General features: G+C 64.4%; 53 protein-coding genes and 1 tRNA gene (2 of these 54 running past the window's edge). 18 read left to right on the top strand and 36 right to left on the bottom strand.

Translation table 11 applies throughout. The features are described from left to right. From trpC to H6X51_RS06905, 9 genes are all read right to left on the bottom strand, one after another. A protein-coding gene (gene trpC, locus H6X51_RS06945) for an indole-3-glycerol phosphate synthase TrpC (protein WP_185266795.1) crosses the window boundary here: on the bottom strand, positions 1-544 show its 5' portion. It extends 251 nt beyond the left edge of the window; the window shows 544 of its 795 coding nt (coding positions 1-544); its start codon is at positions 542-544; its stop codon lies off the left edge, out of view. Beyond that, positions 541-1,590 carry an anthranilate phosphoribosyltransferase gene (gene trpD, locus H6X51_RS06940; protein WP_185266794.1) on the bottom strand — a complete coding sequence of 350 codons (1,050 nt, stop codon included), beginning with the start codon at positions 1,588-1,590 and terminating at the stop codon, positions 541-543. Before trpD ends, trpC begins: the two co-directional genes overlap by 4 nt. A 21-nt stretch (positions 1,591-1,611) precedes the next feature. After that, positions 1,612-2,208, bottom strand: a complete 597-nt coding sequence (locus H6X51_RS06935; RefSeq protein ID WP_185266793.1) for an aminodeoxychorismate/anthranilate synthase component II — start codon at positions 2,206-2,208, stop codon at positions 1,612-1,614. A gap of 10 nt (positions 2,209-2,218) precedes the next feature. Then, positions 2,219-3,697 (bottom strand): anthranilate synthase component I, encoded by a 1,479-nt coding sequence (trpE, locus tag H6X51_RS06930; RefSeq protein ID WP_185266792.1) that lies wholly within the window; start codon positions 3,695-3,697, stop codon positions 2,219-2,221. Positions 3,698-3,875: 178 nt separating this feature from the next. Beyond that, on the bottom strand, positions 3,876-4,553 hold the full coding sequence (locus H6X51_RS06925; RefSeq protein WP_185266791.1) for a phosphoglycolate phosphatase: 678 nt from the start codon (positions 4,551-4,553) through the stop codon (positions 3,876-3,878). A 1-nt stretch (position 4,554) separates the two neighbouring features. After that, on the bottom strand, positions 4,555-5,229 hold the full coding sequence (rpe, locus tag H6X51_RS06920; RefSeq protein WP_185266790.1) for a ribulose-phosphate 3-epimerase: 675 nt from the start codon (positions 5,227-5,229) through the stop codon (positions 4,555-4,557). A 284-nt stretch (positions 5,230-5,513) separates the two neighbouring features. Further along, positions 5,514-6,272 carry a DnaJ domain-containing protein gene (locus tag H6X51_RS06915; protein WP_185266789.1) on the bottom strand — a complete coding sequence of 253 codons (759 nt, stop codon included), beginning with the start codon at positions 6,270-6,272 and terminating at the stop codon, positions 5,514-5,516. A gap of 13 nt (positions 6,273-6,285) precedes the next feature. Then, complete coding sequence (gene murU, locus H6X51_RS06910) at positions 6,286-6,960, bottom strand: N-acetylmuramate alpha-1-phosphate uridylyltransferase MurU (protein WP_185266788.1); 675 nt, start codon at positions 6,958-6,960, stop codon at positions 6,286-6,288. A gap of 2 nt (positions 6,961-6,962) precedes the next feature. Beyond that, the gene (locus H6X51_RS06905) at positions 6,963-7,973 is read right to left on the bottom strand and encodes an aminoglycoside phosphotransferase family protein (RefSeq protein ID WP_235991257.1); all 1,011 of its coding nucleotides are present in this window, start codon (positions 7,971-7,973) and stop codon (positions 6,963-6,965) included. 162 nt (positions 7,974-8,135) lie between these two features. Between H6X51_RS06905 and H6X51_RS06900 the strand changes: the two genes are divergently transcribed. The 11 genes from H6X51_RS06900 to H6X51_RS06850 all read left to right on the top strand — a co-directional run bounded on the left by H6X51_RS06900 (position 8,136) and on the right by H6X51_RS06850 (position 21,936). Continuing rightward, a complete protein-coding gene (locus H6X51_RS06900; RefSeq protein WP_185266786.1) occupies positions 8,136-10,823 on the top strand; it encodes an LPS-assembly protein LptD in 2,688 nt (895 codons plus the stop codon). Next, on the top strand, positions 10,813-12,105 hold the full coding sequence (locus H6X51_RS06895; protein WP_185266785.1) for a peptidylprolyl isomerase: 1,293 nt from the start codon (positions 10,813-10,815) through the stop codon (positions 12,103-12,105). Before H6X51_RS06900 ends, H6X51_RS06895 begins: the two co-directional genes overlap by 11 nt. After that, positions 12,106-13,098, top strand: coding sequence for a 4-hydroxythreonine-4-phosphate dehydrogenase PdxA (gene pdxA, locus H6X51_RS06890; RefSeq protein ID WP_185266784.1), 993 nt, complete (start codon positions 12,106-12,108; stop codon positions 13,096-13,098). It begins immediately after the preceding gene. After that, a complete protein-coding gene (gene rsmA, locus H6X51_RS06885; RefSeq protein WP_185266783.1) occupies positions 13,095-13,907 on the top strand; it encodes a 16S rRNA (adenine(1518)-N(6)/adenine(1519)-N(6))-dimethyltransferase RsmA in 813 nt (270 codons plus the stop codon). Before pdxA ends, rsmA begins: the two co-directional genes overlap by 4 nt. Further along, positions 13,900-14,283 (top strand): Co2+/Mg2+ efflux protein ApaG, encoded by a 384-nt coding sequence (apaG, locus tag H6X51_RS06880; RefSeq protein ID WP_185266782.1) that lies wholly within the window; start codon positions 13,900-13,902, stop codon positions 14,281-14,283. The genes rsmA and apaG overlap by 8 nt, the downstream gene beginning before the upstream one ends. Before the next feature lie 8 nt (positions 14,284-14,291). After that, positions 14,292-15,113: a symmetrical bis(5'-nucleosyl)-tetraphosphatase gene (locus tag H6X51_RS06875; protein WP_185266781.1), complete on the top strand. Its 822-nt coding sequence runs from the start codon at positions 14,292-14,294 to the stop codon at positions 15,111-15,113. 2 nt (positions 15,114-15,115) lie between these two features. Further along, complete coding sequence (gene glpE, locus H6X51_RS06870; RefSeq protein WP_185266780.1) at positions 15,116-15,436, top strand: thiosulfate sulfurtransferase GlpE; 321 nt, start codon at positions 15,116-15,118, stop codon at positions 15,434-15,436. Between the two features lie 301 nt (positions 15,437-15,737). After that, positions 15,738-17,660, top strand: coding sequence for a PrkA family serine protein kinase (locus H6X51_RS06865; RefSeq protein ID WP_185266779.1), 1,923 nt, complete (start codon positions 15,738-15,740; stop codon positions 17,658-17,660). Between the two features lie 30 nt (positions 17,661-17,690). Next, the gene (locus tag H6X51_RS06860) at positions 17,691-18,965 is read left to right on the top strand and encodes a YeaH/YhbH family protein (RefSeq protein WP_185266778.1); all 1,275 of its coding nucleotides are present in this window, start codon (positions 17,691-17,693) and stop codon (positions 18,963-18,965) included. After that, the gene (locus H6X51_RS06855; RefSeq protein WP_185266777.1) at positions 18,962-20,515 is read left to right on the top strand and encodes a SpoVR family protein; all 1,554 of its coding nucleotides are present in this window, start codon (positions 18,962-18,964) and stop codon (positions 20,513-20,515) included. The genes H6X51_RS06860 and H6X51_RS06855 overlap by 4 nt, the downstream gene beginning before the upstream one ends. Positions 20,516-20,697: 182 nt before the next feature. After that, positions 20,698-21,936, top strand: coding sequence for a multifunctional CCA addition/repair protein (locus H6X51_RS06850; RefSeq protein WP_185266776.1), 1,239 nt, complete (start codon positions 20,698-20,700; stop codon positions 21,934-21,936). A 231-nt stretch (positions 21,937-22,167) separates the two neighbouring features. Here the strand turns inward: H6X51_RS06850 and folK are convergent, their stop codons facing one another. Then, the gene (gene folK / locus H6X51_RS06845) at positions 22,168-22,731 is read right to left on the bottom strand and encodes a 2-amino-4-hydroxy-6-hydroxymethyldihydropteridine diphosphokinase (protein WP_185266775.1); all 564 of its coding nucleotides are present in this window, start codon (positions 22,729-22,731) and stop codon (positions 22,168-22,170) included. Beyond that, on the bottom strand, positions 22,728-23,090 hold the full coding sequence (gene folB / locus H6X51_RS06840; protein WP_185266774.1) for a dihydroneopterin aldolase: 363 nt from the start codon (positions 23,088-23,090) through the stop codon (positions 22,728-22,730). The genes folK and folB overlap by 4 nt, the downstream gene beginning before the upstream one ends. 55 nt (positions 23,091-23,145) lie before the next feature. Between folB and plsY the strand changes: the two genes are divergently transcribed. After that, positions 23,146-23,730: a glycerol-3-phosphate 1-O-acyltransferase PlsY gene (gene plsY, locus H6X51_RS06835; protein ID WP_185266773.1), complete on the top strand. Its 585-nt coding sequence runs from the start codon at positions 23,146-23,148 to the stop codon at positions 23,728-23,730. On the opposite strand, the gene tsaD is transcribed toward plsY, so the two are convergent. Then, positions 23,731-24,762 carry a tRNA (adenosine(37)-N6)-threonylcarbamoyltransferase complex transferase subunit TsaD gene (tsaD, locus tag H6X51_RS06830; protein WP_185266772.1) on the bottom strand — a complete coding sequence of 344 codons (1,032 nt, stop codon included), beginning with the start codon at positions 24,760-24,762 and terminating at the stop codon, positions 23,731-23,733. Positions 24,763-25,027: 265 nt separating this feature from the next. Between tsaD and rpsU the strand changes: the two genes are divergently transcribed. The 5 genes from rpsU to ycaC all read left to right on the top strand — a co-directional run bounded on the left by rpsU (position 25,028) and on the right by ycaC (position 30,402). Further along, the gene (gene rpsU / locus H6X51_RS06825) at positions 25,028-25,243 is read left to right on the top strand and encodes a 30S ribosomal protein S21 (protein WP_036989131.1); all 216 of its coding nucleotides are present in this window, start codon (positions 25,028-25,030) and stop codon (positions 25,241-25,243) included. A gap of 264 nt (positions 25,244-25,507) precedes the next feature. Next, positions 25,508-27,394, top strand: a complete 1,887-nt coding sequence (dnaG, locus tag H6X51_RS06820) for a DNA primase (protein WP_185266771.1) — start codon at positions 25,508-25,510, stop codon at positions 27,392-27,394. Between the two features lie 89 nt (positions 27,395-27,483). Further along, positions 27,484-29,355: an RNA polymerase sigma factor RpoD gene (rpoD, locus tag H6X51_RS06815; protein WP_185266770.1), complete on the top strand. Its 1,872-nt coding sequence runs from the start codon at positions 27,484-27,486 to the stop codon at positions 29,353-29,355. A 138-nt stretch (positions 29,356-29,493) separates the two neighbouring features. Beyond that, positions 29,494-29,570 (top strand) — tRNA-Ile (locus H6X51_RS06810). Positions 29,571-29,775: 205 nt separating this feature from the next. Continuing rightward, entirely contained in the window at positions 29,776-30,402 is a 627-nt protein-coding gene (gene ycaC, locus H6X51_RS06805; RefSeq protein ID WP_185266769.1) for an isochorismate family cysteine hydrolase YcaC, read from the top strand. 60 nt (positions 30,403-30,462) lie between these two features. Here the strand turns inward: ycaC and H6X51_RS06800 are convergent, their stop codons facing one another. The 7 genes from H6X51_RS06800 to H6X51_RS06770 form a co-directional block, all read right to left on the bottom strand. After that, positions 30,463-31,443: an arsenic resistance protein gene (locus H6X51_RS06800; RefSeq protein ID WP_185266768.1), complete on the bottom strand. Its 981-nt coding sequence runs from the start codon at positions 31,441-31,443 to the stop codon at positions 30,463-30,465. A 119-nt stretch (positions 31,444-31,562) separates the two neighbouring features. Further along, complete coding sequence (locus H6X51_RS06795; RefSeq protein ID WP_185266767.1) at positions 31,563-32,396, bottom strand: hypothetical protein; 834 nt, start codon at positions 32,394-32,396, stop codon at positions 31,563-31,565. A gap of 135 nt (positions 32,397-32,531) precedes the next feature. Continuing rightward, entirely contained in the window at positions 32,532-32,846 is a 315-nt protein-coding gene (locus H6X51_RS06790) for a hypothetical protein (RefSeq protein WP_185266766.1), read from the bottom strand. Between the two features lie 135 nt (positions 32,847-32,981). After that, complete coding sequence (locus H6X51_RS06785) at positions 32,982-36,221, bottom strand: efflux RND transporter permease subunit (protein ID WP_185266765.1); 3,240 nt, start codon at positions 36,219-36,221, stop codon at positions 32,982-32,984. Beyond that, on the bottom strand, positions 36,214-37,416 hold the full coding sequence (locus tag H6X51_RS06780; RefSeq protein WP_185266764.1) for an efflux RND transporter periplasmic adaptor subunit: 1,203 nt from the start codon (positions 37,414-37,416) through the stop codon (positions 36,214-36,216). The genes H6X51_RS06785 and H6X51_RS06780 overlap by 8 nt, the downstream gene beginning before the upstream one ends. Beyond that, positions 37,416-38,912 carry an efflux transporter outer membrane subunit gene (locus tag H6X51_RS06775; RefSeq protein ID WP_185266763.1) on the bottom strand — a complete coding sequence of 499 codons (1,497 nt, stop codon included), beginning with the start codon at positions 38,910-38,912 and terminating at the stop codon, positions 37,416-37,418. The genes H6X51_RS06780 and H6X51_RS06775 overlap by 1 nt, the downstream gene beginning before the upstream one ends. A gap of 125 nt (positions 38,913-39,037) precedes the next feature. Continuing rightward, on the bottom strand, positions 39,038-40,468 hold the full coding sequence (locus H6X51_RS06770) for a hypothetical protein (protein ID WP_185266762.1): 1,431 nt from the start codon (positions 40,466-40,468) through the stop codon (positions 39,038-39,040). Between the two features lie 193 nt (positions 40,469-40,661). Between H6X51_RS06770 and H6X51_RS06765 the strand changes: the two genes are divergently transcribed. Further along, positions 40,662-41,822, top strand: a complete 1,161-nt coding sequence (locus tag H6X51_RS06765; RefSeq protein WP_185266761.1) for a benzoate/H(+) symporter BenE family transporter — start codon at positions 40,662-40,664, stop codon at positions 41,820-41,822. 281 nt (positions 41,823-42,103) lie between these two features. Here the strand turns inward: H6X51_RS06765 and H6X51_RS06760 are convergent, their stop codons facing one another. From H6X51_RS06760 to H6X51_RS06680, 17 genes are all read right to left on the bottom strand, one after another. Next, positions 42,104-42,367 carry a DUF2274 domain-containing protein gene (locus H6X51_RS06760; RefSeq protein ID WP_185266760.1) on the bottom strand — a complete coding sequence of 88 codons (264 nt, stop codon included), beginning with the start codon at positions 42,365-42,367 and terminating at the stop codon, positions 42,104-42,106. After that, the gene (locus tag H6X51_RS06755) at positions 42,364-43,668 is read right to left on the bottom strand and encodes a TrbI/VirB10 family protein (RefSeq protein WP_185266759.1); all 1,305 of its coding nucleotides are present in this window, start codon (positions 43,666-43,668) and stop codon (positions 42,364-42,366) included. The genes H6X51_RS06760 and H6X51_RS06755 overlap by 4 nt, the downstream gene beginning before the upstream one ends. Before the next feature lie 2 nt (positions 43,669-43,670). Next, positions 43,671-44,660: a P-type conjugative transfer protein TrbG gene (gene trbG, locus H6X51_RS06750; RefSeq protein ID WP_185266758.1), complete on the bottom strand. Its 990-nt coding sequence runs from the start codon at positions 44,658-44,660 to the stop codon at positions 43,671-43,673. Beyond that, the gene (trbF, locus tag H6X51_RS06745) at positions 44,657-45,361 is read right to left on the bottom strand and encodes a conjugal transfer protein TrbF (RefSeq protein WP_185266757.1); all 705 of its coding nucleotides are present in this window, start codon (positions 45,359-45,361) and stop codon (positions 44,657-44,659) included. Before trbF ends, trbG begins: the two co-directional genes overlap by 4 nt. A 12-nt stretch (positions 45,362-45,373) precedes the next feature. Beyond that, positions 45,374-46,699 carry a P-type conjugative transfer protein TrbL gene (trbL, locus tag H6X51_RS06740; protein WP_185266756.1) on the bottom strand — a complete coding sequence of 442 codons (1,326 nt, stop codon included), beginning with the start codon at positions 46,697-46,699 and terminating at the stop codon, positions 45,374-45,376. Next, positions 46,696-47,052 carry a hypothetical protein gene (locus tag H6X51_RS06735; RefSeq protein WP_185266755.1) on the bottom strand — a complete coding sequence of 119 codons (357 nt, stop codon included), beginning with the start codon at positions 47,050-47,052 and terminating at the stop codon, positions 46,696-46,698. Before H6X51_RS06735 ends, trbL begins: the two co-directional genes overlap by 4 nt. A gap of 11 nt (positions 47,053-47,063) precedes the next feature. Continuing rightward, on the bottom strand, positions 47,064-47,801 hold the full coding sequence (gene trbJ / locus H6X51_RS06730) for a P-type conjugative transfer protein TrbJ (protein ID WP_185266754.1): 738 nt from the start codon (positions 47,799-47,801) through the stop codon (positions 47,064-47,066). Continuing rightward, positions 47,798-50,245: a conjugal transfer protein TrbE gene (trbE, locus tag H6X51_RS06725; RefSeq protein WP_185266753.1), complete on the bottom strand. Its 2,448-nt coding sequence runs from the start codon at positions 50,243-50,245 to the stop codon at positions 47,798-47,800. Before trbE ends, trbJ begins: the two co-directional genes overlap by 4 nt. Positions 50,246-50,257: 12 nt before the next feature. Beyond that, a complete protein-coding gene (locus H6X51_RS06720; protein WP_151180663.1) occupies positions 50,258-50,530 on the bottom strand; it encodes a VirB3 family type IV secretion system protein in 273 nt (90 codons plus the stop codon). Next, positions 50,527-50,904, bottom strand: coding sequence for a TrbC/VirB2 family protein (locus H6X51_RS06715; protein ID WP_185266752.1), 378 nt, complete (start codon positions 50,902-50,904; stop codon positions 50,527-50,529). Before H6X51_RS06715 ends, H6X51_RS06720 begins: the two co-directional genes overlap by 4 nt. Next, positions 50,901-51,971, bottom strand: coding sequence for a P-type conjugative transfer ATPase TrbB (gene trbB / locus H6X51_RS06710; RefSeq protein WP_185266751.1), 1,071 nt, complete (start codon positions 51,969-51,971; stop codon positions 50,901-50,903). Before trbB ends, H6X51_RS06715 begins: the two co-directional genes overlap by 4 nt. Continuing rightward, the gene (locus H6X51_RS06705) at positions 51,968-52,444 is read right to left on the bottom strand and encodes a ribbon-helix-helix protein, CopG family (RefSeq protein WP_185266750.1); all 477 of its coding nucleotides are present in this window, start codon (positions 52,442-52,444) and stop codon (positions 51,968-51,970) included. The genes trbB and H6X51_RS06705 overlap by 4 nt, the downstream gene beginning before the upstream one ends. Then, on the bottom strand, positions 52,441-54,435 hold the full coding sequence (locus H6X51_RS06700) for a conjugal transfer protein TraG (protein ID WP_185266749.1): 1,995 nt from the start codon (positions 54,433-54,435) through the stop codon (positions 52,441-52,443). The genes H6X51_RS06705 and H6X51_RS06700 overlap by 4 nt, the downstream gene beginning before the upstream one ends. A gap of 316 nt (positions 54,436-54,751) precedes the next feature. Next, a complete protein-coding gene (locus H6X51_RS06695; RefSeq protein ID WP_185266748.1) occupies positions 54,752-55,015 on the bottom strand; it encodes an EexN family lipoprotein in 264 nt (87 codons plus the stop codon). After that, entirely contained in the window at positions 55,012-55,953 is a 942-nt protein-coding gene (locus H6X51_RS06690; protein WP_185266747.1) for a LysR family transcriptional regulator, read from the bottom strand. Before H6X51_RS06690 ends, H6X51_RS06695 begins: the two co-directional genes overlap by 4 nt. Positions 55,954-56,022: 69 nt before the next feature. Continuing rightward, positions 56,023-57,351 (bottom strand): MFS transporter, encoded by a 1,329-nt coding sequence (locus H6X51_RS06685; protein ID WP_185266746.1) that lies wholly within the window; start codon positions 57,349-57,351, stop codon positions 56,023-56,025. A gap of 71 nt (positions 57,352-57,422) precedes the next feature. Next, a protein-coding gene (locus tag H6X51_RS06680; protein ID WP_185266745.1) for a hypothetical protein crosses the window boundary here: on the bottom strand, positions 57,423-57,671 show its 3' portion. 6 nt of this gene lie beyond the right edge of the window; only the last 249 of its 255 coding nucleotides appear in the window; the start codon falls outside the window, past its right edge — the gene reads right to left on this strand; it ends in the stop codon at positions 57,423-57,425.

Here is a 57,671-nt window from a genome sequence, read left to right as displayed (position 1 = left end):
CACGGTCCAGCTCGGCGCCGTCATGCACCTCGACCAGCACATCCAGGCCATGCTCGATGGCGGTCGCGTTCAGCTCCGCCATCTGCCCGTCCTCCAGCGAGGCGACGATCAGCAGCACGCAGTCGGCGCCCATCGCCCGGGCCTCGACCACCTGGTAGGGATCGACCAGAAAGTCCTTGCGGATCACCGGCAGGCTGCAGGCGGCCCTGGCCTGTTGCAGGTATTCCGGGCAGCCCTGGAAGAAGTCGATATCGGTCAGCACCGACAGGCAGACCGCGCCACCCTGCTGGTAGCTGGCGGCGATCTCCGCCGGGTTGAAGTTCTCGCGGATCACGCCCTTGCTCGGCGAGGCCTTCTTCACCTCGGCGATCACCGCCGGCTGGCGCGCCTCGGCCCGCCGGCGCAGGGCGTTGGCAAAGCCGCGGGGCGCATCAGCGCTGGCGGCCAGGCGCTGCAGCTGGTCCAGCGAAACCTTGGCGCGGCTTTCCCGCACCTCTTCATATTTGCGCGCGACTATGTTGTCCAGAATGGTCGGCAGGCTCATTTCTGCAGTGCCTCCTCACGGAAGATTTCGGTAAAGGAGGCCAGTTCGGCCATTTTCTCCCGGGCCATGCCCGAGTACAGCGCGTCGGAGGCCAGCTCCACGCCCTCCTTCAGTGAAGTGGCCACGTCGGCCGCGTACAGCGCGGCACCGGCGTTGAGGATGATCATGTCCGCAGCCTTTTCCCCTTCCTCGGTCTGGCGCTTGCCCAGCGCATCGCGGATCAGCTTCAGCGAGGCGTCCGGTCCTTCCACGGTCAGGCCGATCAGGCTACGGCTCTTGATACCCAACTCCTCCGGGCTGATCTCGTATTCGCGGATTGCGCCGTCCTTGAGTTCGGCGATATGCGTCGGCGAGGCCAGACTGATCTCGTCCAGGCCATCACGCGAATGCACGATCAACACGTGCTGGCTGCCCAGGCGACCCAGCACCTCGGCCATCGGTCGGCACAGTGCCTTGCTGAACACGCCGATCACCTGATGCCTGACCCCGGCCGGGTTGGTCATCGGCCCGAGCATGTTGAACAGGGTACGCATGCCCAGCTCGCGACGCGGGCCGACAGCGTACTTCATCGCACCATGGTGCGCCGGGGCGAACATGAAGCCGACGCCGACATTCTCCACGCAGCGGGCCACCTGCTCGGGGGTCAGGTCGAGGTTGATACCGGCCGCTTCCAGCAGGTCGGCGCTGCCGCTCTTGCCGGACACCGCGCGGTTGCCATGCTTGGCCACCTTGCCACCAGCAGCAGCAACGACGAAGGCGGCGGCGGAGGAGACGTTGAAGATATTCGCACCATCACCGCCGGTACCACAGGTATCGACCAGATTGTCCCCGGCAATCACCACGCCGGAAGCCAGCTCGCGCATCGCCAGCGCCGCACCGGTGATCTCGTCCAGGCTCTCGCTCTTCATGCGCAGCGCCACCAGCATGCCGCCGATCTGCGCGTCAGTGCACTGGCCGGTCATGATCTGGCGCATGACATCCTGCATTTCCTCGGTGGACAGGTCGATGTTCTCGACGACCCGCGCCAGTGCTGTGGTGATATCCATCATTACTCTCCTGAAATTCGTTCAGCTGCGCATGCCGCCCTGCTGTTTGAGAAAATTGGCCAACAGCTCATGGCCCTGTTCACTGAGAATGGACTCGGGGTGGAATTGCACCCCTTCGATCATATACTGGCGATGGCGCAGGCCCATGATCTCATCCACCGAGCCGTCGGCATGCTGGGTCCAGGCAGTGACTTCCAGGCACTCGGGCAGATTGTCGCGACGCACCACCAGCGAATGGTAACGGGTCACCGTCAGCGGGTTGGCCAGACCGGCAAATACACCCTGGTCCTGGTGATACACCGGGCTGGTCTTGCCGTGCATGGCTTCGCGGGCGCGTACCACCTCGCCACCGAAGGCCTGGCCGATACTCTGGTGCCCCAGGCACACGCCAAGGATTGGCAGCTTGCCGGCGAAATGTCGCAACGCCGGCACCGATACCCCCGCCTCGTTCGGCGTGCACGGTCCGGGCGAGACGACGATGCGCTCGGGCTGCAACGCCTCGATCTGCTCGATGCCCAGCTCATCGTTGCGCACCACCTTGACCTCGGCCCCCAGCTCACCGAAATACTGCACCAGATTCCAGGTGAAGGAATCGTAGTTGTCGATCATCAATAGCATGCCGATTCCCTCACTTCACGGACTGTTCAGCCAGCGCCACCGCACGGAACATGGCGCGGCGCTTGTTGATGGTTTCTTCCCACTCCAGCTCCGGCACCGAGTCGGCGACGATGCCGCCGCCGGCCTGCACGTGCAGCTCGCCGTGCTTGATCACCGCGGTGCGGATGGCGATGGCGGTATCCATGTTGCCGTTCCATGCCCAGTAACCTACCGCACCGCCGTACACGCCGCGCTTGACCGGCTCCAGCTCGTCAATGATCTCCATGGCGCGGATCTTCGGCGCGCCGGACAGGGTGCCGGCCGGCAGGATGGCGCGCAGCGCGTCCATGGCGGTCAGCTCCGGGCGCAGCCGCCCGCGCACGTTGGAGACGATGTGCATGACGTTGGAATAGCGCTCGATGACCATTTTCTCGGTGACCTGAACCTGGCCGATCTCCGCCACCCGCCCTACATCGTTGCGCCCCAGGTCGATCAGCATCAGGTGCTCGGCCAGCTCCTTGGCGTCGGACAGCAGATCCTGCTCCAGCGCCAGGTCGGCCTCCTCGGTGGCGCCACGCGGGCGGGTGCCGGCGATCGGCCGCACCGTGACCTCGCCCTCCTCCACCCGCACCAGTACCTCGGGCGAGCTGCCGACCACGTGGAAGTCAGCCAGATTGAAGAAGTACAGGTAGGGCGTCGGGTTCTGGCTGCGCAGGGCGCGGTACAGGTCGATGGGCGCGGCCTGGAAGTCGATGCTCATGCGCTGGGAGGGCACCACCTGCATGCAGTCGCCGGCGAGGATGTATTCCTTGATGGTGTTTACCGCGTTCTGGTAGTCCTCGCGGGTGAAACTGGCGCGGTACTCCAGTTCGCGCGCGGCCACCGCCGCAAGGTTCAGCCCCGGGCGCGGCGTGAAAGGCGCGGCCAGCTGCGCGAGCAGCTGATCCAGGCGCTGGTTGGCCCGCGCCAGGGCTTCCTCGCTGGCGGTATCGGCGAGCACGATGACATGCAGCTTGCCGGCCAGATTGTCGAACACCACCACCTCGTCGGAGACCATCAGCAGGATATCCGGGTTGTCCAGCGGGTCTGGGTTCGGCGATGCACCCAGGCGGCGCTCGACATAGCGCACGCAGTCGTAGCCGAAATACCCCACCAGCCCGCCATTGAAACGCGGCAGGCCGGGTACATCCGCCACACGGTAGCGGGCCTTGAACTGCTCGACGAAGGCCAGCGGGTCCTGGCACTCATGGGTTTCGGTCTCGACGCCATCCACCTGCACGCTGGCAGTGTAGCCATGCACCTTCAATACCGTGCGCGCCGGCAGGCCAATGATCGAGTAGCGACCCCATTTCTCGCCGCCCTGCACCGATTCGAGCAGGTAGGAATAAGGCCCGTCGGCCAGTTTCAGATAGGTGGACAGCGGCGTGTCCATGTCGGCCAGCACTTCACGTACCACCGGGATGCGATTGCAGTCGCGGGTCGCCAACTGGCGAAATTCGTCTTGGGTCATGATCAGCCTCGTGGGCGGGTAGATGTCATACACAAACCGGTGCCTGCGCGCGGCGCAGGCGGAACAATATCAGGGACGCCAACGCCAGCGGGCGAGCGCCTTCATTATTCCCATCAGTATACGGTTGCTGACAAACACGGCTGATCCATTGATGTTGCAAGCGGGTAACGCTGCAAGACTATATGAGCGCATCGAGCGAATCAACCAGCAGGTCCGGGTTCTCCATGGCTACCGGGCGGCCATGGTTATAGCCATAGCTGACCGCCACCACCGGCACACCGGCGGCGCGGGCCGCCAGCACATCGTTACGCGAGTCACCGATGAACAGACTGCGCTGCGCTGTCGCCCCGGCACTGGCCATGACCTGCAGCAGCCCGGCCGGGTCCGGCTTCTTCAGCGGCAGGGTGTCGCCACCGATGATCCAGTCAAAGTGGCCCAGGCCCTTCTCCTCGAGCAGCGGTGCAACGAAGCGTTCGGGCTTGTTGGTGATCACCGCCAGGGCAACGTCCCGCGCCCGCAGCCAGTCAAGCAGCTTCGGTACGCCGGGATAGACGGTGGTCGCCGCATGCCCGCCGGCATAGGCGTGCAGGAAATCCGCCAGGGCCGCCTGAGCCTCGGCGTCATCCACCTCGGCGTGGTCGATACTGCCAGCCAGAGCGCGGCGCACCAATATCAGGGCGCCATTGCCGACCCATTCCCTGACCCGCTCGATACCGGCGGCCGGGCGGCCACGCAGCGCCAGCACCTGGTCGACCGCGGCGGCCAGGTCCGGTACCGAGTCGACCAGGGTGCCGTCCAGGTCGAACATCACCAGTTGCGGCAACTGGCCGTCGAACAGGCGCTCCAGGACAGACATCTCAGCCTTGCACCTGGGCCAGCTCGGCGCGCATCTGGTCAATGACCGTTTTGTAGTCGGGCGCATTGAAGATCGCCGAGCCGGCAACAAAGGTATCGGCACCGGCCTCGGCGATGGCACGGATATTCTGCACATTCACCCCGCCGTCGATTTCCAGGCGGATATCGAGGCCACTGGCATCGATCAGCGCGCGGGCCTCGCGCAGCTTGTCGAGGGTGCCGGGAATGAACTTCTGGCCGCCGAAACCGGGGTTGACGCTCATCAGCAGCACCATATCGACCTTGTCCATCACGTACTTCAGCGCGTCCAATGAAGTCGCCGGGTTGAACACCAGGCCGGCCTTGGCGCCACCATCGCGGATCAACTGCAGGGAGCGGTCGATATGGTCGCTGGCTTCGGGATGGAAGGTGATGTAGGAGGCGCCGGCTTCGAGGAAGTCACCGATGATGCGGTCCACCGGGCGCACCATCAGGTGCACGTCGATCGGCGCAGTGATACCGTACTTGCGCAGTGCGCTGCAGACCATGGGGCCGATGGTCAGGTTGGGCACGTAGTGGTTGTCCATCACATCGAAATGGACAATATCGGCGCCCGCCGCCAGCACCCGATCCACCTCTTCCCCGAGACGGGCGAAGTCGGCGGACAGGATCGACGGAGCGATGGCGTAATCAGGCATGGCAGACCTCTGCGGTAATCGGAACCGGGGTATTCTACCCCGTCCGCCGTGGCTCGTGTTGCCGATGAGGTAGGAATGCCGCGCGGGAAGGCTCGCCTGGCGGGCCAGGGATGTGTGAACGGGGTGTAGCGAGCAGGCGCTACGCCGACGGACTTGTAGCCGCCGAGAACCGTCGGCGAGCAGGCGCTCGCCAACCCGTGGTATTTCGCGGGCTGATACAGGAATGTTTGATGAGAGCGGCGTCGGATCGCCGCACCGCTCGCCGCGATAGAGGGCCAGCAATATCAACGAAACCCGCGATACCGTTTCAGCTTGTCATAGGCCAGCTGGATACGATGCACCTGCTCGCCAGCCGCAGCCAGTTCAGCCTCGCTGGCACCACCGGCCATCAGCTTGTCCGGATGGTGGCGGCTGAGCAACCGGCGATAGGCACGCTTGATCTGCGCCGGCTCGGCGTTGAGTTCGATACCCAGCACTGCTGCAGCCTGGCGCAGGCCACCGCCGGTGGCCGCCGGCGCGCCGGCTGGCTGGCGGCGCTGGTGACGCTGGCGCAGCCGCTGCTGCTCGGCCTTGCCCAGGCCGGCCATCTGCGCCCAGGCATCCAGCAGTTGCTGGGCTGCGGCGCTCGGGCGCTCGTGCACCAGGGCCATGCGCCAGCAGCAATCGAGCAATTCGGCATTGCGCTGGGGCTGTTGCCGGCACAGGCGCTGTAACTGCCGCTCGACCCGGCTGGCCGGCAGCTTGCCACGGTTGAAGTCGTCCATCGCCTGGCGCCGCTGTGCCTCGTCCAGCCGGTACTGGCGCATCAGTTCCCGGGCCAGTTGCAGGTGTTCGTCAGTCACCCGGCCGTGAGCCTTGGCGATGCGTCCGAGACAGAGGAACAGCACCCGCTCGAATGGCGGTTTCAAACCCAGTTGTCGCGGCAGGTCCGACCAGCGTTGCAGACGCCAGTGCCGATCCAGCGCATGCCCCAGCACACCGCCGAGGATGCCGCCCGGCACCCCGGCGACCACTGCGCCCAGCACCAATCCCGTTACAGTCACCGGCCAGAGCACCTCAGCCCTCCCGCGCCTGCAGATCGGCCTGCTGCAGCCGTTCGGGTGTACCGACGTCGATCCAGCGCCCGGCATGATGTTCGCCGCTGACCAACTTCTGCTGCGCCGCTGCACGCAGCAGCGGGGCCAGTGGCTGCGGACCCTCGGCCAGGCCATCGAACAGCCGCGGCGACAGCACCGCGATACCGCTGTAGGTCAGCGCCAGGGACTGCTGGCCAGCAGCCGGATTGGCCACGCTGCCGTCCGCCAGCAGGAAGTCGCCACCCGGCTTGAACGGCGGGTTGTCGACCAGCACCAGATGCGCCAGTCGCCCGGCGGGCAGGCGCAGCGCGGCGAAGTCGAAATCGGTCCAGATATCGCCATTGACCAGCACGAAAGGCGCGTCACCGAGCAGCGGCAGGGCGCGCAGAATGCCACCGGCAGTTTCCAGCGGCTGCTGTTCGGCGGACCAGTCGATATGCACCCCCAGACAGGCGCCATCGCCGAAGGCCGCTTCGATCTGCTGGCCCAGCCAGGCATGGTTTATCACCAGGCGAGACAGCCCGGCGCGCGCCAACGCCTCGATATGCCACTGGATCAGCGGCTTGCCGGCCACCGGCAACAGCGGCTTGGGGGTATGCAGGGTCAGCGGACGCATGCGTTCACCCTTGCCCGCCGCGAGAATCATTGCCTTCACCGCTATAATCCCAGGCTGTCGAGCAGGCGTGTCAGCGGCGCCAGGCGGGCATCGCTGGCGCAGGCTTCGCGCAGATAGAGGATAAAGCGCGGCGCATCCCCCAGGTAACGCGGCTTGCCATCGCGGTAGCGGATGCGAGCGAAGATGCCCAGCACCTTCAGGTGCCGCTGCACACCCATCAGCCGCGACTGGCCGAGAAACATCTCGAACTGTTCCGGCAAGTCGATGCCGGCGGCCCGCGCCTGCTGCCAGTAGCGGCGAATCCAGCTCTCGCGCTCGGCCAGCGGCAGGTTGAAGAAGGCATCGGCGAACAGCGAGGTCACGTCGTAGCTGGCCGGCCCGTACAAGGCATCCTGGAAATCCAGCACCCCCGGTTCACCCTCGGCGGTCATCAGGTTGCGCGGCATGTAGTCACGGTGCACGAATAGCCGCTTCTCGGCCAGATGGCTGTCCAGCAGCAACCGGCACAGGGCATCCCAGTCGGCCTGCTGCGCGGCACTCCACTCGCGTTGCAGGTGCCGCTCCACGAACCAGTCGGGAAACAGCTGCAGCTCGCGGCGCAGCACCGCCTCGTCGTAGTCCGGCAACTCGCCGGGCCGGCTGCTGGCCTGCCAGCGCACCAGTGTGGTGATGGCACCGGCGAACATGCGCTCGAGCTGCGCCGCGCTGACCCCGGCCTGGATACTCTCCAGGTAGGTACGTGCACCCAGGTCTTCCAGCAGCAGGAAGCCCTGCTCGGGATCGGCCGCCAGGATTTGCGGTGTCTTCACCCCGGCGGCGGCCAGCAGACCGGCAATGCGCATGAAGGGTCGTACATCCTCCTGCTCCGGCGGCGCGTCCATGATGATCAGGCTGTGCCGACCATCGCTCCAGCGGAAATAGCGGCGAAAGCTGGCATCGCTGCTGGCCGGCTGCAGATGCCCCGCACCGACCTCCCCCCAGCCCTGGTGCACATGGGCCTGGCCCAGCGCTGGCGGCAACCAGGCCTCCAGTAATCTCTGTCTTGCATCCATCATTGGTTTCCCGAACAGGACGGCGCTGGCTCTGGCGCCTAACAATGCTTTATTATCCACGATCTCGACACGCAGAAGCAGCATGCATGTTGCAATTGCCTCGCACAAGTTCCCGAGTTATCGCGAGCCTGCACGCCCGACTGAACGCCCGGACAACTACAAATGGCCTACCCAAAACCTCCGTTTCGCCCCTCATTTTCCCTGTTGCTGGCCAGCGGACTGCTGCTTGCGCAACCCGTATCCAGCCTGGCCGCCAGTCAGGTTGAATGTCGCCCCAGCAGCGATGGCAGTGGCTGGGCCTGTAGTCCACTGCAGTCGACCGCCAAGCTGCCGCCGCGCCCCGGCAAGCCGGTGGTACGCGCTGCTGAAGCGGAGCCGGTGGAAACCGTCGAGGCGCCGCGGCGCAGCGCCAGTCAGCCGCGGCCAGTGGACTTCAGCGAACTGGACTGGGTGCCGCGTGAGCAGTTGACCGAGGCCCAGCGCGCCGCCATTGCCCCCTATTGCAGCGGCGACTATATCGAGCCCGCGCGCATCGGACGCGATGACGATACGCCCTTCGACCAGTTGCCGGTGTATGCCAGCGCCGACTCCAGCAGCTTCGAGCAACGTAGCCAGACCGGCACCCTGGAAGGGGACGTGCTGCTGCGCCAGGGCCGACTCCAGGCCCAGGCCACCCAGGCGAGTTTCGACCAGGCCAACAACATCGTGCGTCTGGACGGCGATGTGCGCCTGCGCGACCAGGGCCTGCTGGTCCTCGGCGACAGCGCCCAGATGCAGATCGACACGGGCGAGACCCGCATCGATCAGGTGCGCTACGTGGTGCACGAGCCCAACGCCCGCGGCAGCGCGGACAAGCTGATGCGCCGCGACGATGCGGTCATCGTCATGACCAATGGCACCTATACCACCTGCGACCCGGGCCGCAATACCTGGAGTCTGCACAGTGACGACATCGAGCTGGACCAGGAAAAGGGCTGGGGCGAGGCCAAGCACGTGACCCTGCGGGTCAAGGATGTGCCGGTGTTCTACACCCCGTACATCTACTTCCCGCTGGATGACCGGCGCCAGACCGGTCTGCTGCCACCGTCCATCAGCAACTCCACCGACAATGGCACCGAGCTGGTCACGCCCTACTACATCAACATCGCGCCGAACTACGACGCCACCCTGTATCCGCGCCTGATGAGCAAGCGCGGCCTGCAGATGGAAGGCGAGTTCCGCTACATGCAGCCGGGGCATGAGGGCCAGATCAGCGCCTCCTTCCTGGATGACAAGGAATTCGACGACAACCGCTGGCTGTATGGCTGGGAACACCTGGGTGGACTGCAGAACCGCTGGACCACCGAGGTCGAGTACTTCGACATCAGCGATCCGTTCTACTTCCAGGACCTGAACAGCGCCCTGGATGCGCGCAGCGACACCTACGTCAACCAGCGCGGCGCCGTCACCTACCGCGGTAATGGCTGGCAGTTCGAGGCAGCCCTGCATGCCTACGAGCTGGCTACCATCACCTCGGTGACACCCTACGAGCGACTGCCGCAATTGCGCCTGGATGGCGGCCACTGGCTGGGTGACAGTGGGCTGAAGTTCGATTACCGCGCCGAGTACAGCTACTTCGACCGGGATCTGGGACGGGGCTTCCTGACTGGCAAGGACGGCATTCACACCGATGCGTTCGGCGACCCCATTCGCAATCTGGATGAAAACCTGCGCGGACTGCAACGCGCCACCGGCCATCGCGTCAGCCTCAGCCCACGCATCAGCTATCCGTGGCAGAACAACTGGGCTTACGTGACCCCGGCGGCACGCCTGCAGTCGACCTACTACGATCTGAACTTCAACAAGCGCCAGCATCCCGACCTGTCGACCAACCCGGACCTGTTCTTCGACTACGACGCCGCCGACACCAACCCATCGAGCACCATCCCGGTGGCCAGCCTGGATGCCGGTCTGTATTTCGACCGCGAGACCAGCTGGTTTGGACGTGATCTGCGCCAGACCCTGGAGCCTCGCGCCTTCTATCTGTATGCGCCGCACCGCAACCAGGATGACCAGCCGCTGTTCGACACCAACGAGAACACCTTCAGCTACAACGCGCTGTTCCGCGATGACCGGTTCAGCGGCAATGACCGCGTCGGTGATGCCAACCAGTTGGCGCTGGGCCTGACCAGCCGCGCGCTGACGACCAGGGGCGTGGAGCGCGCACGCGCCAGCTTCGGCCAGATCTTCTACTTCGAAGACCAGCGAGTGCAGTTGCTCGACACCCTCGGCCAGCGCCGGGAGCGGGACGACGACTCCACCTCTGCCTACGCCGCCGAGTTCATGTACCGGATCAGCAATGCCTGGCAAGTACGTGGCGACGCGCTGTGGAATCCGGACAACAGTACCGATAATGCCGGCAGCCTGATGGCCAACTACCAGCCGGAGCCACGCAAGGTGTTCAATGCCGGCTACCGTTTCCGTAACGAGGTCAACACCTTCAATGCCCTGACCGGCAACTTCATCCGCGACGAAAACCGCCGCATCGATCAGTCCGACCTGTCCTTCATCTGGCCGCTGACCCAGCAGTGGAGCATGATCGGTCGCTGGCAGCATGATTTCTCCGGTGACCGAACCCTGGAGGCCTTCGGCGGTCTTGAATATGACAGCTGCTGCTGGAAGCTGCGCTTCATCAACCGCTACTGGGTCGACTACAACGAGTTCGAGTCGGTCACCCAGGACGAGGGCAATCGCGGCATCTTCCTGCAGGTGGTCCTGAAAGGACTGGGCAGCGTCACCGGCAATCGTGTCGAAAGCCTTCTGGACGAGGGCATCCCTGGCTACAGAGAGCGTGAAACCAATGCATTTTAAGCTACACCGTACGCTGATCGGCCTGTGCGCCGGTCTGCTGATCAGCACCGGGCTGCAGGCCCAGATGGTCGAACTCGACCGCGTCGCGGCGATTGTCGACAACGATGTGATCATGGCCAGCCAGGTCACGGAGCGGATGAACACCATCCGCCAGCAATTGAGCGAGCGCGGCGCGACCGACTTGCCACCGGATGAGGAGCTGCGCGCCCAGGTCATGGACCGGCTGGTGCTGGAAAGCATCCAGCTGCAGATGGCCGACCGGGCCGGCATCCGCATTGACGATGCCACCCTGAACCAGACCATGCAGCAGTTGGCCGAACGCAACGGCGTGACCCTGGAACAGTTCCAGGCGGCCCTCGAGCAGGACGGCATCGGCTATGCCCATGCCCGTGAACAGGTACGCCGCGAGCTGCTGATCAACCGCGTGCGCCAGCGCCGGGTCGCCGAGCGCATCCAGGTCAGCGACCAGGAAGTGCGCAACTTCCTCAACTCCGAAGTGGGCCGCTACCAGACCTCCGCCGACTACCGGTTGGCGATGATAGTGCTGCCGGTGCCGGAGAGCGCCAGCAACGACGAGGCCCGCCAGCAGGCCGAACGGGCCGATGAGATCTTCCGCGAACTCAGCGATGGCGCCGACTTCACCCGCCTGGCGGTCAGCCGCTCCGGCGGCGAGCATGCCCTGGAGGGCGGCGAGCTGGGTTGGCGCAAGGCGGCGCAGCTGCCGCCGGTGTTCGCCAATGCGGTGGCCGATCTGGAGATCGGTGGCGTTACCCAGCCACTGCGCTCGCCGGCCGGCTACCACATCCTCAAGCTGCTGGAAAAGCGCGGCGGCGATAACCTGATGGTGGACGAGTTCAATGTGCGCCACATCCTGATCAAGCCCAGCGAAATCCGTAGCGAGGCGGAGGCCGCCCAGCTGATCCGGCGCCTGTACGAGCGCATCCGCTCCGGTGAGTCCTTCGCCAACCTGGCCCGTTCCTTCTCGGAAGACCCCGGCTCGGCGCTCAATGGTGGATCGCTCAACTGGGTCACCGCCGATGCCATGGTGCCGGAGTTCCGCGAAGTCATGCTCGATACCCCGATGGAACAGGTATCCGCTCCGTTCCAGAGCCAGTTCGGCTGGCACATCCTGCAGGTGCTGGACCAGCGCCAGGTCGACATGACCGACGAAATGCGCGAACAGCAGGCGCGCAACCTGCTGCAGAACCGCAAGTTCGATGAGGAACTGCAGACCTGGCTGCTGGAAATCCGCGACGAAGCCTACGTAGAGATCAAGAGTTAAGTGAGCGTATCCGCAATAGCGCTGACCGCCGGCGAACCCGCCGGTATCGGCCCCGATCTGTGCCTGCAGCTGGCCAGCGAGCCCTGCGCCCACCAACGTGTGGTCATCGCCGATCCGGACCTGCTGGCTGAACGGGCGCGCCAACTCGGCCTGCAGGTCGAGCTGCAGCCCTATGATCCGGCGCGCCCGCCGGTGCCACAGGCGGGTGGCCAGCTCAGTGTGCTGCCGGTGCCGCTGGCCACCCGTTGCCAGCCCGGCAAGCTCAACCCGGCCAATGCCCGCTACGTGCTGGAGACCCTGCGCCTGGGTGGCCAGGGCTGCCTGGACGGACATTTCGGCGCGGTGGTCACCGCCCCGGTACACAAGGGCGTGATCAACGATGCCGGCGTGCCCTTCTCCGGGCACACCGAGTTCTTCGCCGACCAGACCGGCACCGAGCAGGTGGTGATGATGCTCGCCTGCCCCGGCCTGCGCGTGGCCCTGGCGACCACCCACCTGCCGCTGCGTGAGGTGGCCGATGCCATCACCGCGCCGCTGCTGGAACGGGTCGTGCGCACCCTGCACCAGGACCTGCGCAGCAAGTTCGGCATCGCCGCGCCGCGCATCCTGGTCTGTGGCCTGAATCCGCATGCCGGCGAGGGCGGGCACCTGGGGCGCGAAGAGATCGATGTGATCATCCCGCTGCTCGAACACCTGCGCGCCGAGGGCATGCTGCTCGACGGTCCACTGCCCGCCGATACCCTGTTCACCCCCAGACACCTGGAACAGACCAACGCGGTGCTGGCGATGTATCACGACCAGGGCCTGCCGGTGCTCAAGCACAAGGGCTTCGGCCAGGCGGTGAATATCACCCTGGGCCTGCCGATCATCCGCACCTCGGTCGACCATGGTACCGCCCTGGACCTGGCCGGCACCGGACGGGCCGACGTCGGCAGCCTCAGGGTCGCCCTGCATACCGCCATCAGCATGATCGAAGCCCGAGGCCAGCAATGAGTCAATTCGCTCCACACCGGGCGCGCAAGCGCTTCGGCCAGAACTTCCTGCATGATCATGGCGTGATCAACCGCATCCTGCGTGCCATCGCCCCACGCGAAGGCCAGCACCTGGTCGAGATCGGCCCCGGCCAGGGCGCGCTGACCGAAGGCCTGCTGGCCGGTGGCGGCAAGCTCGACGTGGTCGAACTCGACCATGATCTGCACCCGCTGCTGCTGGCCCGCTTCGGCGGCAATCCGCAGTTCACCCTGCACAAGGGCGATGCGCTGAAGTTCGACTTCCGCCAGTTGGCCGGTCCCGGCGAGAAGCTGCGGGTGGTCGGCAACCTGCCCTACAACATCTCCACGCCATTGATGTTCCATCTGCTGTCCCAGGCCGACTGCATCGCCGACATGCACTTCATGCTGCAGAAGGAAGTGGTGCAGCGCCTGGCCGCCGGCGCCGGCATGAACCACTATGGTCGCCTCGGCATCATGGTGCAGTACTGGTGCGAGGTGGAGCACCTGTTCGACGTCGGCCCCGGTGCGTTCAATCCGCCACCCAAGGTCGACTCGGCGATCGTGCGCCTGACGCCGCATGCCAGCCTGCCGCACCCGGCAGAGGATGTGCAACTGCTCGAAGTGGTGGTACGCGAGGCCTTCAACCAGCGGCGCAAGACCCTGCGCAACACCCTCAAGGGCCTGCTCGATGCCGACGCCATCGAAGCCGAGGGCCTGGACCCCACCGTCCGTCCGGAACAGGTCGACCTGGCCGGCTTCGTGCGCCTGGCCAATCGCCTGGCGCGGCAAGGGAGCGCTGCCGATGCCTGAACCGACACTGCAGAGCATCATCGTCGAAACCCAGTCGCGCTACCTCAGCGAACAGTCGGACCCGGCGCAGAACCGCTTCGCCTTCGCCTATACCATCACCATCCGCAACACCGGCACGCTCGCCGCCCAGTTGCTCGACCGTCACTGGATCATCACCGATGGCAACGGCAAGGTGCAGGAAGTGCGCGGCGAGGGTGTGATCGGTGAGCAACCGCTGATCGAGCCCGGCGCCAGCCATACCTATACCAGCGGCTGCCTGCTGGAGACGCCGGTGGGCAGCATGCAGGGCAGCTTCGGCATGCGCCGCGCCGATGGCGTGCCATTCCGCGCCCCGGTCCAGGTCTTCCGCCTGGCCCGGCCCAACGCGCTGAACTGAGGTCCAGCATGGCCGTCTACGCCGTTGGTGATATCCAGGGCTGCCTCGAACCGCTGCAGTGCCTGCTGCGCGAGGTGGACTTCAGCCCGTCGCGGGATACCCTGTGGGCGGTGGGTGACCTGGTCAACCGCGGCCCGGCCTCGCTGGAGACCCTGCGCTACCTGGACAACCTGGGCAACGCCTGCATCAGTGTGCTGGGCAACCACGACCTGCACCTGCTGGCCAGCGCCTATGACCGCAAGCGTCTGCGCAAGTCCGACACCCTGCTGCCGATCCTCAAGGCGCCCGACCGCGACCGCCTGCTGGACAACCTGCGCCGCCGCCCGATGGCGCACTTCGACGCGGCGCGCGGCATCATCATGACCCATGCCGGCGTGCCACCGGTGTGGAATACCGAGCAGACCCTGCAATACGCCGCCGAAGTCGAGGCGGTCCTACGCTGCGACCGGCAACTGCCGTGGTTTCTCGACGAGATGTACGGCAACGAGCCGTCACGCTGGAAACCCGGGCTGGACGGCATCAAGCGCCTGCGGGTGATCACCAACTACCTGACCCGCATGCGTTTCTGCCGCACTGATGGCACCCTGGACCTGAAGTCCAAGGAAGGCCCAGGCGAGGCACCCAAGGGCTTTGCCCCCTGGTTCACCCTGCCGCGCCGCGATCCGGCGATACGCATCATCTTCGGCCACTGGGCAGCGCTGGAGGGCCAGGTCGACATCCCCGGCATCCATGCGCTGGACACCGGCTGCGTCTGGGGCAACCGCCTGACCCTGATGAACGTGGATACCGGCGAAAGACACCAGTGCGATTGCCAACACCGAGAGGACTGAACATGACTGACTTCCAACGCATTGCTCCCGATGCTGCCGCACAGTTGCTGGATAGCGATGCCACTGTCGTGGATATCCGTGACCCGCACAGCTATCAGGCCGGCCATATCAGCGGCGCCCGCCATCTGGACAACGACAGCGTGCAGCAGTTCGTCGCCAGCGCCGACCGCCAGCGGCCGCTGGTGGTGTGCTGCTATCACGGCAATTCCAGCCAGCAGGCCGCCGCCTGGCTGGCCAGCGTCGGCTTTGCCGAGGTGTACAGCCTGGATGGCGGCTTCGAACTCTGGCAGCAACAGTTTCCCTCCCGCGTCCGCCGCGCCTGACGCGGCCCCCGCCCCTACCTGGTAAATTTTTTCCCACATCCCCTGTCACCTGCGCGCAAACGAACTATCCTCAATTCAAGGCAATCAAATTCTAAAGAAGCAAGCCGGTCTGCTGGCTTCCGATAAACAGGGGAGCAGGTCGAAGCGCGACACCACGCTGCCATCGACGTACTCCCGAGCCTTGTCTGACAAGCGGTAATGGGGGATTGCACATGCCATCATCTTCGCCCTTCGCTGCACGGCAGGTGGGCTCCTACCCGGAAGTCCCGCAACTCATTTCAGGTAACAGCGAGGTCATGCCATGAGCATATTCAGTCATTTCCAGAACCGCTTCGAGACCACTCAGCAGGAGGAGATGTCCCTGCAGGAGTACCTTGAACTGTGCAAGGCCGAGCCCTCGACCTATGCCACCAGTGCCGAACGCCTGCTGATGGCCATTGGCGAACCGGAATTGATTGACACCTCCACGGACCCTCGGCTGTCGCGCATATTCTCCAACAAGGTGATCAAGCGCTACCCGGCCTTCGCCGACTTCCATGGCATGGAAGATGCCATCGAGCGCATCGTGTCCTTCTTCAAGCACGCCGCCCAGGGCCTGGAGGAGAAGAAACAGATCCTCTATCTGCTCGGGCCGGTCGGCGGCGGCAAGTCGTCCATCGCCGAGAAGCTCAAGGCGCTGATGCAGCAGGTGCCCTTCTACGCGATCAAGGGCTCGCCGGTGTTCGAGTCGCCGCTGGGCCTGTTCAACGCTGCAGAGGATGGCCACATCCTGGAGGAGGACTACGGTATCCCCCGGCGCTACCTGACCAGCATCATGTCGCCCTGGGCGGTCAAGCGCCTGCACGAGTACAACGGAGACATCAGCCAGTTCCGCGTGGTCAAGCTGTACCCGTCGATCCTGCAGCAGATCGCCATCGCCAAGACCGAGCCGGGCGATGAGAACAACCAGGACATCTCGGCGCTGGTCGGCAAGGTGGATATCCGCAAGCTGGAGGAGTTCCCGCAGAACGATCCGGACGCCTACAGCTATTCCGGCGCCCTGTGCCGCGCCAACCAGGGTCTGATGGAGTTCGTCGAAATGTTCAAGGCACCGATCAAGGTGCTGCACCCGCTGCTGACCGCGACCCAGGAGGGCAACTACAACAGTACCGAGGGTCTCGGCGCCCTGCCCTTCAACGGCGTGGTACTGGCGCACTCCAACGAGTCGGAGTGGCACACCTTCCGCAACAACAAGAACAACGAAGCCTTCATTGATCGCATCTACATCGTCAAGGTGCCCTACTGCCTGCGCGTCAATGACGAGATCCAGATCTACCAGAAGCTGCTGACCAACAGCTCACTGGCCCATGCCCATTGCGCTCCCGACACGCTGAAGATGCTCGCCCAGTTCAGCGTGCTGTCACGGCTCAAGGAGCCGGAGAACTCCAACGTCTATTCGAAGATGCGCATCTACGACGGCGAGAATCTCAAGGATACCGATCCCAAGGCCAAGTCGATCCAGGAGTATCGCGATACCGCTGGTGTCGACGAGGGCATGACCGGCCTGTCGACCCGCTTCGCCTTCAAGATCCTGTCCAAGGTGTTCAACTACGACAATACCGAAGTGGCGGCCAACCCGGTGCACCTGCTGTATGTGCTGGAGCAGCAGATCGAGCAGGAACAGTTCTCGGCCGAGGTCAGCGAGCGCTACCTGCGCTTCCTCAAGGAGTACCTGGCGCCGCGCTATGTCGAGTTCATCGGCAAGGAAATCCAGACCGCCTACCTGGAGTCCTACAGCGAGTACGGGCAGAACATCTTCGACCGCTACGTGCTGTACGCCGACTTCTGGATCCAGGACCAGGAGTACCGCGACCCGGATACCGGCGAGATCCTCGACCGCGGCGCACTCAGCGAAGAGCTGGAGAAGATCGAGAAGCCGGCCGGCATCAGCAACCCCAAGGACTTCCGCAACGAGATCGTCAACTTCGTGCTGCGCGCCCGCGCCCACAACAACGGCAAGAATCCGAGCTGGCTGTCCTATGAGAAGCTGCGCATGGTGATCGAGAAGAAGATGTTCTCCAACACCGAGGACCTGCTGCCGGTGATCAGTTTCAACGCCAAGGCATCTACCGAGGACCAGAAAAAGCACAACGATTTCGTCACTCGAATGGTCGAACGTGGGTATACCGAGAAGCAGGTCCGCCTGCTGTCAGAATGGTATCTGCGGGTGCGCAAAGCGCAGTAACGGCAGCCGCGAGCTACCCCGGAGGGGCCTATGAGTTATGTGATCGACCGTCGTCTGAACGGGAAGAACAAGAGCACGGTCAACCGCCAACGCTTTCTGCGCCGCTACAAGGCGCATATCAAGAAAGCGGTGGAAGAGGCGGTCGGCCGCCGCTCCATCACCGATATCGAGCACGGGGAGCAGATCAGCATCCCCGGCCGGGATATCGATGAGCCGATATTTCATCACGGCCCGGGAGGCCGGCAGACCCGGGTGTTTCCCGGCAACCGGGAGTTCGCCACCGGCGACCGTATTCCCCGCCCCGAGGGGGGCGGCGGAGGCGGCGGGGGTGGCAGCCAGGCCGGCAACACCGGCGAAGGCGAGGATGATTTCGTCTTCCAGATCACCCAGGAAGAGTTCCTCGACTTCATGTTCGAGGATCTGGCCCTGCCCAACCTGATCAAGCGCCATCTGGCCGGCACCGACACCTTCCGTACGGTGCGCGCCGGTATCAGCCAGCAGGGCAACCCGTCGCGCATCAATATCGTCCGCTCGATGCGCTCGGCCCATGCCCGGCGCATCGCCCTGTCCGGCGGCAGCCGCGCCCGCCTGCGCGAGGCCCTGCGCGAACTGGAGCTGCTGCGCCAGCAGCAGCCGGACAACCTGATCGACATCAACGACCTGGAGCTGGAAATCCAGCAACTGCGTGCGCGCATCGACCGGGTGCCCTTCCTCGACACCTTCGACCTGCGCTACAACCTGCTGGTCAAGCAGCCCGACCCCAGTTCGCGGGCGGTGATGTTCTGCCTGATGGACGTCTCCGGCTCGATGACCCAGGCCACCAAGGACATCGCCAAGCGCTTCTACATACTGCTGTACCTGTTCCTGCAGCGTAATTACGAACGTATCGACGTGGTCTTCATCCGTCACCACACCAGCGCCAAGGAGGTCGACGAGGAGGAGTTCTTCTACTCGCGGGAAACCGGCGGCACCATCGTCTCCAGCGCGCTGCGGCTGATGCAGCAGATCATTGCCGATCGCTACTCGCCCAACGAGTGGAACATCTACTGCGCCCAGGCCTCCGATGGCGACAACTGGAACGACGACTCGCCGATCTGCCGCGAACTGCTGATCCGCCAGCTGATGCCGGCCATGCAGTACTACTGCTACGTCGAGATCACTCCGCGCGAGCACCAGGCGCTATGGTACGAGTACGAACAGGTCGCCGAGCACTTCCCCGACAGTTTCGCCCAGCAGCAGATCGTCGATGCGGGGGATATCTATCCGGTGTTCCGCAAGCTGTTCCAGAAGAGGATGGCCACATGACCCGTCAGCCCATCTCCAGCGGATCGGAATGGACCTTCGAGCTGATCCGCGAATACGACCGCGAGATCGCCCGTATCGCCCATGACATCTACGGCCTGGACACCTACCCGAACCAGATCGAGGTGATCACCGCCGAGCAGATGATGGATGCCTACGCCTCGGTGGGCATGCCGTTGGGCTATCACCACTGGTCCTACGGCAAGCACTTTCTGCATACCGAGAAGCACTACAAGCGCGGCCAGATGGGCCTGGCCTACGAGATCGTGATCAACTCCGATCCCTGTATCGCCTATCTGATGGAAGAGAACACCATGACCATGCAGGCGCTGGTGATCGCCCATGCCTGCTATGGCCACAACTCCTTCTTCAAGGGCAACTACCTGTTCCGCAGCTGGACCGATGCCGGCTCGATCATCGACTATCTGGTGTTCGCCAAGCAGTACATCAGCCAGTGCGAGGAGCGTTACGGCATCGATGCGGTGGAAGACCTGCTCGATTCCTGCCATGCGCTGATGAACTACGGTGTCGACCGCTACAAGCGCCCCTACCCGGTCTCCGCCGAGGAAGAACGGCGCCGCCAGCAGGAACGTGAGGAATACCTGCAACGCCAGGTCAACGACCTGTGGCGCACCATTCCGATCAACCCGGACGCCCACAACAAGCACCAAGAGGAATCGCGCTATCCGGCCGAGCCGCAGGAGAACCTGCTGTACTTCATCGAGAAGAACGCGCCTTTGCTGGAGCCCTGGCAGCGCGAGGTGGTGCGCATCGTGCGCAAGGTGGCGCAGTACTTCTATCCCCAGCGCCAGACCCAGGTGATGAACGAGGGCTGGGCCACCTTCTGGCACTACACCCTGCTCAACCACCTGTACGACGAGGGCAAGGTCTCCGACGGCTTCATGATGGAATTTCTGCAGTCGCACACCAGCGTCATCTACCAGCCGCCATTCGACAGCGAGTGGTTCAGCGGCATCAACCCCTACACCCTGGGGTTCGCCATGATGCAGGACATCCGCCGCATGTGCGAGAACCCAACCGAGGAGGATCGCCGCTGGTTCCCCGACATTGCCGGCAGTGACTGGCTGGAAACCCTCAAGTTCGCCATGCGCACCTTCAAGGACGAGAGCTTCATCCTGCAGTACCTGTCACCCAAGGTGATCCGCGATCTCAAGCTGTTCGCCATCGTCGACGACGAAAAGGACGACCATCTGCAGGTGGCGGCGATCCACGATGACTCGGGTTACCGCAAGGTGCGCGAACTGCTCGCCGCGCAGTACAACCTGGGCAACAACGAACCGAATATCCAGGTGTGGGAAGTCGACCGGCGTGGCGACCGCTCGCTGACCCTGCGCCACCAGCGCCATGAGGGCAAACCGCTGGGCAAGACCACCGAGCGCATGCTCAAGCACCTGCACCGGCTGTGGGGCTTCGATATCCATCTGCTGAGCATGGAGGGCGATACCATCAAGGCCGAGGCACACATGCCGCCGCGCCCAGGCAACAGCGAGGAATCGATCCCGCGTTTCGACATGAACATACCCCCGATATGAAGCCCTGTCGTCGAGCAGGCGCTCGACAACCCCAGGGATGAGTACCGCGTTTCCCCTGGGAGTGTAGCGCCCCTGCGCTACGCCAACCCCTGGGATAACTACCGCGCTTTCCTGGGGGTGTAGCGCCCCTGCGCTACGCCAGCCCCTTGCAGCACGCCCCCTGCCCGCCCTAAGCTTCGCCCATGAAAACAGACTTCAAGACCTACCTGGTCGGCGGCGCCGTCCGCGATCAACTGCTGGGCGTGCCCTACCACGAGCATGACTGGGTCGTGGTCGGCGCCACCCCCGAACAACTGCTGGCGGCGGGCTTTCGCCCGGTCGGCCAGGACTTTCCGGTGTTCCTGCATCCGCAAACCGGTGATGAATACGCCCTGGCCCGTACCGAGCGCAAGAGCGGTCGCGGTTATGGCGGCTTCACTTTCCACGCCAGTGCCGAGGTCACCCTGGAGCAGGACCTGCAGCGCCGCGACCTGACCATCAACGCCATGGCCATGGACGACCAAGGAACCGTCATCGACCCCTACGGCGGTCAGCAGGACCTGCACGACCGCCTGTTGCGCCACGTTTCCCCGGCGTTCGCCGAAGATCCGCTGCGGGTGCTGCGTGTAGCCCGCTTTGCCGCGCGCTATGCGCCGCTGGGCTTTCGTGTGGCTGATGAAACCCTGCAACTGATGCGCGAACTGGCGCAGTCGGGCGAGCTGCAGGCGCTGACCGCCGAGCGCAGCTGGAAGGAGATCAGCCGCGCACTGATGGAGCCGCGCCCGGATGTGTTCATTCGTGTGCTACGCGACTGTGGCGCCCTGGCCGAGCTGTTGCCAGAGGTCGATTGCCTGTTCGGCGTGCCGCAACCCGCGGCGCACCACCCGGAGGTGGATACCGGCGAGCATGTATTGCTGGTGCTGCAGCAGGCGGCGCAGCTGGAGCTGCCCCTGCCGGCACGCTGGGCCTGCCTGATGCATGACCTGGGCAAGGGCCGCACCCCGGAGCGCTTCTGGCCCAAGCACCATGGCCATGAAAGCAAGGGGCTGGCCGCGGTCAAGGCGGTCAACCAGCGCTGCAAGGCACCGCGCGAGTGCCAGGAGCTGGCGCTGCTGACCTGCGAATACCACACCCACTGCCACCGCGCCATGGAGCTCAAGCCCGGCACCCTGCTCAAGCTGTTCAAGGCCTTCGACACCTACCGCCGGCCAGAGCGTTTCGAGCAGTTTCTCGGTGCCTGCGAGGCCGATGCCCGGGGCCGCACCGGCCTGGAGCAACGCGACTACCCGCAGGCCGACTACCTGCGCGGCGCAGCCGATGCCGCCCGCTCGGCGGAGGTGCAGGGGTTGCTGGAACAGGGCTTCAAGGGCGCGGAGCTGGGTGAACAGATGGAAAAGGAACGCCTGCGACTGGTGGCGGAGTATTGTCGCAGTCGAGCTTGAATAGCTGGCTGATTGCGCCGAGGCAGCCCACACTCTACCTCGTCATCCTTCGCGCAGGCGAAGGATCCACAGGCCACTCTGAGTCAGCCGGCACCCTGGATCCTTCGCCTGCGCGAAGGATGACGGGGGAGAAACGAAGGATGACGGCAGTCAGGCGAGAGAGAACAGCGAAGCGTTAACCGGATCGCCACATCATCACAACGGCATGAGCAGTCCGCTCTATCCCGGGATCTAGGCCGCGCCGCTACCGGGTGTCGGATCGGCCGCGGGCAATCCCTGGCGCAACAGCAATTCCGGCGTCAATGCTTGTCCGCGCCAGTCGAAGGCCACTGGCCAGACTTTCTGCCCGCCACGCCAGCCACTCCACAGTCCGGCAATGGACTGCCCGCTGCCCGGCAGCTGCACCTCGGGCGCCAACAGCGCCAGCGGCCACAGCACGAAGGCGTTGCGGACGATTTCCGGGCGCGGCAACAGCACGCCCTCGTGCCGGCCAAACAGATCGCCATACAGCAGGATGTCGATATCCAGGGTGATACGCCCAACCACGCTCTGTTCGCGGCGGCCACAGGCCGCCTCGATAGCCTTGAGCGCGGCATTCAGATCGCCCAACTCCAACGAACAATCCGCCGCCACCACCATGTTGTAGAAACGGGTGGCGAGAATACCCACCGCATCACTTTCGAACACCGGTGACAACTGCAGGGGGCCGAGCAACTGCTCCAGTGCATCCAGCCCCCGCCGCAGATGGTGCTCACGGTCGGTATTGCTACCCACCCCCAGGTAAATGCGGGTCATGCGCGGCGCGCTCCGCGCTCGATGGTCACACCGACACCGCCGGTGGCTGCCGGGACAGCGCCCGGCTTGGTGATGCTCAGGCGCAGCCAGGGCACGCCGAATTCACCGATGACCAGCTCGGCGACCCGCTCGGCCAGGCTCTCGATCAGTTCGAAACGACTGGCACCCACATAGTCCAGCACCCGCTGGCTGACCGCCGCGTAATCCAGCGCCTGGTCCAGGTCATCTTGCGCCGCCGCAGCGCGGATATCCCAGGCCATGTCCAGATCGAACACCAGGCGCTGGCGGATGGTTCGCTCCCAGTCATAGACGCCAATCACCGTCTCGACTTCCAGCCCCCTGATAAAAACCTGATCCACTGTTTTCTCCCATGTCGACTACAATGGCCTTTCACTCAGCCCGGCCAGACGCACCATGACCGTCGAATTCAACCTGCTGCTCTGCGCAGCCTATTTACTCGGCTCGATTTCCTTCGCCGTACTGCTCGCCCGGCTGCGCCATCAACCTGATCCGCGCAGCTTCGGCTCGCGCAACCCGGGGGCCAGCAACATGCTGCGCCTGGGCAACCGTCCCCTGGCGCTGGCCACCCTGCTGGGCGACATGGGCAAGGGCGCTCTGGCCGTCTGGCTGGCACGCCAGCTCGGACTGGAGCCGGTACAGCAGGCCTGGGTCGGGCTGGCCGCGGTGGTTGGCCATATCCTGCCGCTGTACCATCGTTTCCAGGGCGGCAAGGGCGTGGCCACCGCCGCCGGCGTACTGCTGGCGTTGTCCTGGCCCGCCGCTGCGATAGCGGCCCTGGTCTGGCTCGGCGCCTTCGCCGTGCGCAATATCGCGTCCCTCGCCTCGCTGGCCGCCTGTGTCGCGGTACTGCCCTGGCTGGCCTGGCACAGCCCGCAACTGCAGATTCCGGTCAGCCTGATGGTGTTGTTCATTCTGCTGCGCCACAGGGTGAACATCGGCCGCCTGCTGGCCGGCAACGAAAACCGTTTCAGGTTCTGATCAACCGACGATAGCCGGCAACTGCTCCAGTGGCCAGCGCGCCCGTGGCGCCAGGCCCTGCTCATCCTGCTGCCCGGCCATCAAGCGCTGGCAGCCAGCGTAGGCGATCATGGCACCATTGTCGGTGCAGAATTCGGTGCGGGCATAGAACAGCTCACCCTTGAGGCCCTCGGCCATGCGCTCCAGCGCAGCGCGCAGGCGGCGGTTGGCGCTGACCCCGCCGGCGATCACCAGTCGCTTGTAACCGGTGGCCTTGAGCGCCCGACGGCACTTGATGGTGAGCGTCTCGACCACCGCCTGTTCGAAGGCCAGGGCGATATCGCTGCGGGTCTGCTCGCCGTCATCGCCGGCGGCGACACAGCGTTGCCAGGTGTTCAGGGTAAAGGTCTTGAGACCGCTGAAGCTGAAGTCCAGGCCGGGACGATCGGTCATCGGCCGCGGGAACACGAACCGGCCCGCCTCCCCCTGCTCGGCCAGCCGGGCGATTTCCGGGCCGCCGGGGTAGCGCAGCCCCATGAGTTTGGCAGTCTTGTCGAAAGCCTCCCCCGCCGCGTCATCCAGCGACTCACCCAGTAGCTCGTACCGCCCGATGCCCTCGACCCGTACCAGTTGGGTATGACCGCCAGACACAAGCAGGGCGACAAACGGGAACTGCGGAGGACGCTCTTCCAGCATGGGGGCCAGCAGATGCCCCTCCATATGATGTACACCCAGCGCCGGCACCTGCCAGGCGAAAGCCAGCGCCCGGGCAAAGGCACCACCCACCAGCAGCGCACCGACCAGCCCCGGACCAGCCGTGTAGGCCACTCCATCCACCTCGCCCGGTGTCACCCCGGCACGCTCGAACACCTCGCGCATCAGCGGCACCAGGCGCTTCACATGGTCCCGCGAGGCCAACTCCGGCACCACGCCACCGTAGACGCGATGCAGGTCGATCTGGCTGAACAGGGCATCGGCCAGCAGGCCGCGCTCGCTGTCGTACAGCGCGATGCCGGTTTCATCACAGGAGGTTTCAATACCCAGAACACGCATGGAATCAGGAAGGCCGATCAGCTGAAAAAGAGGCGTGCATGATAATCCCCCGACCCGGCACAGACCAGCCTTTACTGACCGAATCCGGCCTCGGCACGGGTAAATGGCACGATTCGCAGCAAACCTCGGCGGGTAATGCACGGATGTCGAGACAAATCACCTTTGCATTTCCCGGCCGAAGACGGTAACATCCGCTCCCCTTGAAATGCGATTGCTCTGATCCTCATCGGGGCTATTAACCACAGTTTTTTGAGAAAGGTACGAAATGCCTGCCGTCAAAGTAAAAGAGAACGAACCCTTCGACGTGGCCCTGCGCCGCTTCAAGCGCTCCTGCGAAAAAGCCGGCGTCCTGGCTGAAGTCCGCCGTCGCGAGTTTTACGAGAAGCCCACTACCGAGCGCAAGCGCAAGGCAGCAGCTGCCGTCAAGCGTCACGCCAAGAAGCTGCAGCGCGAAAATCGTCGCCGCGAGCGCCTGTACTGAGTTCAGCTGTAGCGTCCTGCCGGGCCTGATCGCAGGCCCGCCGAGCCAGTCTCCCGCCAATATCGCGGCAGGACACGCACAGATATACCGTACGCACTGGTCCGGCCTTCCGGTTTCACTGGAAATGGCTGGATTTTCGTGTTGCTCGCGTATGCTATCATCTCGCCCCGACAGGCTCGAGCCCGGCGCATATACCCATGCCAAGCCGCTCGACCCAGGGCTCGACACCCCAGACATCCATTTCACCTTCGCAAGGCAGCATGCATGGCCGGGCTGATTCCGCAGGGTTTCATCGACGATCTTCTCGGACGCACAGACGTGGTCGAGGTAGTCGGCTCGCGCGTGAAGCTCAAGAAGACCGGCAAGAACTACTCGGCACTCTGCCCGTTCCACAACGAGAAGTCACCCTCCTTCAGCGTCAGCCCCGACAAGCAGTTCTACTACTGTTTCGGCTGCGGCGCCGGCGGCAATGCGATCGGCTTCCTGATGGATTTCGAGCGCCTGGACTTCCCCCAGGCCGTGGAGGAACTGGCCCGTCAGGCCGGCGTGGAGGTACCGCGCGAAGAACGCAGCGACCGCCGCGGCCCACGCCCCTCGCGCCAGGACAGCCCGCTGTACCCGGTCCTGGAGAATGCCGCCGCCTATTATCGCCAGCAACTGCGCCAGCATGCCCAGCGCAAGCGGGCGGTGGACTATCTGCAACAACGCGGCCTCACCGGACAGATCGCCAAGACCTATGACCTGGGCTTCGCCCCACCCGGCTGGGACAATCTGATGAGCCACCTGGCCACCGACAACACCGAACAGAAGGTGTTGATCGAGGCCGGACTGGTGGTGGAGAACCCCGACAGCGGCAAGCGCTATGATCGCTTCCGCGATCGCATCGTATTCCCCATCCGCGACAGCCGCGGCCGGGTCATCGGTTTTGGTGGCCGGGTGCTGGGCGACGACAAACCCAAGTACCTCAACTCACCCGAAACCCCGGTATTCCACAAGGGCCGCGAGCTGTATGGTTTGTACGAGGCGCGCCGGCAGAACCGCCAGCTGGAGGACATCCTGGTAGTCGAGGGCTACATGGACGTCATCGCCCTGGCCCAGCACGGCGTGACCAACGCGGTAGCCACCCTCGGCACCGCCACCAGCGAAGAGCACCTGAAACGGCTGTTCCGCATCGTCAACAACGTGGTGTTCTGCTTCGACGGCGACAACGCCGGTCGCCAGGCCGCCTGGCGCGCCCTGCAGTCCTGCCTGCCGGCACTGGAGGACGGCCGCCACGTGCGCTTCATGTTCCTGCCCGAAGGCCAGGACCCGGACAGCCTGATCCGCAGCGAAGGCCATGACGCCTTCCGCGCACGCATGCAGCAACAAGCGCAACCGCTGACCGACTACCTGTTCCGCCATCTGGCCGAGGAAGCGCCGCCCAATAGTCTGGAAGGCAAGGCGCACCTGGCGACACTGGCGCTGCCGCTGATCGAACAGGTGCCCGGCAGCCTGCTGCGCCGCCTGCTGCGCCAGTCCCTGGAGCAACGCACCGGCATGGACCTGGACAGCCTGCCCGCAGCACCGGCCGCACCGGCCGAAGCACCGCCGGTCGAACAGGGCTACGACGCCTGGGAAGGCTACGAGCGCGACTATGACGAGGCACCCGACTGGCCCAGCCAACCGGCAATCACTCGCCCCAGCCGCGCGCAACGCCAGCCATCACGCCAGCGCGATAGCAGCACAGTGGAAAGCCCGGTCATGAGCGCCACCCGCACCCTGCTGCATCATCCGCACCTGGCCGGCCTGGTGAAGCAGGCCAGCCAGTTGGCCAACGAGGATGACGAAGAGGCCCAGCTGCTGATCGCACTGATCGACGCGCTGCAGAAAAATCCGCAACTGTCGACCATAGAACTGCTGGCGAGATGGCACGGAACGGCCCTGGGAGACCAGCTCAACCGGCTGGCCGAGAAGGAGTGGCTGCTGAATATTCCCAGCGCCAACCTTGAACAACAGTTTTTCGACACTATAAATACACTAATGGCACGACAGACCGACCGACAGATTCAGCACCTCCTCGACAAGTCGGCGCAGACCCCACTCAGCACCGAGGAGAAACAGCAGCTGCGAGAGCTCCTGAGCAACCGGCATACACCAACTGCCGGGCACTGACAATCAGGCAAACTGGCAAGACACCCTGTTTTCAGGGTATAATCCGCAGCTTACTTTTTTGCACACCAAGGCATCCACATAGGGTTGTTATGTCCGGAAAAGCGCAACAGCAATCCCGTCTCAAAGAGCTCATCGCCCGCGGTCGCGAGCAAGGCTACCTGACCTACGCGGAAGTCAACGACCATCTGCCTGAGGATATCTCAGATCCGGAACAGGTTGAAGACATCATTCGCATGATCAACGACATGGGAATCACAGTCTTCGAGACTGCACCCGATGCCGATGCCCTGTTGCTGGCCGACAGCGACGCCGATGAAGCCGCCGCCGAAGAAGCCGCCGCCGCGCTGGCCGCCGTCGAAAGCGACATCGGCCGCACCACCGACCCGGTACGCATGTACATGCGGGAAATGGGCACCGTCGAGCTGCTGACCCGCGAAGGCGAGATCGAAATCGCCAAGCGCATCGAGGAAGGCATCCGCGAAGTCATGGCTGCCATCTCCATGTTCCCCGGCACCGTCGACGGCTTCCTCGGCGACTACCAGCGCATCACCGAGGAAGGCGGGCGCCTGTCGGACATTTTCAGCGGCTACATCGACCCGGATGACGACGGCATGTCCGGCACCGACAACGCCATCGTTCCCGGCGAAGCAGCCAAGCCCAAGAGCGACAAGAAAGCCTCCGCCGACGACGAGGATGAGGACGAGGAAGACGAAGAGGACGACACCGAAGCCGAAGAGGAAAGCGACGGCGGTCCGGACCCGGAAGTCGCCCGTCAGCGCTTCGGTGCCATCCAGGAACAGCTGGACAAGCTCAACAAGGCGTTGAAGAAGCATGAGCGCAGCAGCCCGGAAGTCGTCGCCGAACTGGACGCCCTGGCCTTGCTGTTCATGCCGATCAAGCTGGTGCCCAAGCAGTATGACGCTCTGGTCGAGCGCGTACGCAGCACCCAGGATCACATTCGCGCCCAGGAACGCGCCATCATGCAACTGTGCGTCCGCGACGCACGCATGCCGCGTGCCGACTTCCTGCGCAGCTTCCCTGGCAACGAGACCAACGAGCAGTGGATCGATGACCTGCTGGCCAAAGGCCCCGCCTATGCCGAGGCCCTGCAAGCGGTCAAGGCCGACATCCTCCGCGCCCAGAAGCAACTGATCGCCCTGGAGCAGGATGCCCAACTGAGCATCGCCGACGTCAAGGACATCAACCGCCGCATGTCCATTGGTGAAGCGCGCGCACGCCGAGCCAAGAAGGAAATGGTCGAGGCCAACCTGCGTCTGGTGATCTCCATCGCCAAGAAGTACACCAACCGCGGCCTGCAGTTCCTCGACCTGATCCAGGAAGGCAACATCGGCCTGATGAAGGCGGTGGACAAGTTCGAATACCGCCGCGGCTACAAGTTCTCTACCTACGCCACCTGGTGGATTCGCCAGGCGATCACCCGCTCGATCGCCGACCAGGCGCGCACCATCCGCATCCCGGTGCACATGATCGAGACGATCAACAAGCTCAACCGCATCTCCCGCCAGATGCTCCAGGAAATGGGCCGCGAACCTACGCCCGAAGAGCTTGGCGAGCGCATGGAAATGCCCGAGGACAAGATCCGCAAGGTATTGAAGATCGCCAAGGAACCGATCTCCATGGAAACCCCGATCGGCGACGACGAAGACTCGCATCTGGGCGACTTCATCGAGGACAGCACCATGGAATCGCCGATCGACTCGGCCACCGTGGAAAGCCTCAAGGAAGCCACCCGCGAAGTGCTCTCCGGCCTCACCGCGCGTGAAGCCAAGGTACTGCGCATGCGCTTTGGTATCGACATGAACACCGACCACACGCTGGAGGAAGTCGGCAAGCAGTTCGACGTCACCCGCGAGCGGATTCGTCAGATCGAAGCCAAGGCTCTGCGCAAGCTGCGTCACCCGACCCGCAGCGACCACCTGCGCAGCTTCCTCGACGAGTAACACCTGCAGCATCGAAAACGCCCGGCCTGTCCGGGCGTTTTTCGTTGTGGCGCAGTGATTTACCCCCGGATGCTCACAAGCCTAGCCACCCGGCACCTCAATACGTATAATTCCCCGGCTGCCACAATGTCAGCTCGGGGGCCTATAGCTCAGTTGGTCAGAGCAGTCGACTCATAATCGATTGGTCGCAGGTTCAAGTCCTGCTGGGCCCACCATTTCCCTGAAGCCTGTCCAGGCAACAAGACTTCTCTCGTCACAGCCCTCCAACTGCGTACTGCCCAGGCAAACGCTGAATAACCGACTGATGCCCTGTCCGGCCTGACGTATTGAATCTAAGCTTCATGCACTCGCACCGATCATTCAACGGAGCGACACATCGCCATGCGCCACCCATTGGCTTATCGCTAACAGGAGATGATCATGAGCAAGCCCTATGTTCGCCTGGACAAGAACAACGCCGCCGTATTGCTGGTCGATCACCAGACCGGTCTGCTATCCCTGGTACGGGATATTCATCCCGACACCTTCAAGAATAACGTGTTGGCCCTGGCCGACCTGGCCAAATACTTCGAGCTACCCACCATCCTGACCACCAGCTTCGAGGATGGCCCCAACGGCCCGCTGGTGCCGGAACTGAAGCAACTCTTCCCCGACGCCCCCTATATCGCCCGCCCGGGTCAGATCAATGCCTGGGATAACGAAGACTTCGTCGCAGCGGTAAAGGCAACCGGCAAGAAACAGTTGATCATCGCTGGCGTGGTGACCGAAGTCTGCGTGGCCTTCCCAGCCCTCTCGGCCTTGGCGGAAGGTTTTGACGTATTCGTCGTGGCTGATGCCTCCGGCACCTTCAACGAACTGACACGCAGCTCGGCGCTGGATCGCATGATCGCCGCCGGTGCCCAGCCGATGACCTGGTTCGGCGTGGCCTGTGAGCTGCATCGCGATTGGCGCAATGATGTCGAGGGTCTGGGCACGCTGTTCTCCAACCATATCCCTGACTATCGCAACCTGATCAACAGCTACAACACGCTGACGGGAGGCAAATGAAAGATGCCGCGGGGTAGATAGTCGACCTAGCGCGCCGGTGAGGCAGCTCAGGTTGCCAAATCAGCGCCGGAACGGAACCTCTACCCTCTCCCGCACCAAGGAGGGAATGGCGCGGATATAGATCAACTCACTGACCAACTCGACCAGTGTCTGCGTGATAACTGCGGCCGCCGCGAGCCCTCGGATTTCTTCGGGAAGAGCCAATGCCAGGGGCAGAACCACTAACGAGTTACGTGTCGCACTACTGAAGGCGACCGATCTCACCGTTGTCGCAGGCAATCTGAAGGCGCGTGCAACCAGCATCCCTATCAACGGCGCCAGGAGCATGAAGCTGATGTACACAGGAAAGACAGGCAACAGTTGGTCTATATCCCCCACCACAAACGCCATCTGCGACGCGATCACCACGACCAATACCGTGGCCATGGCCGGGACAGGCACCCACCCCCAGGCGTGGTTCCAGAGATTCACAACCCTGGATCCCTTGCCCCCCGCAGCGGTGACTACCGCCAATATCAGGGGCAATACGATCAACAACAGAAAGGCCTCGATGAATGGACTAATAGAGATCACAACAGCTGAATCAGGACCCAGCATGAAGGCCAGGTATAGAGGCAGTAACACAAACTGCAGCAAAAGGAGTACCGGCGTGGCAACCAGCGTCAGCCTGGCGTCACCCTTTCCCAGGTGGGTGAACACCACGACATAATCGATACAGGGGGTAAGCAAAACCAGCAAAGCCCCCATCAGAATCGCCGGGTGATCGGAGAGCCCCCTGGTCAGAGCCCACACCAGCAAAGGGATGAGGACGAAATTCGCTATCAGAAGCGCAAGCATGAAGCGTTTATTACTGAGCCCCTCTCGAAGCTCCAGAAACGGGATCTGCAGGAACATGGCGTACATGAGTACTGCAATGGCAGGAGTCACGAGTACGCTCAGTGCCTGGGAGGCAGTGGGGAATGCAAGGCCTCCGATAGCCGCCAGGATGACGGCGGCGAAATAGATTGGAATCTGATTCTGTTCCAGTTGTTCTCTGTCCACACTGCGCCCTTGAGATACGTAAGTTTTGTCAACTGAACAGGATACATCTCCAGCCGTTGATCCGGCTCGCCAAAGCGGCGGGTCGTGCTCCATCCGGAGGACAGACAGAGGGTAGCCGCTCAGGGTGCGCCTGATTCAAGCTGGATAACCCGCCGCTGCTGCAGACTCACCGGTGGCTCGAACACCTCGGCATAATGCTCCCGAGCCAGCCGCCGGATCAGTCCCGTATCCTGTGCAGCCAGCATGGCTTCGTGCAACAGCCGGTGCAGTTCGGGTTGGGTGGGTGAGACGTAGAGGATATGGTCCTGCTGGTAGACGAATACCAGGTTGCGTTCCACATCCAGTTCGGGATGCAGCCGCCATTCCCGACTCATTTCATGAGCGCCACGGGGCAGATAGGCAACCTGGCGCGCCGGTGATGCGACCATCCGGTACAGCCTGCGCCAGTCACCGCTGATGGTTTCGAGCACCAGGCCGTTGGCTTGCCAGATTGTCCGATCGGCCCAGGCCTCGCCCATGGCCGCGATCTTGCCCAACTGGCGAAAATCCTCGAGGCTGTGCACGCCGTCATAGCGCGGCTGGCTGCCCTTGTGGATGAAGAGGATGCGCTGGTTGACCAGATTGTCGGTCATGCCAACCGGTACCTGCAGGAACTTGCGATCGCGTTCCTCGGTTCGTCCGAGGATCAGGGCACTGATACCGCCCTGTTTCAACATGACCTCCAGGCGGGTCATCGGCAGGGAGTCCTGACCAGCCAGCTCTTCGACAGTCACCTGATGCCCACTGGCCTGCAGCGCGCTTTCCAGCAACAGCCGGGCATAGGCCATGGAGTCCGCCGAACCGCCCAGTTTCAGGACCAGCGGTTGGCTCGCCTGGACGCTGCTGGCGACGGCCAGCAAGCAGCAAAGCAGCAGCCGTACCAAACGGCCGCAGGCGTGGACCGGAGTTGGCAAATCATATTGCTCGAGACACAACGTTCCTGTTGTCATGGCGGTTGATGATAGGCCGGTTTGATGTCAGCTTACCATTATCGTCCAGCCGCGCCACAGCAACCGCTGCCTGGCTAACGGATAAAGCACTCTTTGAACTCACAGGAGCTTGGACAGTTTCTGTTCAGCCTCAACGTATGCAGGGGTCTTGCCCGCATCGGCATAGATTTCTTCACCTTCCTCGATGCGGATCACCTGGGTTCCCCTCACGTAGGGCATGGCTTGTTCCGCTTCCTTGATAGCGCAGCGGATCAGATCCTGGGTGATGGTAGCTTCATCCAGGCCGTATGCCTGCGCAAAGGCCTTGATTTTGACCAGATCATGCTTGTGCATCGTCAGGGTGTATTCAACCCGCTCACTGGCTTCCCGGGACCTGGATTCCCAGTTGCCGAGCATGTCCCCAAAGGTGTCCATAAGATCTTCTCCGGAGTGACTGGAGGTGTTCCTAAACTGTGACCGTGGTATCAGCCCATGGTTCGTTGAGATGCCCTTTAGTCTTCGAGGCGCCCCATACGCTCATACCGCCTTGCAAGCGGCCTGGGCTACCCATCAATCCAGCGACTTCGCCTGCCCCGCATCCGCCGGCGTCAGCAGCAGATACAGCGCCGGCACCACGACCAGCGCGAGGATGGAAACCGAGATCAGTCCGAAGATGATCACCAGGGTCAGCGGCCGGTAGAAGGCGCTGCTGACCGCCAGCGGCACCAGGCCGACGATGGTGGTGATGGCGGTGCTCAGTAGTGGGCGCAGGCGCCGGGCGGAGCCGGCGGCGGCAGCAGCGGGGATGGACATGCCGTCCTTGATGTAGCTGTTCATGGTATCGACCATGATGATGCCGTTGTTGATGGCGATGCCGATCAACGAGACCAGGCCGATCATGGCGAAGAACGAGAAGGTGATGCCGAAGGCCCAGAACCCCAGGGCCGAGCCGATCACCGCCAGCGGCATGGTGGCGAAGATGATGAAGGCCTGACGGAAGCTGCTGAAGACGATGACCAGTACGCCCACCACCAGCACCACGGCGATGACCAGAGCCACCAGCGCCGAGCCGAAGGTTTCGCTGGTGTCGGCAGCCTCGCCGCCGATCACGCTGCGATAGCCGGAGGGCCATTGCTGTTGCAGCTCCTTCAGCCTGGGCTGCACCTCGGCCATGACCTCGCCGACGGTGCGGCTTTCGTTCTTGGCCATGACGGTAAGTGCCCGCTCGCCATTGACGTGGGAAATGGCAATGGCGGCTTCCGACTGGGTCGGCTTGAGCAGTTGCTGCATGGCGAAGGAGCGCTCGTCCTGGGTGAACACCCGCACCCGCGACAGCTCCTCGGTATTGCGCGGCCCACCGGCCTCGCCCGGGCGGCTTGGCCATTCGGTGCCGAGGCGGATGTCGATATTGTCGTCGCCATCGTCGGTAATGAAGGTGCCGACCTCATCCGAACTGAAGGCGATGCGCAGTTGCGAGGCCAGGTCGCCATGGTCGATGCCGAAGAAGTTGGCCGCCTCGCGATCGGGCTGCAATGCCAGCTGCGGCTTGAGCATACCGATATTGTCACGCACATCGACCACCCCCTCGGTAGCGGCCAGCAGGGCCTGGACCTGGCGCGACAGCCGCTGCAGCTCGTCCATGTCGGCACCGATCAGCTGGATCTCGATCGGGTCGCCGCTGCTGGGGCTGGCGGACTCGGCGACCACCAGCAACTGGGCGGCGGCAACGCGCTGTTCAAGGTAGGCCGACAGCTCCTGGCGTAGCTGGTCGGCCAACTCATAGGATTCGGCGTCGCGCTCGTCGCGCGGGCGGAAGATGGCCGAGAATCCGATGAAGTTCTCCGCCTCGCTGGGTTGCAGGTTGGCGGCCATGGAGCCTCCGGCGAAGGGGCTCTTCAGGCCAACCAGTTTCACCACGCTCTGGAAATACGGCTTGTCCCTGAGCATGCTGCCGATTTCGTCGGCCACCGCCTGCGAGCTGGCCAGCTGCGTGGTAGGTGGCAACTCGATGTTGATCCCCAGGCGCTCACCGTCGGTCGGCGGGAACAGCTCCACCCGCGCCTGACTGAAGGCCATCATCGACAGTACGAACAGGCCGATGGCGGCGAACACCCATAGCCAGGACTGCTTGCGGCTGCGCACCACCCAGCGCGCATTCCAGCGCTCCAGGCTGTCCATCGCCCTGCCGGTCACCCGGTCGGACAGGCCCTGCTGCCGTGGATTGTCGGGTTTGCGCTGCTTGCCCAGCAGCGCCCGGGACAGGGGCAACGAACAGAGCATGGCGACGATGAACGACAGAATCAGGCAGACCACGGTGGTGGTCGGCAGCACGCGGATGAATTCGCCCACGGTCCCGCTGATCGACATCAGCGGCGCCAGCGCCAGGATGGTGGTCAGCTGTGCGGCGAAGGCCGGCATGGCGTAGCGCTTGACCGTGGCCAGCACGGCCTGGCCGAAGGTCTTGCCGCCGTTGTAGATCTCATCGTGCAGGCCTTCGAGCAGGATGATGAACACATCCACGATCATCACCAGCGCAATCACCATGCCGATCACCACCAGCTCGTTGAGCGAATAGCCCATCAGCAGGATGATCAGCAACACCCCGGCGAAGGTCACCGGTACCGACAGGCCCGCCACTATCGCCTCGCGCCAGGCGATGGTCAGCAACAGGATGACGAAGACGATGGCCATGGTCTGCAGGGCGCTGACGAACACCTCGGCCAGCGAGTCCCAGATCTGCGCCGCCTCGTCCTGGGTGACGCTGTACTCCAGACCGGAGGGCCAGCCCCCTTCGTTGCGCAGTTGATCCAGGGTGGCGCGCAGGGTCTCGACCAGCTTCACCGTGTCGGCGCCCGGGGTCTTGCGCACCGACAGTTCCAGCGAGGCGGCATAGCTGCCACCCTCGCTGCTGAAGAAGGCACGGGTGGTTTCGGTTTCCTGCATGCGCTGCACCGAGGCTACTTCATCCAGGCGCACCGCGCGGCCAGTGCCGACGCCACTGAGCCGCGCCACGGGCAGGGCACGCAGGTCGTCGGCATCACGGAAACGCCCTTCCAGGCGGACCACTGCGCCGATATCGTCGCTGCGGATCTCGCCGAAGGGCTGCTCGACATTGGCCTGCTGCACCGCATTGCGCAGGCTGGAGGGCGACAGGCCCAGCGCCAGCAGGCGGTCGGGACGCAGCAGTATCTGCACGATCTCCTCGCGCTCGCCGCCGATATTCACCTCGTTGACGCCCGGCAGGCGTTCCAGCACATCGCGTATACGCCGGGCCTGCTGGTTCATGGTCGCCGAGCCGGCCTCGCCATGCAGGGCGAAGGTAAAGATGGGTATGTCATCCACCGAGGCCTGCTCGATCGCCGGCCGCTCCACATCCGCCGGCAGCTCGGCCTCGGCATCGGCCACCGCGGCACGCAGGCGGGTCATCGCGTCCACCGGGTCGGCCGAGGCGTCGAACTCGACGGAAATCACCGAGAAGGAATCGTAGGAAGCACTGTCGACCCGGCGCACACCCTGCAGAGTGGTGACCTCATCCTCGATGATGTCGGTCACCTGCTCCTCCATGGTACGCGGGTCGGCACCCGGCCAGGTGGTGGTAATGGTGGCCTGCGGGATATTCAGGTCGGGCAGCGATTCCTTGACCAACTGCAGATAGGCCATCAGCCCGCCCAGCAGCAGCGTCACCAGCAGCAGGATGCCGAAGATCGGCTGCAGGAAGAAGAACCGCGCCAGCGGGTGGGCCCGGCGAACCTCGTCGCTCTCGTGCGGCGTGCCGTTGCCGGCCAGCTCCGACGTATCAGGGCTACTCATGGGCAGTCCCGTTGTCCAGGATACGCACCCGCTGACCGTCATACAGCGCCGCACGGCCGTCGGTCACCACCCGTTCGCCCTGCTCCAGGCCGCTGTTGACGGCGCGGTAGGCACCGGCCTGCTGCCCCAGTTCGACCCGGCGCTCGTTGACCCTGCCACTGTCCTCATCCACCACGAAGACGAAGGATTGATCATTGCGAAAACGCAGCGCTTCCAGCGGCACGGCCAGGCTGTCCTGCAACGCCGGCAGGGCAATCCACACAGCAACGAACTCGCCATCCTGCAGGCCGGGGTTTTCCCCTTCGGTATGCACTATCACTTCGAAGGTACGGGTCTCCGGGTCCAATGAGGGACTGACCGCGTGCACCCTGCCGGCCACCCGATCGTCACCGATCAGCGGATCGACATCGCGCCCATCGCGCGGCGGTTCGCCGCCGATCACCGCCCGGGCGCCGCTCTCGACCTGGCGGAAGTCATAGGACGGCAGGTCCACCCGTACCTCGAAGCGGTTCGGATCGATCACCAGCGCGGGCACCGTGCGCAGGGCATTCTGTTCTGTGTTGGTCTGCACCACGCTGGGCATGAAGTAGCGTCCCTTCTCGATGTTGAGGCGCGCCAGCACCCCGTCGATGGGGGACACCAGCCGCGACTCATCCACCGTCAATTGCGCCTGCGCCAGCTGCGCCCGGCTGTTGTCCCGTGCCGCCGTGGCCTGCTCCACCTGCACCACGGCCTGGTCCAGCTCCTGCTGCGAGGCCGAGCGCTGTTCGATCAGCGTTTCGTAGCGTTGACGGGTCACCTGCGCCAGACCGAGATTGGCCTGCGCCTCGGCCAGCGCGGCCTTGGCTGCCTGCAGATCGGCCTGGACCCGTTCGGGTGCCTGGTGAGCGATCAGTTGACCGGTTTTCACCGGACTACCAACCCGCAACTGCTCATCGACATGGGAGACCATGCCCTGCTGGGTGAAGGTCAGGAATTCGCGCTGCCGCGACCGGGCGGTGCCCTGGCTGTAAACCCAGGCCTGCAGGTTGCGCTGCTCAACTGGTACCACCTTGACGCTGACCAGTTGCGTGCCATCCTGTTGCCCTTCGGCGGGCTGGCCGTTGTGTTGGGCCTGCGGCTCCTGGGCACCACCACACCCCAGCAGACCGAACAGCAAAGCCATGCCGATGGCGCTGATACGACTCTTGTGCATTATCTTGGCTCTTCTCCAGGGTGGGTGGACAGGCTACCGGCCGCGACGGGCGTCACCTCCAGTAACGCCGGCGAGTCGGACTCGAAGCCGCCGCCCAGCGCCAGGTGCAGGGCAATACGGTTTTCGATCCGCGCATGACGGGCGCTGATATGGGCGCTGCGGCCATCCAGCGCGCGTTGCTGGCTTTCCAGCACATTGAGGAAGGGATCGATCCCTTGCAGATAGCGGTTATAGGACACCCGCACCGCCTCCTCAGCGGCACTGGCCGAGCCATCCAGCACCTGTTCGCGGCGCGCCAGCAGGCTTTCCACCGCCAGCCGGCTTTCCACCTCCGCCAGGGCGTTGAGCGCGGTCTCGACATAGGCGTTAAGCATCTCATCGCGCTGGCCTTCGGCAATATCCACCTGGGCGACCAGCCGGCCACCCTGGAAGATCGGTTGCACGATGCGCCCGCCGATCGACCAGACCAGGTTGCTGCTGTTGAACAGTTCGGAGAACTCGCTGCCGGAGTAGCCGCCCGAGCCGGTCAGCGACAGCGACGGCAGAAACGAGCGCCTGGCTGCGCCCAGCTGATAACCGGCCCCCAGCAGCACCAACTCCGCCGCGCGCACATCCGGACGCCGGACCAGCAGCTGCGCGGGTACACCCGCAGTCGGCGCTGGCGGGACATCGGGCAGTGTGGCGGCGGTCTGCAGGCTGCCTGCCGGGTAATTGCCCATCAGCACCTCCAGCTGACGCACGCTGATCGCCAACGCCTCGCGGCGTTGCTCCAGCCCAGCGCGGGCCGAACCGAGGTTGGCATCGGCGAGCATGCCGTCCGCCGGCGAGGCAATGCCGACCCGCACCCGATTGTTGATCTGCCGGGCCATTTCCTCCAGGGCGGTGACGGTATGCTCCGACAGCTCGACCTGGGCGCGGGCATGGGCGACATCGAAATACAGCTGGGTGATCTGCGCGGCCACCGATTGACGCATGGCCCGCAGCTGTTCACCGCTGGCCAGGAAGTCGGCCCGGGCTGCTGCGCTCAGGGCCGACAGCCGGCCCCACAGATCCAGCTCCCAGCTGATATCCAGCGCCGCATTGTGGTTATTGCTGAGGATAGCCATATCCCCCGCCAGATCCGACAGTCCCAGCCCGGACAGGTTCTGGCGCTGGCGAGTGCTGTTCAGGCCGATGCCGACCTGGGGCAAGGCATCGGCGCCGGTGGAGCGGACCCGGGCCTCGGCGATCCGTGCGCGGGCAATCGCCTGCGTCAGGCCGGGGTTGTCCCGCAGCGCGGTGTCGACAAAGCGGTTCAGACGCTCGTCCTCGAACTCTGCCCACCAGCGCTCAGTGGCGGCAAAGGCGCTGGAGGGTTCAGCGGCGAAGGTGCCCGGCAGGGTGAACGGCAATTCGGGCTGCGCTGGCGGAGCGACGCTGCAGGCGCTCGACAACAGCGCCATGACAAGAAGAGTTGCGGTACGCAGACGATGAGCTGTACGGGGTCTGCAGTTCATTCAGCGTCCTTTTTCAACAGCGGGCAACACCGCAGTCCCATCATTGCCGGAACCAGGGGAACAAGCGAATGAGTCTAGCCTTCACTCCGGTAAATATCCATTCAGGTGCAATACCCGCCCCTGTTTCAGCGCACCGCAGAGCGCTCCCCGAATAACCGTTCGAGCAGACGCCGATAGCGGGAGCGGTGTTGCTGTTCCTCCGCGCCCGGCCAATGCGCCTGCTTGCTTTCGCATTGCACTATGCCGCTGGCGCCCAGGCGCAGCCGCCAACGCTGGGCCGAGGAGTGCTGCTGGCCAGGTTCGGTGTACACCAGCAGCAGGTTGTAGTCATGCTGCTTGTCGATGGGGTGGGCCTGGATGGAGGCAAAGGGGTTGTCCTGGTCCTCGCTGACGAACAGCTGGTTGCGGCTGGCCTGGATCATCTCGCACAGTTGCTCACAGTCCAGGCTCAGGCGCTCCTGCAACTTGTCCCGCTCCAGAGCGCCCTTCTCCAGGTGCAGCACCGAGCGGTAGCAGATGATCTGCCGCTCCTCGTTGGTCGCCCACTTGCCGGAGTGTTCCAGCACCTCCCGCGGCAGGTTGGGCAGCTTGCGGTAGTCCAGCCAGACCAGTTGCTGAGCCATGAGTTTCTTGGTGTAGGGCATCTGCAGGCGAATCTTCCAGCGCGGCTTGCCCTTGCGCAGACGGCGGGTGATGGCGGTGATCATGTCATCACGCAACAGGTCACGCACGGCATAGGTCAGCGCGATGATAAACAGCAGTGCCAGTGACAGTTGCTGAGTGCCGGCCCGCGCATTGAACAGGAAGTAGGTGAACAGCGACATGATCAGCATGGTCGAGACCGCCTTGACCAGCTTGCGCGTGCCCTCCCCCAGTTCGGTGATCTTCGAGCGCAGCAGTACCGGGTATTCCAGCAACCGATGGTACAGGCTCATGCGATTCCAGACCCGCGTCGGGGAGCCGCGGAAGTCGCTCAGGTACTCGCGATCCTTGCGAATCCGGTATTCCTCCTGGAGAAATTCCTCGATGTCATCCTTCAACTCGGCATCCAGCTCCTGATAGCCGTCCAGGGTCATGCACTCCAGCAGGAACTGCTCGACATACCAGGAGAAGTAGATATCCAGCTGGCGGAAATAACGCTGCTGGCTGCTCTGTGCCGGCACCGAGCGGCGCAGGCGCTGGGCGAAGGTCTGACTCAGCCGCAGCGCCCGCTTGAGCGGCTCCTCGGTCAGCTCCGAGGCCTGGATCTGCTGGCGCAACCGATCCATCGAGGCGCGGTACTGGAACAGCCAGGAGCCATACATGATCTCGTAATGCGGCGAGAGCAGCGCAAAGGAACTGTCGGCCTTGCTGATGCGATCGGTGTCCGGCAACCCCAGCAGCCCGAAGCGGTGCGACAGGGAGCCGAAGAAGAACTGCCGCTCGGCCAGCGTCCAGGCAGAGAAGTTGCCCTCATGCGGGGTGAACAGGTACAGCTCGACCTGGTAGCGTCCCGGCTGCTTCAAGGTACGAGTCAGCTGCAGACGATAGTCACCCTTGCGCTTGAGTAGAAACACGCCGCCTCCCCGTTGTTGCTATGATCGACCGGCTGGCAGCAGCCGAGCCAGGGCCATCTTAGCATGTGCGGCCCGGTGCGGTTGCCGCGCCACGCCCACCAGCGGCTATTCCCCCGGAAGCCGACGTCCATTACCACAGGAGTTGCTGCATGCTCCATTCACTGTCCATGTTCCGCTATCAGGCAGAGTGCCCATGCGCCTGATCCGGGACACCTCGCTGTCGGCTATCAGCGCCGGCTTCGTCGCGGTGCTGGTGGGTTTCACCAGTTCCGCCGCACTGGTATTCCAGGCCGCCCATGCGCTGGGCGCGACGCCGGCGCAGATAGCTTCATGGATCCTGGCACTGTGCCTGGGTATCGGCCTGTCGGGTATCTATCTCGCCTACCGCTTCAAGGCACCGATCGTCACCGCCTGGTCCACCCCTGGCGCAGCGGTTCTGGTAACCGCCGCCTCCGGTACCAGCCTGGCGGAAGCCAGCGGCGCTTTCATCCTGTGCGGCCTGCTGATCGCCATCTGCGGCTTCAGCGGCTGGTTCGAGCGGATCATGCAACGCGTGCCGCCGGCGATTGCCGCAGGGATGCTGGCCGGCGTGCTGCTGCGCTTCGGCATGGATGCCTTTGCCGCGCTGGACACCGCCTTCTCCCTGGTCTTTCCCATGCTGCTGGCCTATCTGCTGGCACGCCGACTGTTGCCGCGCTATGCGGTACTGGCCCCGCTGGTGCTGGGCAGCGCCATCGCCTGGGCCGGCGGTCTGCTGGATTTCAGCGACCTGCGGTTCAGCATCGCCACGCCGCAATGGGTAACGCCGTCCTTCACCCTGCAGGCCCTGACCGGTGTGGCGCTGCCGCTATTCGCCGTGACCATGGCCTCGCAGAACCTGCCAGGGCTGGCGGTGCTGCGGGCCGCCGGCTATCAGACGCCTGCCTCACCGCTGGTTGGTTGGACCGGACTGGCGACCCTGGTGTTCGCGCCCTTTGGCGCCTATGCCGTCAACCTGGCCGCCATCTCCGCCGCCATCTGTACTGGCCCGGAAGCGCACGATGATCCGCGCCGGCGCTATATCGCGGCCATGGCCTCGGGCTTTTTCTATCTGCTGGCGGGGGTTTTCGCCGCAAGCATCGGTGCCCTGTTCCTGGCCTTCCCGCAGGAGCTGGTACTGGCGGTGGCCGGTTTCGCGCTGATCAATACCATAGGTAGCGGTCTGCTGGCGGCGCTGCGTGAGGAACGGCATCGGGAGGCGGCGATGGTAACCTTTCTGGTCACCGCATCGGGGGTATCACTGCTGGGTATCGCGGCGGCGTTCTGGGGTATGGTGGCCGGGGCCGGAACCTTGCTGATCCTCAAGCGCCCATAAAAAATTTCACCTGTCAAGCACTATCGAAAGATAGGCGGGATGCCCGAAGCCTATATAGGACAAGGACTTGGGTCTTCTCGCCGGCCCTTCGCGCAACCCCGCGCAAAAAGGCTAGGAGCCACATAAGGGCAACGCGGTTGCGGGCTCCGGCGTGTCCGAGCGTGCATCCATACTGAGCGTTGGCGACGATGATATGACAAGGCTCCCCCGAGCCATAGCCCAAAGCAAAAAGCGCAGGCCATCGACCTGCGCTTTTTGCTTTGCAGTGGGTGGCACTGCACCTATGTGGGCGGTGCATCGCGTCGGGGCACGGGTGGCGCTTTCGGTGTTGTCGTACCTTTTCTGAATCCTCGATCTGCCCCCATGAACGCTTCCAGCATGTGCGGAATCAGTGTCATGGCATCAACCGCTTCGCCATAGGTCTGCGCGTGCAGAGCGGCGTAGCGGTCGAGGTCGGCTTTCAGGCTGGCCGGACATGCGAAGGTCAGCTTGATGGTCTCGGTCTTGGGCAACGGCCCCAGCCGCAGTTTGCGTGTCGTGCTCATTGCGAAGCTCCCCTGTTGAAGATCACTGGCTGGTAGGGCCGCAGCACCAGATCCCGGTTGACGATGATGCGCACCGGCAAACCGGGCCGGCTGGTCAGCGTGGGCTGGATGTTGAGGTTGCGGCGCGTCACTTCCTGGCCGATCTGGTTCACCGTGTCCTGCATGCTGTCGCGGCCGGCGATGATGATGCGGTCGCCGTCCTGGCGGTTCTCCGGCGCTGCCAGTTCGGCGCCGACGCCCAGCAGCGTCGTCAATACGGCGCCGGTGAAGATGCGATCCCAATGCCAATCGACGCCATCCTCCAGGCCGGCATACCCGGCCGGGTCGGTGCCCACAAGGTTGTCCAGCGTCAGCGAAGACATATCCGGCAGGATCACCCGGTTCCACACCACCTGTACGCGGGTCTGCCCGTAGCTGACCTGGCTGTTATAGCGGCCCAGGATGCGCGATCCCTGTGGAATCAGCAGATGCTGGCCGGTGGCCGTGTCATAGACCGGCTCTGTCACTGTGGCGATCACGTCGCCCGGCAAGTCCGACTTGATGCCTGTCACCAACGCCCCGGCAATCACCGTGCCGGCCATGACCTGATATGGCGAGCTGGGCAGTTGCAGGTTTCCGGTATTACGGGTTTCCGTAGAACCGGATTGCAGGAACGCCTCTTTCTGCTCTTGCCGGTTCTGCATGACGGTCGGGTCGGCCGACTGCGCTGCCGTCGAGGCCAGACCGGCGGCCATCGGGTCAAAGGCCGCCAAGGGATTGCCCATGCCGGGTGTGCCTGACGACGCCTGCGCCACTGGAACGGCGGCCTGCCCCTGGTTGCCCGTGCGGAAGAATACCGACGAGACAGCGGCTTCCTCGGCCTCTTTCTCCAGCGCCAGCCGCTCGGCTTCGGCGGTATCGTGGCCGGGCGGCGTATAGCTGGCCATCGCCGGTTGCCGGGACTGCACGATGGCCGGGCCGAGGTCGCCCGGCAGCGGCGGCCCCAGTTCGGGCACCCCGGACGGCAAGGCCGGTGGCGGCAACTGGGAATAGTCCGTGGGGAGCTGGTCGAGTCCTTCTGAGCGCGAGACGCGATCGACGTTGTATAGCTCGGTCGAATCGCTGCCGCTTCGGGGCTGTGACGGCTGCAAGGACCAAAGGGTGATGCCCAGCACCGCGACGGAAAGCCCGCCGGCGAGCGCGGCCAGGGTACGCCGGTTTAACCGTGTGACCGGGCGCGGCTGGGCGCGCAAGGCCACCGTGTCCGGCGCCACCTTGCCGGCCTGCGGTGCGCCAAGGTCAGGGATATCGTCCTGGCTCATGGTCAATTCCTCCGCGTTACGCCATCCGTGCGCTCGATGCGCACCACGTCGCCCTTGTCACCGCCCAGGCGCAGTTCGGCCGCGCCGAACAGCCGATCGACGATGTAGTACGGCGGGCGGAAGCGGTAGTTGACCAGTTGCCCGTCGCCCTGCGTGCCGATGACGAACAGCGGCGGCAGTTCGCCCTGGGCGATACCGGCCGGGAACTGGATGTAGACCTTCTCGCCATCGTCGAAGGCGCGCAGCGGCTTCCACGGCGGATTGCTGCCGCTGATGGCGTAGCGGAAGCGGATGTTCTCCAGCGACAGGCCGGTATCGACCGGCGCGGCGACGCTGGCCGCCCGCGCCTGGCGCTGCAAGGCCAGCATCCGGTCGCGCGGGTAGTCCCAGGACACCGACGCCATCCAGGCGCGTTCGGTCGAGGTCAGCTCCAGCAAGTACGTCCGGCGGCTGGTGGTGATGACCAGATTGGTTTTCAGGCCCGAGCGGATCGGCTTGACCAGCACATTGACGCGCAGCTCGTCACCGCTGCCGCTGGAGGTGTCGCCGACGATCCAGCGCACGGTATCGCCAGCCGCCACCGTCACCAGTTCCTCGCCCGGCTGCAAGGAAATCATCGTCACGCGCCCGACCGCCGCATAGACCTGATACAGCGCACCGTCGCTGTAGGGCCAGACCTGAATCGCATTGACATAGCCCTCGCGCGTGGGCGCAACACGCGCTTCCTCGTTGGCACGCGATACCCGCTTTGTCTCATCGGCCGGTTCCGGCACGGACGGGGTTTCGTCCGCGTCGGGCAACGGCTTCAACTGCCCCGGTAGCGGCAAGGGCCTGGGAACCGCGACCACCGCCAGCGGCTTGGGCGGCTCCGGTAGCGGCTGTGCCTGCACCGGCTCATCGAGTGAGATGGTCGGCGGCTTGCCCTGGGTGGCGCAGCCGGCCAAGGCAAGCAGGATCAATGGCAACGTGACAAGACGATAGGACAGTTTCATGGCTTGGCTCCTTCGGACGCATCCAGTTCGCGGCTCCACGACAGCCCGTTGACGTAAATGCCCAGCGGGTTCTTGCGCAGGCGCTGTTCGGTGTGCGGGGTTTGCAGGACGATGGAAATGACGGCGGTCCAGCGTTCGGTGCCCGCTGGCGCGCCATTGATGAAGCGCTGTTCGGTCCAGCGCACGTTGAACGACGACTCGCTGGCACGCACAACGCTGGTGATCTGCACCGTCACCGACTCGCGGCCGATGCGGGCGAAGGGGTCGTTGTTGCGGGCGTAATCATTGAGCACCGCTGCCCCCCGGTCGGTGGTGTAGTCATAGGCATCGAGCCAGTTCTGTCGCACCACGATCGGGTCGATGGACAGCGAGCGCACTAGCGTCACGAAGCGCGCCAGATGGTGAGCAATCTGCGCGTCGCCGGGTCGGTACGATGTGGCCGCCTCGCCCACGGCGCGAACCTGCCCGCTCTGGTCTACCTCCACCACATAGGGCGTGACGATGGACTGCGCCGAGCGCCAGACCAGGCCACCGGCCATCAGCAAGGCCAGCACCAGGCAGCCGAAGGCCATCAGGCGCCAGTTCTTCGCCTGTACACGGGCCGAGCCGATGCGCTCGTCCCAAACCTGAGCGGCGGATTGATACGGTGTGGCAGGCTGCGGCGTATCGGCGTAGCGCACCTGCGGTCGTTTGAATCGCATGGTTAGTCCTCCTTATGAATCTGAATCACGCAGGCTCGGGGCGCTGCCCGAACCACCGCCATCGCCGCCGCGCAGCGTGTGCGCGGCGGTGGTCGCGGCATGGCTGATCTGCTGGCGTCGATGCAGGCGCTTAGCCCATGCGGGTTGTGCTGTCGAACCGGCGTCGGTGGCCGGCTCTTGGGCCGCAGCGCCTTGGGCGGTCGCACCCGCCGCCGTACTGCCGCCAGACGCGGCGCCGGCCCCTCCGGTCTGGAAAGTTGAAGCGGCGCGATCCTTGAGCGATTGCGCGCCGGTCTTGGCGACGTTGCCCAGGCCCGCCGCTGCGCCCTTGAGGCCACCACCGGCAGCAGCGGAGCCGGCCTGGAACGCCGAACGCGCATTGCTGGCTGTTGAGGCGGCCATCTTCGCGGCGGCTGGTGCCATGCGCGCACCGGCCGCGACAGCGCCGCCTACGCCAGTGGCGGCAGCGCCGACGGCAACGGCCGTCCCAGCAGCACCGACAGCGGCACCCGCCATTGCACCCGCACCGAGCTGCGGTCCACCGGAAATCAGCCCGGTAGCGATACCCGGCCCGAAGATCCCCAGCGCGAGCAAGGCCAGCGACGCCAGCATGACCACCAGCGCATGGTCGATGGACGGCTCATCCGGTACGGTTTGGAACTCGGCGAATATCCCGGTGCCGATGCCGACGATGACAGCCAGCACCAGCACCTTGACGCCCGAGGCCACCACGTTGCCCAGCACCTTCTCGGCTAGGAATGCGGTCTTGTTCCAGAGCGCGAACGGCACCAGCACGAAGCCGGCGAGCGTGGTCAGCTTGAACTCGATCAGGGTGATGAAAAGCTGCACCGCCAGCACGAAGAAGCAGACGATGACGATCAGCCAAGCCAGGAACAGGATGACGATGATGTCCAGATTGGCGAACACGGCGGGAAACCCGGTCAGTTCGCCGATCTGCTCAATGATCGGCGCGCCGGCGTCGATGCCGGTCTTCGCCAGCCGCCCCGGCTGCAAGAAAGTCTCCATCGTGAGCGAGCCGGTGGCGGTCAGCCCCAGCCCGGCGAAGGAGCGGAAGACGATGCCGGCCAGCCAGTTGAAATTACTGATGATGTAGGCGAACACCCCGACATAGAGCACCTTGCGGATGAGCTTTGCCATCACGTCATCACCCTGGCCGGTGGCATGTCCCAGCGCCCAGTACAGACCGGCGAGCGTGATGTCGATGACGATCAGGGTGGCCGTCAGGAAAGCGACTTCGCCTTGCAGCAAACCGAATCCCGAGTCGATGTACTGCGAGAACGTACTGAGGAAGCGGTCGATGACCGTCACGTCGTTCATGGGGTCGCCTCCGGGGCCGCCGCGTCAGGTGCATCGCGCTCGGCTTCATCGTCGATGGGCATGTCGAAACCAGGTGTATCGAAGCTGGGCGGAATCGGTGGCAGTTCGCCCTGGGCGTCGTACTCGTCCGGGCTGGTATGACCGGCGAAGAAGCGGCGCCGGAACGCCTCGGCGGCGGCCCTGCAAGCGTCCTCGCCCACGGCCTGCCGGTCGGTCGCGCATTGCGCGCGCAGCGCTTTCAGCCGCACGGGATCGGCGACCAGTGTTTCGGTCAGGTCTTCGGTGGGCGGCTGACCACAGGCCGCCAGCAGCGCGGCCAGCAGCAATACCGGCAACATGGGGACGCATCGCATGGCGGCCTCCGTCAGTTGCCGTAGAACTGAACCGGATGCGGCGTGTACGGCGTGCCTTCGCCGAGGAAACGCCGCCGCACTTCGCGGGATCGCTCGATCTCCGCCGCCTGGCGGGCCAGTTCGAGCGACGCGGCACGCTCCTGCGTCAACTGGAGTTGCTGCGCCTGGATGGTCTGCTTGGCCTGCAGGGCGAGAAGCTGGTTGGTCGCCTGCATGGCCTGCAAGGCGCCGGTCGCCGACTGGCTCTGGCCGACCAAATCGGCCAGCGCACTTTCGTCTTCGCGCAGATTCTCGGACACCTGCGCCTGCATCCGCATCGCGGTGTGCAGGCCATTGAGCGTGTGCTTCCAGCGTTCCTGGGCATCCTGGTACATCTGATCGCCGCTGACCGTGGCGGCGTACTGCTCCGGGTAAAGCCGTGCGAACTCCTGGTCGAGGTTCTGCACGTCGTAGGCCAGCCCTTGCGCCTCGGCGATGAGGCGTTCGGTGGTGGCCAGCGTGGAGCGCAGCCGATTGACGATGTTGAAGTCGAGGCGGGTCAGGTTGCGCGCCTGGTTCGTCAGCATCTGGGCTTCGTTCTGGAGCTGGTTGATCTGGTTGTTGATCTGCTCCAACGTGCGGATCGCGGTCAGCGTGTTCTGCACGAAGTTCGAGGGATCGAACACGGTGAACGCCGATGCCGGCGGCGTGGTCAGCAGCGACACCGACAGTACGGCGGCGAGGGTCGTGGAAAGCACACGGGGCTTCATGGCAGGTTCTCCTGTGGTTGGGAAAGGAAGGAAGCGGCCGCCGGTGCGGACGGCAGCAGGTCGGCGGCCCAGCCAAGGCCGCGATGGCGCAGCCATGCGCCGGCGAAGCCGGGCAATCCGGCCTCGGCCAGCACGCGGTCGATGTCGCGCTGGTCCTGCGGTGTGGAAGCACCCGCGAAGGCCAGCGTTGCCGGCCCCAGGTCGAGGTCGAACAGGCGGTTGCCCAGGCGCGACTGGTAGTAGTAGTCGCGCTTGGGCTGTGCGGTGGCGACGATCTCGATCTGCCGGCCGTTGAGGCCGAAGCCCTGGTAGATCGTGCGAATCTGCGGTTCGGTCGCCTGCGGGTTGGGCAGGAAGATGCGGCTGGCGCAGCTTTCGATGATCGCGGGCGCGATGCTCGAATCCTTGATATCCGCCAGACTCTGCGTGGCGAAGATCACCGACACGTTCTTCTTGCGCAGCGTCTTGAGCCACTGGCGGATGCGCGCGGCAAAGGCCGGCTCATCAAGGAACAGCCAGGCTTCATCGAGGATCAGCAGTGTGGGCGCGCCATCGAAGCGCTCGTCGAAGCGGGCGAACAGGTAGCGCAACACCGCCTGCACCGCGGCGGGGCTGTGCATCAGTTCTTCCATCTCGAAGCCTTGCACGTCGCCGCTGCCCAGCCGGTCACTTTCGGCGTCCAGCAGCTTGCCGTGGGCGCCGCCGAGTACATAAGGTGCCAGCGCCTGGCGCAGCACGTTCGATTGCAGCAGTACGGAAAACCCGGTCAGCGTGCGCTGCTCCACCGGCGCCCCGGCGAGACTGACCAGCGCTGACCAGATGGCCGCCTTCTCGTCGGGGCCGACCGTCACGCCCTCGTGCAGCAGGCGGCCTTCCAGCCATTCGGCCGCCCAGGTGCGGTAGCCCTCGCGGTCGATGCGTGCGAGCGGCTGGAACGCGATGCCGCCATCGGCGCCGAGGTCGTAATGCTCGCCGCCCAGGCCGAGGATGGTGGCCCGCATCGACCGGCCCATATCGAACGCGAATATCCGCGAACCGGGATAGCGGCGGAACTGCATCGCCAGCGTGGCCAGCAGCACCGACTTGCCCATGCCGGTCGGGCCGGCGACCAGCGTGTGCCCCACGTCGCCGATGTGCGTCACCAGCCGGAACGGCGTGGCGCCATCGGTGCGCGTGACGATCAGCGGCGGGCCGTCCAGATGGTCGTTTTTCTCCGGCCCGGCCCATACCGCCGACACCGGCATCATGTGCGCCAGGTTCAGCGTGGACACGATGGGCTGGCGAACGTTGGCGTAGGCGTTGCCGGGGATCGAGGACAGCCAGGCATCCACCGCGTTGAGCGTTTCGGGGATGGTGACGAAGCCGCGTCCCTGGATGACGCGCTCCACCAAGCGCTGCTTCTCATCCGCCACGGCCGGGTCGGCGTCGAGCACCGTCACCGTCGCGGTGAGATAGCCGAAGGCGACCTGATCGCTGCCCAGCTCCTGCATGGCGGCGTCGGCATCGGCGGCCTTGTTGCTGGCGTCGGTATCCACCAGCGGGCTTTCCTGCTGGAAGAGGGTTTCGCGCAGCAAGGCCAGGACGTTCTTGCGCTTGGCGAACCATTGGCGGCGCAGGCGGCCGAGTTCCTTTTCCGCCTCGGCCTTGTCCATGCAGAGAAAGCGCGTGCTCCAGCGATAGGCGAAGCCCAGCCGGTTGAGGTCGTCCAGCAGACCCGGCCAGGTCGAAGTCGGAAAACCCCGCACCGACACCACACGCAGGTGCGCATCGCCCAGCATGGGCGCTAGGCCACCGACCAGCGGGCAGTCTGCCAGCAGCGCATCGAGGTGGAACGGCACCTCCGGCACGCCGATCCGATAGCACCGCGTCGAAACGGTCGAATGCAGATAGGTCAACGTCTCGCTGTCGTTCAGCCAGGCGATTTCCGGCATGACGCCATCGAGCAGGTCGAACACGCGATCGGTTTCCGCCACGAAGGCATCGAGCCGACCACGCCAATCCACGCCATCGCCCGGCGCGTTCTCATAGAGCATCTTGGCCGCGCGGGCACGGGATTCCTCCGGCGGCAGGTAGGCCAGCGTCAGGCGATAGGCGCTCTCGAAGTGATGGCCCGATTCCTCGAACGCGGCCCGGCGTTCTTCCTCCACCAGCCAGGACAGCGGCTCGGGAAAGTCGGAATGCGGATAGGCCGCCGCCGGTTGGCGCTCGGCTTCGATGAACAAGGCCCAGCCCGAACCCAGCCGGCGCAGCGCGTTGTTGAGCCGCGCCGTGGTGGCGATCATTTCTCCTTGCGTCGCGCTGTCCAGGTCGGGGCCGCGAAACCGGGCCGTGCGCTGGAATGCCCCGTCTTTGTTCAGGACGACGCCAGGCGCCACCAGCCCGGCCCACGGCAGCCAATCGGCCAGCAAGGCCGGTCGTTGGCGGTATTCGGAAAGGTTCAGCATCGCGGCGACCTCCTACACGTCCAGCAGCGGCTTGTGCTTGATGTGCCGGGCGAAGACCTGCATGAACTGCGGATCGACGCGCGCACCCCATACCGCCAGCGAGTGGCCGACCACCCAGAGCACGACCCCGGCAATCCACAGTTGCAGGCCCAGGCCCACGGCGGCGGCCAAAGTGCCGTTGGCGATGGCGACCGTGCGCGGCGCGCCGCCCAGCAGGATCAGCTCGGTCAGCGAGCGATGCAGCGGCACCTCGAAGCCGGCGGCGAACTCCTCGGGCGCGCTCATACGACAGCCCCGCCGGAGAAGCTGAAGAAGGACAGGAAGAAGCTCGACGCCGCGAAGGCGATGGACAGGCCGAAGACGATCTGGATCATCTTGCGGGCGCCACCCGACGTATCGCCGAAGGCCAGCGCCAGCCCGGTGGCGATGATGATGATGACGGCGACGATGCGCGCGACCGGCCCCTGGATGGAATCGAGGATGGCTTGCAGCGGCCCTTCCCAGGGCATCGAGGAACCGGCGGCCTGCGCCGTGCTGGCAAGCATCAGCATCAGCACGGCCAGCAACAGTCCCTGCCCCGCAGGGCGGGCCAGGCAGCGTAGTCGCACGAGGCTGAAAAGCGGATTTACGGAAAAGCGGAAAGCATGGGTGTGTGTCATGACGGTTCTCCTGAAGGACCGAGGGAGTGGGAGGCGGCCGCGTCGGATGCGGCACCGGAAGCCGGCGACAGCTCGGGAAACGGCGTTACCGGCGCGTCCGCCAGTTGGTAGCCCGTGGCGTCGTGACCGACGACGCGGGTGATGCTTTCGACGTGGCGCTTGCGGCCACGGCCGGCGATGTGGATCACGACATTGACCGCCTCGGCAATCAGCGCGCGGGGCGGGTTCACCGCCACTTCGAGAATCAGTTGCTCCAAGCGCAGCAGTGCGCCCAAGGCGGAACCGGCATGGATGGTGGCGATGCCGCCGGGATGGCCGGTGCCCCACACCTTCACCAAGTCCAGGGCTTCGCCGCCGCGCACCTCGCCGACGATCACGCGGTCGGGGCGCAGCCGCATCGTGGCACGCACCAGCTCGGTCATCGACACTACGCCCGCCCGCGTGCGCAGCGGCACATGGTCGCGGGCGGCGCATTGCAGCTCGATGGTGTCTTCGAGCACTAGCACGCGGTCGCCAGTGGCGGCAATCTCGGCGAGCAAGGCGTTGGCGAGCGTGGTCTTGCCGGTGCTGGTGCCGCCCGCGATCAGGATGTTCTGGCGCTCGCGCACGGCACGGCGCAGGAAGTCCGCCTGACACGCCGTCAGGATGCCGTCGGCCACATAGCGATCCAGGTCGATGATGTTCACGGCCCGCTTGCGCAGCGCAAAGGCCGGCCCCGGAGCGGCTGGCGGCAGAACACCCTCGAAGCGCTCGCCCGTCTCCGGCAGCTCGGCGGTCAACAACGGCTGGCCGCGATGCACTTCCGCGCCAACATGGGCGGCCACCAGCCGGATGATGCGCTCGCCGTCGGCTTCGGGCAGTTCCACACCCAGCGGCGTGCGTCCCGACGACAGCCGATCCACCCAAAGGGTGCGGTCGGGGTTGAGCATGACCTCTACCACGTCCGGGTCTTCCAGCGCTGCGGCGATCAGCGGCCCCATCGCCGTGCGCAGCATCTGGATGCGGCGATCCAGCGAAGTGGCGTCAGACGAACGCGGCTCAGCCGGGAACTGCGGCACGGCACTCATGAGGCACGCTCCCGCGCTTCGGCCAGCGCCGCCGCGTCCTCCATCCGCCCCCCGAACTCATGATCCTGGGGGTGCAGTTCCTCCACCACGTTGCGCACCAGGCTGCGTCCGCGCAGCAGATGGCGGCCAAGCTGCTCCACGAACTGCTCGAAGCGCGCCTTGCCCTGGGCACGGGCTGCCTCCTGATGCGCTTCGGGAAGCGGTGTGCTCACGGTCAGGAAGTAGCGGATGAACAGCGCCAGCGCCTCGATCTGGATGTTCTGGTCGCGCTCCAGCTTCTCGAACTGACGCGACAGGCGATCCAGCCGCTTGGCGATCGCTGCTTCGCGCTGGTCGGCGGCATCGGGCGACAGCCACGATGCGAGCGCCGCCGCGACGATGGACGACTTGGAGACGCCTTTCTTGGCGGCCAGCTCGTCCAGACGGCGGGCGTGGTCGGGCTGGATGAACAGGTTGAGGCGGTATTGGCTCATAGTTCGATTCCGTCGTTGGGGTCGAGGGAAGCCAGCCGCGCCACGCGCTGTATGGACGGGTCGAGCTGGCTCGGGAGAGGCGGCGAATCGTCGTCATCGAGCAGCGACAGGTCGCTGGCCGGGATTTCCGGCTCGGGGTCGTAGGCGACGGTTTCGGACAGTTCGGGCTGGCGGCGCGGCCCGCCGTCATCGGCGGTGGCGGCGAAGCCCTCGGCCTGTGCGACAGGTGTGGACGGCACGGCGGGAATCGCCAGGCCGCTCCAGTCATCCGGCCGCGAGGGCGGCGCATCGGCGTAGTGCCCAGCGGCGAGCGCCGGTGGCAGGAGCACGCGCTGCTGGAAGTTCGCGTCGGCGTAATAGCGCAGCTTCTTCGCCTTGATCGGCGCCACGCTCGACACCATCACCACGGATTCGTCGGGAGGAAGCTGCATGACCTCGCCCGGCGTCAGCAGCGGGCGCGCGGTTTCCTGGCGCGACACCATCAGGTGGCCGAGCCACGGCGCGAGCCGGTGGCCGGCATAGTTGCGCTGCGCGCGCAGCTCGGTGGCGGTGCCCAGCGTTTCGGAAATGCGCTTGGCGGTGCGTTCGTCGTTGGTGGCAAACGTCACCCGCACATGGCAGTTGTCCAGAATCGAATGGTTCTGGCCGTAGGCTTTGTCGATCTGGTTGAGCGACTGCGCGATGAGGAAGCTGCGAATGCCGTAGCCGGCCATGAAGGCCAGGGCCGTCTCGAAGAAGTCGAGTCGGCCCAGCGCCGGGAACTCGTCGAGCATCAACAGCAGCTTGTGGCGGCGCTCGATGCCGTCGGAACCGTCGAGCGATTCAGTCAGCCGACGCCCGATCTGGTTGAGGATCAACCGGATCAGCGGCTTGGTGCGGCTGATGTCCGAAGGCGGCACCACCAGATACAGCGACACCGGATGCTCGGCGGCGATCAGGTCGGCGATACGCCAGTCGCAGCGCGAGGTGACTTCCGCCACCGTCGGGTCGCGGTACAGGCCCAGGAAGGACATGGCGGTGGAGAGCACGCCGGAGCGTTCGTTGTCCGCCTTGTTGAGCACTTCGCGCGCGGCGGAGGCGACGACGGGATGCGGCGCATCACCCAGGTGCTTCGTCGTCATCATACGGTGCAGGGTCAGCTCGAACGGGCACGCCGGATCGGACAGGCAATTGGCGACGCCGCGCAGCGTCTTGTCCTCGCCGGCATAGAGCACATGCAGGATGGCGCCGACCAGCAGCGCATGGCTGGTCTTTTCCCAGTGATTGCGCCGTTCCAGCGCGCCTTCGGGATCGACCAGAATGTCGGCGATGTTCTGCACGTCGCGCACCTCATGCGCGCCGCGCCGCACTTCCAGCAGCGGGTTGTAGCCGGCCGACTGCGCATCGGTCGGGTTGAACAGCAGGCAGTGCGAGAAGCGCGAGCGCCAGCCAGCGGTGATCTGCCAGTTCTCGCCCTTGATGTCGTGGATGACGGCCGATGCGGGCCAGCTCAACAAGGTGGGCACGACCAGCCCGACCCCTTTACCAGAGCGGGTGGGTGCGAAGGTCAGGACGTGTTCCGGGCCTTCATGGCGCAGGTACTCGCCGTCATGCTGGCCGAGGAAAACACCGACCGGCTGCGTCAGCCCAGCACTGCGAATGTCGGCAGGTTCAGCCCAGCGCGCCGAACCGTAGGTCGTGACCAGGCGGGACTGCCGCGAACGCCATACCGACATGCCGATGGCGACGCACACGGCCAGCAGGCCGCTGCTGCCGGCAATCGCCCCGCCGATGTTGAAGACCTCCGGCGCGTAGGCACCGAAGAAGAACCACCACTCGAACAGCCGCCAGGGGTGATAGACCGGCGTGCCGAAAACGTCGAACCAGGGCGAGCCAAGGCGTAGTTGGTAACCCAGGGCGGCGGCTGTCCATTGCGTTGCACTCCATATGCCGGCGATCACGATGCCGAAAACGGCGGTGATCTGTCCGAACAGTACGCCCTGACCCTGCATTGACTGGCCTCCGATTTCTCCTGCGCTTTTCCTCGCTCAAGCGCGGCACAAGGACGTGCCGCACAGGCGAGGATCAGTGCTGGTTCGGTGCCGGTCAAAGACCGTTTTCAGCAGAAAGGTCGAGTAAAAAGAAAGAATTAGCGCAAGATCAAGGCACAGAGAAACGTCGCAAGTGCGGGCGCGCCGGGTCGTGTCGGGAGAAAAAGGCGGAATCCGCTGAATTCTCCTCTCGACAAGGAGAGGTCATGGACGATTGGCCTATGGCGGGTTCGACAAGGAAGACTCGCCAGAACTTCCAACGCTTGAGCGCCTGCTCTCAGAATGTGGGCGGACTCTCCGGCGGTGTGTAAGGTACTTCACCATCGCCATAAAACCGTTTGCGGGTCGCTTCGGCCACGCGATTGCACAACACCTGCCCCGTATTGGCGTGGTCTGTCCTGCACTGCTGGCGAAGCTCCCTCAACCGCTTGGGATCGGCGGCCAGTTCATCCACGGTCGGCACATCAACCTGAGTGGGCGCCTCTGCTTGACCACAGGCGGCGAGCACCATGAACAACAGTAATGGAAAGACCCGTTTCATAGCTCGCACTCCTCCTGACCCGGTTCGGTCGGCGGCACTAACCTGACACCTGCGAGTGATTCGATGGCTTGTACCCGCTCGATGAAACGTGCCAGGACTTCCGATGTCTCCGCTTCCCGGTGCAGCAGATACGTCGTCAGCATCGGCGAACGCCCCGCCAGCGGGCGTGCCACCACACCGGGTTCGCGACTGGAGGCGATATGCGGCGCACCCGCCAGACCAAGGGCAAAACCCGCCGACACCAGCGCCATCATCAAGTCACAGGACGCTACGCGCTCGGCGATCATGGGTTCCTGCTCCGACCGTCGCAGCACCCGCTCGACCTGGCGCGCATGACCCTCACATACCTGCGGGTCACACAGCACCAGTGGATAACGCAATACTTCGTCCAGTGGAATACGTTTGTGCCTGAGTAGTGGATGTCGCGCCGGAACAGCAACCATTAACGGGTCGCGCCAGATCGGCTTGACCGCAATACCGTCGCCCACTTCGTCCGACTGTGCAAAACCCACGTCGTACAGGTCGTCATACAATCCCTTGAGCTGCTGCGACAGAGGCACCTCGAACAAACGGATTTCGACCTCGGGCTCCTCTTGTCGGCAAAGTGCCAGCAAGGACGGCAGGCGAGAGGGCGTGATGCCATCGGACAGCGCGATGCGCAACTGACCGTGAAAACCGTTTGCCGCCGCCTTAACGCTGTCCCGGGCCTGTTCCAGCACAATGAAGACTCGCGGGACATGCTCCAGAAACAACTTGCCAGCACGGGTCAATCGGGTGCTGCGCGTAGTACGGGCAAACAATACAACACCCAGTTCTTCTTCCAGGTCTTTGATGGCACGAGACAGTGGTGATTGCTCGATGTGCAGCTTTTCAGCGGCTCGCGCAAAGTGAAGTTCCTCCGCCACCGCGAGAAAATATCTCAGATGCCTTAACTCCATAGAATATTCACTCCTCAACACCCGAGAAAAATCTGCTCCCTGGTGATTGCCAGCGGCAGGATTTGTTGCTCATCCGGGCCAGCGCCGATGCAGCATGTCGATAACAAACGGATGTGCATGGGGTGCTGCACCATGCAGCTTGAAATGCGCGTGGTCGTCAGCCAGGTCGCCATGGTCATGTATAAGCACCGGCTGATCGTCCTGTGGCCAACTCCTGCTTGCGATGACTATCCCCACCAGAGCAAGGCTGCTCAGGGCGGCCAGTGCGACGCCTAGACCGAACGTCAGCCCCACCCAGCCTGCCAGGGGATAGGCCAGCAGCCAGCAGACATGCGAGAAGGAAAACTGCGCAGCAAACACGGCCGACAGGTCTTCCTCGTGCGCTGATCGACGTATCAGGCGCCCGCCCGGTGTCACCAAGCCGGCATAGGCGATCCCCATCAGGCCCCAGGCAGGCAGCAGCATCGCCCAGCCACGCCAGGACGGCGACGCGATCCACAACACGGTAGTCATCAGCAGCACTGCCACCATCATGATGGCAGCCGACAGCATCACCCGGCGATCCGCGACCCGATCGAGCACCTTGGGCAACAGCAGCGCGGCCATCATCGAACCACCACCGAAGGTCGCCAACGCCAGCGCAAGCTGTTGTTCACTACCACCGAGGACATCCCGCACGATCACGATGGTGTTGACGAACACCATCGCACCACCGGCTGCCGCGCACAGATTCAATGCCAGCAGGCCGCGCAGCCGTGGCGTGCGCAGATAGATCCTCATGCCGCGCAGCATCCGCTCACCCAACCCATCGCTGCGCGTGCCGCTGGCGACTGCCGGCAGTGCGGTCGCCAGAATCAAGCCCGCTGACAGCGCGAAGCCGAAGGCCGTGCCGACGAACAGCACATGAAAACTGACCCAGACCAACAGGGCCGCCGCGAGCATCGGGCTGAGCAGGCTTTCCAGATCGTAGGCCATGCGCGACAGGGACAGGGCGCGGGTGTAGTCGCGCTCTTCGGTGAGCACTTCGGGAATCAAGGACTGGAACAGCGGCGTGAAGCCCGCCGAGGCTGACTGCAACACCGCAATCAACAGGTAGATTTGCCAAATCTCGGTGACGAACGGCAGTGCCAGCACGACGCTCGCCCGGACGACATCGAGCAGAATCAGTACCGCCTTGCGCCTGGCCGGCGGCACGATGGCACCCGCCACGGGGGCCAGCAGAATATAGACCGTCATCTTGATCGCCAGCGCCGTGCCTAGAACGGCTCCTGCCTCTGGACCGGCCAGATCGTAGGCCAGCAGCGCCAGCGCCACGGTCGCCAACCCGGTGCCGACGAGCGCGACGACTTGCGCCAGAAATAACCGGCGGAACGTGGCATGTTGAAGAATCGCGAGCATGGCTGGCTCCTGGCAAATAGCGGTAAAGGCACGTAACCGCTACCAAGGAAGTGCGGTTACGGTCCAGGCTGTCAGTTACTGTTGTTGGATGAGCGCGCTTGAGGTGCTTCTTTCTCCTTCGCGGCGTCACATCGCGCCTTCAGTTCCCTGACTTCGGGATAGGCCACATCGGTGATGTAGCGCTCCGTATTTGCCAATTGCTCGCAGGTCTTGGGTATCAGCTTGTTGTCATCAGAATCATGTCCTCCGGGATGAGCCATGACGAACGTCGAAGCCAGCGAGGCGCTGGTAGCAACAGCAACGATCAATAACGAACGAAT

Origin of the sequence: Halopseudomonas xiamenensis (genome assembly GCF_014219065.1) — a bacterium.
GTDB lineage: Bacteria > Pseudomonadota > Gammaproteobacteria > Pseudomonadales > Pseudomonadaceae > Halopseudomonas > Halopseudomonas xiamenensis.
Note: the sequence above shows the minus strand (reverse complement) of the source record. Positions and strands in the feature narration are given on the sequence as shown.

Coding starts and splice junctions, on each gene's coding strand:
- H6X51_RS06780 (WP_185266764.1), bottom strand. CDS start 37,416: ATGCACAAGAGTCGTATCAGCGCCATCGGCATGGCTTTGCTGTTCGGT.
- H6X51_RS06685 (WP_185266746.1), bottom strand. CDS start 57,351: ATGCTCGCGATTCTTCAACATGCCACGTTCCGCCGGTTATTTCTGGCG.
- H6X51_RS06760 (WP_185266760.1), bottom strand. CDS start 42,367: ATGAGCACGACACGCAAACTGCGGCTGGGGCCGTTGCCCAAGACCGAG.
- apaG (WP_185266782.1), top strand. CDS start 13,900: ATGCCTGAACCGACACTGCAGAGCATCATCGTCGAAACCCAGTCGCGC.
- glpE (WP_185266780.1), top strand. CDS start 15,116: ATGACTGACTTCCAACGCATTGCTCCCGATGCTGCCGCACAGTTGCTG.
- H6X51_RS06785 (WP_185266765.1), bottom strand. CDS start 36,221: ATGAGTAGCCCTGATACGTCGGAGCTGGCCGGCAACGGCACGCCGCAC.
- H6X51_RS06720 (WP_151180663.1), bottom strand. CDS start 50,530: ATGAGCGCGCCCGAGGAGTTCGCCGCCGGCTTCGAGGTGCCGCTGCAT.
- trpE (WP_185266792.1), bottom strand. CDS start 3,697: ATGACCCAAGACGAATTTCGCCAGTTGGCGACCCGCGACTGCAATCGC.
- H6X51_RS06755 (WP_185266759.1), bottom strand. CDS start 43,668: ATGAGCCAGGACGATATCCCTGACCTTGGCGCACCGCAGGCCGGCAAG.
- H6X51_RS06875 (WP_185266781.1), top strand. CDS start 14,292: ATGGCCGTCTACGCCGTTGGTGATATCCAGGGCTGCCTCGAACCGCTG.
- trbF (WP_185266757.1), bottom strand. CDS start 45,361: ATGCGATTCAAACGACCGCAGGTGCGCTACGCCGATACGCCGCAGCCT.
- trpD (WP_185266794.1), bottom strand. CDS start 1,590: ATGGATATCACCACAGCACTGGCGCGGGTCGTCGAGAACATCGACCTG.
- H6X51_RS06860 (WP_185266778.1), top strand. CDS start 17,691: ATGAGTTATGTGATCGACCGTCGTCTGAACGGGAAGAACAAGAGCACG.
- H6X51_RS06790 (WP_185266766.1), bottom strand. CDS start 32,846: ATGGACACCTTTGGGGACATGCTCGGCAACTGGGAATCCAGGTCCCGG.
- H6X51_RS06905 (WP_235991257.1), bottom strand. CDS start 7,973: ATGGATGCAAGACAGAGATTACTGGAGGCCTGGTTGCCGCCAGCGCTG.
- rpsU (WP_036989131.1), top strand. CDS start 25,028: ATGCCTGCCGTCAAAGTAAAAGAGAACGAACCCTTCGACGTGGCCCTG.
- dnaG (WP_185266771.1), top strand. CDS start 25,508: ATGGCCGGGCTGATTCCGCAGGGTTTCATCGACGATCTTCTCGGACGC.
- H6X51_RS06865 (WP_185266779.1), top strand. CDS start 15,738: ATGAGCATATTCAGTCATTTCCAGAACCGCTTCGAGACCACTCAGCAG.
- ycaC (WP_185266769.1), top strand. CDS start 29,776: ATGAGCAAGCCCTATGTTCGCCTGGACAAGAACAACGCCGCCGTATTG.
- H6X51_RS06715 (WP_185266752.1), bottom strand. CDS start 50,904: ATGACACACACCCATGCTTTCCGCTTTTCCGTAAATCCGCTTTTCAGC.
- plsY (WP_185266773.1), top strand. CDS start 23,146: ATGACCGTCGAATTCAACCTGCTGCTCTGCGCAGCCTATTTACTCGGC.
- H6X51_RS06925 (WP_185266791.1), bottom strand. CDS start 4,553: ATGTCTGTCCTGGAGCGCCTGTTCGACGGCCAGTTGCCGCAACTGGTG.
- folK (WP_185266775.1), bottom strand. CDS start 22,731: ATGACCCGCATTTACCTGGGGGTGGGTAGCAATACCGACCGTGAGCAC.
- trbL (WP_185266756.1), bottom strand. CDS start 46,699: ATGAACGACGTGACGGTCATCGACCGCTTCCTCAGTACGTTCTCGCAG.
- H6X51_RS06850 (WP_185266776.1), top strand. CDS start 20,698: ATGAAAACAGACTTCAAGACCTACCTGGTCGGCGGCGCCGTCCGCGAT.
- trbB (WP_185266751.1), bottom strand. CDS start 51,971: ATGAGTGCCGTGCCGCAGTTCCCGGCTGAGCCGCGTTCGTCTGACGCC.
- H6X51_RS06705 (WP_185266750.1), bottom strand. CDS start 52,444: ATGAGCCAATACCGCCTCAACCTGTTCATCCAGCCCGACCACGCCCGC.
- H6X51_RS06895 (WP_185266785.1), top strand. CDS start 10,813: ATGCATTTTAAGCTACACCGTACGCTGATCGGCCTGTGCGCCGGTCTG.
- trbG (WP_185266758.1), bottom strand. CDS start 44,660: ATGAAACTGTCCTATCGTCTTGTCACGTTGCCATTGATCCTGCTTGCC.
- H6X51_RS06695 (WP_185266748.1), bottom strand. CDS start 55,015: ATGAAACGGGTCTTTCCATTACTGTTGTTCATGGTGCTCGCCGCCTGT.
- H6X51_RS06775 (WP_185266763.1), bottom strand. CDS start 38,912: ATGAACTGCAGACCCCGTACAGCTCATCGTCTGCGTACCGCAACTCTT.
- H6X51_RS06735 (WP_185266755.1), bottom strand. CDS start 47,052: ATGCGATGCGTCCCCATGTTGCCGGTATTGCTGCTGGCCGCGCTGCTG.
- rpoD (WP_185266770.1), top strand. CDS start 27,484: ATGTCCGGAAAAGCGCAACAGCAATCCCGTCTCAAAGAGCTCATCGCC.
- tsaD (WP_185266772.1), bottom strand. CDS start 24,762: ATGCGTGTTCTGGGTATTGAAACCTCCTGTGATGAAACCGGCATCGCG.
- rpe (WP_185266790.1), bottom strand. CDS start 5,229: ATGCCTGATTACGCCATCGCTCCGTCGATCCTGTCCGCCGACTTCGCC.
- H6X51_RS06855 (WP_185266777.1), top strand. CDS start 18,962: ATGACCCGTCAGCCCATCTCCAGCGGATCGGAATGGACCTTCGAGCTG.
- H6X51_RS06935 (WP_185266793.1), bottom strand. CDS start 2,208: ATGCTATTGATGATCGACAACTACGATTCCTTCACCTGGAATCTGGTG.
- rsmA (WP_185266783.1), top strand. CDS start 13,095: ATGAGTCAATTCGCTCCACACCGGGCGCGCAAGCGCTTCGGCCAGAAC.
- H6X51_RS06700 (WP_185266749.1), bottom strand. CDS start 54,435: ATGCAGGGTCAGGGCGTACTGTTCGGACAGATCACCGCCGTTTTCGGC.
- H6X51_RS06900 (WP_185266786.1), top strand. CDS start 8,136: ATGGCCTACCCAAAACCTCCGTTTCGCCCCTCATTTTCCCTGTTGCTG.
- H6X51_RS06765 (WP_185266761.1), top strand. CDS start 40,662: ATGCGCCTGATCCGGGACACCTCGCTGTCGGCTATCAGCGCCGGCTTC.
- trbJ (WP_185266754.1), bottom strand. CDS start 47,801: ATGAAGCCCCGTGTGCTTTCCACGACCCTCGCCGCCGTACTGTCGGTG.
- H6X51_RS06690 (WP_185266747.1), bottom strand. CDS start 55,953: ATGGAGTTAAGGCATCTGAGATATTTTCTCGCGGTGGCGGAGGAACTT.
- trbE (WP_185266753.1), bottom strand. CDS start 50,245: ATGCTGAACCTTTCCGAATACCGCCAACGACCGGCCTTGCTGGCCGAT.